A 57,671-nucleotide genomic window follows, 5' to 3' on the forward strand; every position below is an offset into this window, starting at 1 on the left:
GGATTCACCGAAATACGCATCCGTCCGGCAATACCACCTAGCGCTTAGCAAACTGCCATAGTAGCAGTTGCTCAACATCGACGTTAGACTTGCTCAGTTCGTCAAGGCAAGTCATCACATACTCGAACACATTGAGGCTGTTGGCCTTTGCCGTTTCGATAATGCTGTATTGCATTGCACTGGCCCTTGCACCGTTAGGATTGCCGGACAGCCCTCTATGTTGTAATCACAGCTCGCAAAAAAAAAACCATTGAATAAAATCAATGGTTTTTTAAATCGGTTACTTCAAAGGTATGTAGCAGAGGCTAGTTAAGAATTAGTTTAACCTCGCTACCTGATGTCGTGTTTCCGTACACCAGTACTTTTGACTCTGAGCTATTTTCGATGAGCAAGAGTTTAGGCTTATCAAGCCAATCACTTCCTAATACTTCAACCGAGTAGGTCTCGCCTAAAGCACCATCTTTAATATTCAACTCCCAAGCACCTGAAGAACGCTGACCAAGAATGGCAACTTCGGATACATTGTCGAAGTTCATATCTCCCAGGACGTGTACGCTAACATCGGTAAGATTGTTTCTCCAACCATGTGAGACTAAAGTGACGTCACGATCAGTACTATCTTTTACGATAAGTTGGAACCGGTCTGCTGATGAACGGTAGCCAAACACTGCCAACTCAGGTACTGAATCTGCATTCATGTCTGGTACTTTTATCAACTCAGCATTTTCAAGGTCATCAGGCCACCCAAAAATACCAAGGGTGCCTGCTCTATCGGTACCACTTTTCGTGAACAACTGAACTCGCCCATCTTCCTTATTCGTTCCGAACATTCCAAAGTCGGTTGATAAGTCAAAGTTTACGTCAAACAGTTCATGCCAGCTAACATTAGACCATTTATCAGGGAAGTTGTAAGACGCTAGTCGTTCAGCAGTGTCAGCGCCGTCAGCAACTTTTATTTGAATTTTATTATTTGACTTCAATATACCAAATAAACCGATTTCACTCACACCATCACTATTCATGTCAGAAAGCATGTGATAACGCGGGCTATCTAACAGATCAGGATAACTAACAGTATCAATAGTTGCACCGCTAACAGCATCCTTAATGACTAGTTGAGGTCTGTTTCCAATATAAAAATTACCTTGTAGACCGAAGTCTTTAATCCCGTCACCATTCATATCATCCAACATGATAAGTGACATGTTGCTCCAGTTCGCAGGCCAATTGTAGGCTTTTACCGTTTCACCAGACAGTGGGTCTTTTACCAGAAGCTGGGCTTTGTTTTCAATGCTTCCGTCAGACAGCTCTGTTTGAACAATACCGAAAAGGCCAACCTCTGGATAACCATTCAAGTTGATATCATCCAAAACAACAGCTTTGGGTTCGCTGTAGTCACGATTAAACTCAATGCGATGAACTAACGACATATCTTCGCTTTGGTAAACGTTAACAGCTAATTGCCCTGCATTTACTGATGAAGACACGATAGCCATTAAATCATCCTGGCCATTAGTTTTTGCAGACAGCATCATGGCATCAAGTAATACCGCTGGGTCAAACTGCAACGGATTAGCGTCGTCAACATCTGGAATGCCATCATTATCGTCATCTTCATCTATCGAATCTGCAAGACCGTCGCCATCAGTATCTAGCTCATCGAATGGACAATACAGCTCCAATGAATAGTAATCTAATTCCCAGCCAGCATCTTCTAAACAAGTAAGCTCACTATTGCCATCAAGATAGATATACATAAGGGACTCCATCCCTTCTAAAGGACTGAGATCAGAAATATTATTATTCCATAGCCCTAAACCCTCTAACTCCATACCTTCAAGGAAACTTATATCGGTAAGACCCGAATCAGAGATATATAGCCACTTTAAATTTGGCAATTGCGCTAGTACTGAGAAGTCAACGCCACTCTGACAACAAACATCAAATGTGCGTAAATTCTGTAACGCGACTATCCAATCTAAGTCATTGACTGGCGTACTACCTAAATAAAGCGTCTCTAAATTTTCAAGTACCGCAAGCTTAGACAATTCTTCACTGATTAAAGGGAAATTCTGTAAGCTAAGAGATCTCAAGTTAGGTAAGTTTAATGCGAAGTCTATACTCTCGATATTTTCGCCATCTCTTAACCACAAGCTATAGAGATTCGTTAGTGTCCCTAAAACACTTATATCGCCTTCATAATCACCAAACCTAATTGATAGGCTTCTTAAAGAATTTAAGTGAGTAAATACCGACAAGTCACCAGTATATGCAGTTAAGGAAATATTGAGGTTTTCCAGTGCTTGGAGATCTGCTAAGAAGTCAAGAGACACTAACTCTGCGTTGTTAATATAGAGAGATCTCAACCTTTTCAATGATGCTAAAGCACTGAAGTCTTCTATTTCGCTATCGTAGGACAAATTAAAATAGTCAAGATTTACAAAGCTTTCAATACCATCTAACGACGTTAAAGCAGAGTTCCAACAATTTAAACTGTCTATTTCATGAGCGTAAACAGCATCTCTGTTATTCCACTCGTCCATACTATTGATTAAACAACTTTCGAGGCCTTCATTGTTTAAATCTAGGTTGCTAAGTAAAAGAGGCTTGATATTTTCATCATATGGATCAAGGCCTTGCATAATTTCATAGACATCGCCCCAGCCATCATTGTCAGAATCTAATGACGTATCAACATCACCAACACCTTTGAACAATTGTGAATTAGTATCATCAACATCTAGGATGCCATCTGTATCTGTATCCGCAGAGAAAGGGGATGACATGTTCTGATATTCTTCAAGAAAAGTTAGGCCATCACCATCGTAATCGAAAGACGCATCGTCGTAGCCGAAGCGTTCTTCATAGAAATCAGGTATGCCGTCTTCGTCAGCGTCTGGCACGACGAATGTGCCCAAATAAATAATATCGGTGTGTGTATTTGTAGACTCCTCGCTCTCTCGATACATGTCCTCATACACAGGCAAAGGGCCATTATTTATTGTAGTAGACACATACTGAATAGGTGCTGCAATTGTGACTAAACCTTCGTTGTTAGTTACACCTGTATGTCGAGAATAAGAGTAATCGATACCTGAGGGGTAAGAATTCCCTCTTACCTCTATTTGCATACCAGGTATGGCAACGCCATCGGCTCCCACTACTCTGAATGAGCTTGAAAGCACTGGAATAACAATATCCTGCTCTGAATCACCCGATACTGTAAACAGTTCGCTTCTAGAATTAACATAGTTAGACGAGTAAGCGCTTGCAGAAGTCCAGTAGTTTTTGTAACTAACATCTATACGATATTCACTATTATCTGGAACTGAGACGCTATAATTTCCGTTGCTGTCTGACGTCGTAGAATTAACAATGTCATAGTTGATATCATAAACACTAACATTCATTGAAAGGGGTTCACCTAGAATGTTAGTGACTTTACCACTTACAACAACACCTTCACCTGGCTCAGGATCTGGCCCTTCACTGCCACTCTCAGATAAAACAATATTGAAAAGCTTATCTTTCCGTGATGATGAATATTCAAAGTAGCCGCCCATCAGACCCGAGCCAGATGGTGCGGAGACATACATTTCCTCTAGTGCAAATGGTACATATACCTCGAAAATCCCGTTTACATTAGTAGACAGGCCATCAAATTGAGCACTCACATAGCTGTCAAAACCGTTGTATTCAAACCACGAATAAGCGTTGTAAGAAATTTGTGCGCCTTCAATTCTATTGCCTTCTTCATCTACAACGCGACCTCGCTGCTTGTAAACTGGAAGCACTAGATCGTGAGAAAGGTTAACATTTTCATTTGGCTGTTCTGATAAGTCGAGCGCACCAATAGTGTTCAAACTTATATATGAGTAATCCGCATTACTCGCCATCCAGTCTCGTCTGTAATTAGAAGAACTAAAAGTATAATTCGCACTTGGAACGCGGAAAGTCGCAATATTATCCTGGTCATTGGCACAACGATAAATGCTTATTGTGTAATCATCGGTGTGTAATCTTGCACACGCCCCTAATAATGCCTCACCATCAATATCGGTAATCGCAACATCAACAATATAACCAGTATCTTCTAATTCAACCTCAAATGAGTCTAACGTCGAATCCGAAGTAGTTTCCAATGCACCTAGTGAAGTCACAAAAAAGGCATCATCAAAAGGTATTAAACTACCACTTATAGCCTGCCCTGCGGGCAAAATTGCATTGGTATCGATCGTGTCGTAAACAAATGAATAAACGTACGCACTTATAAAGTCATCATTTAAACTGTACGAGTAGCTTTGGTTTGTTCTTAAATCAGCACTAAAAGTTTGCCCGTCATAGACAGCTTTTATTTCAACTTCCTTGACCTGAAAAACAAAATCTTTTGTAGTTGGTGCTGATAAATTTAACTGCTCACCATTTGCATTCAGATTAAGATACTGGTCGAACTCACCATCACCATCAATATCTACATCGCCGTAAAAGCTATATTCGACACTGTAGCTGCCCTCTTCAATCGATGAGGAGTAGTAGCCGTCCTCGTCGGTGTAGATAGAGGTACTGCCAAATCCATCATTGCTATTAAGTCTGATTTCCGCGTTGGGATAAACTCTCCCGTTTAAATCGGTTAACTGACCAGATAGCTCATACTTAGTCACAACTGGAACATCGACTTCATTTAGCAACCATACGTTGTGTATGTTTGCTCCGTCCTGAACATCTGCAAATGATTGTGCCGAATTAAAATCGGATGAGCGAACCCTTACTCGATAGCGACCTGGGTCAATATCTTGAAGCAGGTAGTTGCCAAAGTCATCGGTGTGCGTGACAGCAACTTGCTCTCCATTTTGTAAGAATATTAATTCCGCACCTGTGTATGGATAATAATCTAAATACACTTGACCTTTGAGTTCAGCTGCCTGAACCGAAATTGGGACAACAGCTGCCAGCGACGAGAGCATAGCTGCCCTTTTAAACACTCGACTTTTCATGGTCGATTCCTTTTAAAATTCAAATTAGTGTTTGGTAGATTGGTGGGTAAGCTTTTCAATATGAGCCTTAACATTGGGAATGTTATGCTCAAGAGCTTTTTTGTAATTATTTAGCGCGATAGATTTGTTTTGAAAGTGACCGGGGCGACTATATAAGTCACCTAGCTCTTTGTAAGCCTCGTATTCACCACGCTTAACGCGGTTTTCCAACGCTTGACGTTGTAGCTGAAACGCCCTGTTTTGTTCAATTATTGCTTTTTGTTCCTTGGGTAAGGGGGAGTCTGCTAGTTTTTTCGAAAACTGCTCGTTGTCTGTTTGAGCGACGGTGGAAACACTAAAAAGCAAGCATAAAGAAAGACATGTGGTAAGAAAAACACGGCATTTTGGAGTAGATATTTTCATCTAATCGTCCCTAATCTGAAGAAATACTAACTTAAAATAGTATAATTTTCCAACTAGGGCAATATAAATTAAGTGTTATGTTTTACCTTTAAGGCATGATTAAACGTAGCGTTATAGATTTGCAGTTGACCGTAAATAATGTGGGCTTCTTTCTTTTTATTTAAGGTTGCTTTTGCACGATAATTTAATTAGTTAGCTTTCCAGCATCAAAAAAATATCTACACGGGTATACAGAAATAAAAACTATTATTCTGCATACCCGATAGGTTTTAGTAACGACTAACCTTTAAAACAGACTATCGAATGTCTTAGTCTTTGCTTAATTGGTTAAATCATAGTTAATAGGTTTTACGGTACTTACGCCATTCACCTCACCATAAACCAGCATGTTGATCACACCAGAACTACTTGTATGGTAAAACTTAGGCTTACTGTCCCATTCATTCCCCAATTCTATTTGCCCAATACTTTCGCCTGCAGAACTACGGATATTCAACTGCCATGCACCGTTAGTTTTTCTCTTACCGAAAAGTGCAATATCAGAGCTTCTTGCAGCGTCTCTATCAATATCCCCCATGTACTCGAAAGACACTTCGTCCCATTTGTCGGGCCAACCTGCAGTAGAAATAGTGTTATTTCTATCTCTACCATCTTTGACAATCATTTGATATCGTCCGGATTCTTCCCTAAAGCCCACCAGAGCGAACTCACGCTGAGAGTCATCATTTAAGTCTCGAACTCTAAAGAGCTCGAAGTTCGTTAATTCTGGCCACGAATATATGCCCAATGTACCGGTTTTATCTACTCCGCTTTTCGTGAAGAATTGAACTCGACCATCATCTAATCGCTTAGCCAAAAGCCCATAATCTAAAGTACCATCTTGGTTTATATCGCCCGCGGTTCTCCAAGAGAAATCAGAATAATTGGCTGGAAAATTATAAGCATCAACCTTTTCGCCATCTTCGCCAGAGCTAATTCTAATTTGGATTTTCCCGTTCGGTCTTTGCCCTATCATTGAAATATCTTGAATTCCATCACCATCAAAATCACTAAACCAATTGTATTCTGTTTTTGAATAGATCGAAGGATAGGAATGAAGCGCTAGTCTTTCGCCGGTGACGGCATCCTTAACAAACAGCTGAGGGCGATTACCATCTTTGAACTTACCTTGAATTGCAACGTCGATGATGCCGTCATCATTTGCATCTGTGGCCAACAAGAATTTAACGTCTGACCAATTTCCCGGCCAGTTATGAACAACGACTCTTTCCCCCGTAACAGGGTCTTTAACAAATAACTGAGCTTTTTTAAGGTTGTCATTTTCACCAACAAAATCAACGAAACCAAAAAGACCAATCTCATTAACTCCATCACCGTTGATATCATCAAGATGAACAAATTCTGCTTCTTTGTAATCTTGTTTCCAAGCTATTGTTTGTAGTATTTCATCGTCTATTCCTGAGCGTATTACTACTTCGTAACCATCTGTATACTTTGTCGCCACATACCAATCTGGAACACGGTCGTCATTAATATCGGTAAAGTATCTTATACTGACAACAGTCTGCCCACCTTTGACGGTGGCATCAAGCGGCGAGCCATCTCTGCCATCTGGCACACCATCACCATCACTATCTCTGTTAGACGGATCCGTTCCCGCATTAAACTCCTGAAGATTAGTGAGCCCATCAAAATCGCCATCCGCGCTTGCGTCAGTGGCATCTAGGTGATTCAGGCTGTAAGAGTTTTCGAACAAATCCGACATGCCGTCGTTGTCATCATCATTGTCATTACTATCATTAATGCCATCGCCGTCATTGTCACCTTGTAGTCCTGAGTTCGTATAAAACTGCTCATATTGACTCATATCGGCCAATTTAATTAGATTAACCCTCGGTTGTATAAAGTATCCATCTTCGTCTAATACACCGTCACTATCATAGTCTCGTTGCCAAAGGCTAAATTCTAGGACACGAGTAAAACCATTTTCATCAGTTGACAAGGGAACCCAAGTGCGCTCTCGATAGAAATTATCAAGTGCATCAAATGTTAAAGCTACATTTCCGTTTGGTTTAACTTCATAAGTCCACCTGTCGTCGCCCAACCTTATAATTTCATCAATGTCATCACAGGCAACACCCCGGTCGAGCGTTAAGTCTTGGTTGAAGACATATCCGAACACTGACCAGCACTCAAGAATACCATCATCATTGTAATTTGCAGGGTTTCGGCCGTTGATGTAAGCGTTTTGAAAGAAAGGGAATCTGGTTGTAAGGTGCTTCGTAAAGTTAGCAGTATTGTCTTTTTTCTCGACCAAGAAATCACTCTTTAACGATATTAATTCACCACCTTCATATGTTTCTACCAAGACCTCCCAATCTTCACCATTTTTCGAATAGGGATAATATTTATACAAAGTGTCCGCTGTAACTACAGTCACTGTGTTATTCGTATATGACACACCAAACGACACGTTAAGTACTTGAGTTGTACCGACACCATTTGAAATATCACCACTTAGGTCTGTTACAAAAGACTTTTCCTGACCACCGAACGCTGAATTTAATTCGGCATAAAGTGGTAACGCCCACTCCTTGCTAGAAAAGTTCTCGATCTGAACTAGGCTACTGGTATTAACGTTTTGAAGATTAATATCCCTTGGTTCGCTTGTACTTAAAGCTTCAGGTTTTTCTGGCCCCTGCCAGCCGCCATCAATGTTATCAATGACATCTTGAGGAATGATAAGACGCTCAAAAGACTCGATAGTAAGAGTAGAGGTTTCATTTTCACTATTGTGATTGCTAAGAATAAGTGCCTTAGTGCCGTACACTACTTCGTACTGCATAGTAGCAGGGATAATGCCAGCTATATGTGCTTTCTCTAGCTGATCAAAAACCTCATCCCCCCATTTTTGTCGGTAGTTTTCATCGAAAACGCCTATTAAAGGAAAGCCAGAAGATGCCATCTCATTAAGTGGTTTTATTAACAAATCAGCGCCAGATTCTTCAATTTCCGCAGCTCCAGGGCTTTGCAAGTTCAATCTATAGCCTTGAGATATGATAACCTCATCATCTTTTTTTGAGAGTATGTAACTAGGCGTATTTCCAAGCCCTTCAACTGCATCTGGCTTATCAATCAATACGTAGTCGTTTTGCTGTATAACGTCATTTAATGAATTCGCAAGACTGAGCCCAGGAATCAAGCCTAAAGCGACGAAAACTGCGGTATTTATTCTTTTTAATTTCATTTTAATCTCACATTTATCCACTGATTGTTACAGTGTTTACCATTATTTTTCTGATAATTTTCACACTGAATAGACACGAAAGTATGGTCGACGTCTCTATTCAAGACTTAACAATAAAAATGTTGTGCTTAACAGCTTTCTTATTATTTAGCGCTACAGATTTGTTTTAAAAGTGACCGGGACGACTAAATAAGTTACCTAGTTGTTTGAGGGTCTCGTACTCACCGTGCTTTAAAGGGTCTTTCAACGCTTTACGTTGAAGCTGAAACACACTGTTTTTTTCAATGACTACTTTTTGTTCTTTGGATAAAGGAGAGTCTGCTAGTTTTGTAGAAAACTGCTCATTCTTAGCTTGAGCGACTGTAGAAACACTAAAAAGCAAACAAAAAGAGAGACATGCGGTAAGAAAAACACGGCATTTTGAAGTGGATATTTTCATCTAATCGTCCCTAATCTGAAGAAATATTTAGCTAAAATAGTATATGTTTCCAACTAGGGCAATACGAATTAAGTTTTATGTTTTACTTTTAGGACGTAATGATAGGAAAAATATAGATATGCTATAGGACATGCGCTCGAGCCAAAAAACGAACCGAGCGCAAGTAACAGTCACTATAGGGAAGATATGAGAAGTCTTCCTTTTTTAGGATTACTTGTACTATCAAGGCTTATCAAGATAAAAATCAAACCTTCTGGCGAAGGGTTTTTCAAGTTCACTGTATGGGTCAACTCTTGAATTATTTCTATCCCAAGCCTCATATTCGTCCTTAAGCTCTGCGGCTTTATCTTCAAAAACGTTGATCAAATTGACTTTTTCTTCGGGGTCGTCCGCTAGATTAAACAAGTACTCTCTTTCGATGCCCTTTTCCTACCATACCAGTTGTATAGCCTAGTTCCTTGTAGGCAGTGGCGATTGTTTGAACTTGAAGAGGTAATGGCCCATGCTTATTTTCGTCAAAACCAAAACGTTGCTGATACACGCCTGTCAACAAGCCAGCTCGGGAGGGTGCACATTGTGGCGCAGTAACATATCCATTAGTAAAGCGAACACCATTCGCAGCTAATGTGTCAATATTGGGCGTGAGAATGTCTGTAACCTGATTTTGACTGCCTAAATCTGCATATCCATGATCGTCCGTGAAAATAACAATAACATTGGGTGGTTTGGATTTCTCGCTTTGCTCGGGTACTTCTTGAAGAGGTGCAGAATTGTTTTTATCACCGCCACACCCTAGTAATAAAAAAGATATGCTTGTTATTAATATGAAGTTTTTCACTATCGTAATCCTTTACATATATGAAGTGTTGAACTGTGGGCTTAAATAAAATTTGCCATTAGTTTCTTAGCAGCATTTAATGTTGTGTAATTTTTAGCAATATCTAACTGCTCTCTTCGCTTTTCCTCTCTACCAATCGGATTTTTCAAATAAAAATCTACTAACTCTTCTAATTCTTTGCTGTTTTGGTAACAGACACCTGCGTAATTTTCTAGTGCATCTTTATTTTTGTCACTAATAAGAAACGCACCACTATGGAGATGGTCCACATACTTATGACTAACTGCACCAATTTCATTCATCGTTTCGTGATGGTCAATTAAGCATATTTTTGCAGCTAGCGCCAGATCAGCAAACTGGTGATACTCTATAGTTTTTGCAACAACAAACTTCTTCGCAGATGGGTTTCCTGAATAACGTTCCCAACCAGGACCATAAAGATGAAAATTCAAGTTATGCTTTTCCACAATAGGTAGTATATCTTCGACTATTGGTCTGATCCTTGGTGAACCTATAAAACACAGATCACATTGAGGTAAATTGGGCTTGCCTTTCTTTTCTGATAGTGATGAATAGGGCGGTAACACTTCAAGCTTTTTCTTGGAATCTAGAAAAGGGTTTTTTTTAAACCACTGTGATGATTCTTTTCTTTTCTTGAGCAGAAAATCTTGAACAAGGTTGCTAGGCACAAAAACTTTGTTAAACCCGTTTAGGTTCTCTACTTTTTCGAAATGAGAATAAATAATGGCAATGTTATTAGCATCTGGTTCAAACTCACTAACATCCTCATAGCTTTTTCTAACAGGTGGACTTAGTAAATAGACTCGATTAACGGCATTTTTTTTGTAGACACAACCAAGCTTTTCTAACTCATGTTTTGTATTGATAAAAACCCTGTAATCGTACCACAAGACATTTTTATGGGGTGAAGCAATAGAAAACTCAAACATTAGTACTCCTTAATATTTTTTGAGTCATTGTGGGGAGTCATAATCGATAAAGTTTCTGACCAGAAAGTACTCTTCCTTTAAATAGTGCTTGAAGTCATCCTTATTAATGACACTTTTTGAAGGTATTGCATTGAGCGTTTTTGTTTTTAATTTGACTTCCATCAACTCGCTAAGCTTTTTGATATCACTATCAAACCTTTCTGTTACACCAACGAATGCAAAATCTTCAATAGGTACGTTTTTAAAATAATTTTGATAAGGTCGATTCAAATGCTTAAATTCGTTTTTCTTTAAAAAAAAGTCTAGTATTTCATCGTCAGGAGTATGAACCCTTTCCCCGAAAGATTCTTTCAGTAGCAAAAACTCCTTTTTGTGTTTCTGCACGCTAATTAAGTGCTTTAACACTGACCAAGCTCTGGCCACGGGATCTCTAATCCAAATAATGCGCTTTGCGTTCTGATAAAGCTCTGTTTGGTTTGGGTGTGGCTGAAAATGCCCATGTATCAAAGAAATTCTCTTAGGAATATCCAACCTTTGGCCATTTGAGAAATCTTTAACTAACGTTGGGTTATATAAATCATACACTTGACGCCTACCGAAGGCTTCGTCAAAAGATGCTCTGAGAGACGTACCCGCTGTTTTAGGAATATGATGAGAAAGCCATCTAACGTCCGAGGTTCCTAAAATACTATTGAAACGAGGCCTAAACTTATTGAATGTACTGATTATTTTCATAAAAATTTACGAGTTTTTAGCCTGTTGCAGTAAGCGTTTATGTAAGTCTATGATTTGGGGCGCTCTGGGGTGTATTTCTAAAGCTCGTTCAACGTAGCGGAGTGCGACATTAATGTCTATCGTGGAAAAGTAGGTTGCCATTTCTTTCAGTACTACTGGTCTTCCGATAGATGAAATGAACTTATCATCACCAAACTTTTTTACTAACTCTCTGTAGATTTCTTCATTGGTAAATTGAAGTGCTCTGACTGCTTTGGTAGCTTCTTTACTATCAATTGACGATATTGCACTTATACTCTTTTCATACCTCTGCAATATGAATTTTTTCGCTACGTTCATTTCTTTTGAAAGCGTAGTTTCATCTAAGAAGTCTATAAAACTTTGACTGTATATCTCATGAGCTTCCTTATTCAAAGAGAATGTCGTCTCCTCTCCCATACACCTGTTGTAACCTGAACGATTAGTTTTAATTTGAGACTGCTTACTAGAAGGACGCCCCCTGTTCAATAACGATACGTACTCAGTGGGTGAGCGAAACATTCTGTGAATAATCATTATCTCTCTGTCGTAAGAGAGAGAACTATTAAGTTGCTCATGTTGTCCGTCTTCTGGCTTATACACCGTTCCATCGGCTAACAGCATTTTTGCTCGCGAAATCACAGGTAGGTGCAAAAGAACTTTTTGTACTTTATCTGATACTTTGAAAACTGTTTTTACCAGCTTATGTCTTCTTCCTACTATGTCACATGACAATTGACTAAAAGGTTCTTCTCGCCCTAATTCGTTAATCCATTGAAATGAAATAGAGTCGGGATGCTTTAGCTTAGATATAACTTTATCTATGGATGTTGTGAGATCTCTGGGCATCCAGAATTCATCAATATCCAAATACATTAAGTAGTCGAAGTCTTTATTTTTTTTCTCTTTGTCTAGAGCTAATGCGTATACAATTTCTTGAATTTTCCCACTGACTTCTTCAGAACACAAATCAATCCAATCGGCAGTAAAGAAGTTAACCTGAGGATATTTATCAGAAATTTTTTTCAATATTTTTAGTGAGTTATCGCTAGTTCTATTCACATAAATATCAATAGCGTCAAACCCTAAATATAAATGATGGTGTATCCACTCTGCAAAGTAAGCACCCTCATCTTTAGCAACCGCGACAATTTTGGTTTTTATCTTACTCTTATTAATTTTGAACATATTAATCATAAAAACTTTCGTAATTGATTAGACAGGGACTCAAACATAGAGCGAGCACGTTCATCCACTAACCACTTTTGGCTGCTTATGCTGAACGAGTTAAGTAAAAGGCTCTCTTCGTAGTTCACGAGACAATGCTCGAACTTGTTAGTGAGTACATTTTCACTGCGTTGATCTATAAAATACTTGTCAGCATTCACGTGGATGACATCTTTCTCAATAATTTTCAGTAGGTCTTGAAGTAGGTTCTGATTTAATTGATCTTTGTTTTCGTTAAATGCCAACCTTACCGCAACACCAGTGACATTCGATGTAAGAGCAAAGTGACAATTCAGAGCGCGTAACAATTCTGATTCATGAAATTTCATCGATTTATTGCTTGCGTTCTTGTCTTGCAGTGGAACAGTAAGTTCAGAAGCGTTTTTAAGACCTACGAGCCCACAAAAAAGATCAAGCAAATTATCTGCTTTTGCTGCAGCATCGTAGTCGATGATAGATATATTGTTTTTACCGAAAACCCGAGCAAGCATACTAAGCTTTACATCTGGCGAAAGCATTCCACTAGTCGCTGGTCTCGCAATATGAGGGAAGTGATACTCAAAAAAGGTGTCTTGCCCACCGTGTTTTACATATTCTTGCCAAATTGAAAAAAGCTTCTTATTCGCCCTTCTCCAGGCGTAAATCACTTCTATCTCAAAATCAACTAAACGCTCTTTGAGGTATCTAAAGTCGTCCTCATTAAGCGATATAAAGTCTTCGCTTGATAAAAGAACGTTCTTACCCGTGTGCTTAAGAAAAGATACGTCATCGTCAGTAATCTCTCGCTCTTTCACCTTACTTCTGAATTCATGATGTCCAAAAATAGTAAGGAATCCTTTTGGATAAAAAAGTCCCTTCTGAAGCAATAACCCTTGGTTATCCAACATAGTTTTTTGAATTAGTGTTGTGCCCGTTTTGTGAGGCCCTACATGTAAATATAACTTCATTCTATTCACCAAAAAATGGGTAGCGGCCAAAGTGCGAGATAAGCTTTCCCCATTTTAATATGTTTTCTTCGTTGTCTAATTTATGGTCTGTGAGATTGGCAATACGCCATTTGTCTAATGGGTTGAGTATATGAACATTTTGAAGTCCAAAGTCACCGCAAATTTGAGCATCTGAGCGCACGTTGTCTCCCACGTGAATAAAGCTTTTTTCAAGCTTGTCGACTCTAGACTTGACGTATTTCCACATAGTTCCGGTGTCTTTACGTTTTTTAATGTCAGAACTGACTAATAACGTGTAAGGAACCGAAATGCCAATCTTACGTAGCATTTTTGATATTTGCTCTTTGGTATAGTAGATGTCTGTGATAAACCAAATGTCTCGCCCTTTCGCATTTAACTCATGAACGATCTTAACCATTTCGTCTTTCGGCTGTGCCATTTCCAGATCATAACAGAACTCGCGCTCGGCCCAGTTTTGAGTAATAAGCGGGTCTATTTCTTTCTCAATTGCTAAAGCGTGATACGTTTCAAATATATCAACATCGCCCTCAAAGTTTTGTTTTTTACGACAAGCTAGTTCTGCAGCATTACGATCCTCTACAAATGCTTCAGGACTTTGGAAGAAACCTTCATTGACCAAGTCCTTACCTAATTTGAACTTGGCATAGTCCGGCGCAGTGTAGTCTCGACGCAACACCGTATCAAATATATCAAACGAGACAATGTCAAAATTTTGAATGTCTCCTAGTAGAGATTCAGGCGATTTGAAATATGAGGCAGATATAGAAGACTTGTCAGTTGTAAATTTACCTTGCGGAGGATAATAAAAGAACTGTTTATATCCTTGCTTTTCGGCTAACAGACCAAGTACTCGCTCCAACGCATGTAACCAACTTCCATCGTTAGGTAATGGTTCGATTGGAAAATCTTCATAAGTAAACTTCCTATCAAGCAAAGGTTTTAACGCTTTCGGCCTAGCCCAGAACATTCCACCAACCGGGTAGTTGACGAAGTTGTCTGAAATATCTAACCCCCAATCATCCTCAAACCCTTTTGCAAATGGCTTATTGCAAGTCCAATGGTTTACCCACGCTGGCATCATCCAGAAAGATGTTGGGTAATACATCCCCAGATCATCATTACCATCAAACAAGCGAAGCACTGATTTAACAACGTGTTTATCCTTTAGAAGGAAGTTATTTAAGTAGTCAAACCATTGCGTTTGTTCTCGCCCGCTATAAAGTGACTTTTTCGAATGCAGATGACACATTAGGTCGTACTCTAGTAACTCTTTACTAAAGTTGACTAAGAATGGACCGAAGTTCCTACCTCGATTTTCACAAATCGTGGTTTTAACAGATTTCACATTATCGAGCTTACTAAATTTATTTTTAGATGCTTGCTCAATATCACTTGTTCCCGCGGTTACAAAAATATCAACATTTGTTGGAAAGTGTCGGACTGTATCGGCAAATTTATCAACAAAATCTGGATAATAAATATGTAGAACTATGGCTATTTTCTGGGACTTCCAAGTTGAAGAATCTTTCGCCAACAATTCATCTGACGGTAGCCATCGGTCGAAAACACCTGCTGATGCTCTACCCTCATATCGCCCGTGATACATATAATGAAGGAGAGGACTTATACCATTGAGATAAATATCAACATTACATCTTTGATAAAATTCCGTATCAAAGCGCGCAGATGGATTTACGTTCGACGACGTCGATTTATCTAAATAATCTGTAAATGCTGCTAACTCATGTGGAAATTGGCCATAACGTTCTTGGTACCAATTATAATCAAACAGCCCTTCGGATTTTGCTAGCTTAAATGCTTTTGCTATTTTTGGCTTTGAACTCAGTTCTAGCGATTGTTGCGCACGTCTTACTATCTTCTTTACATTACTCTTCATACTACAACCCAAAGAAACTAAGTGGATTAAGGTTCCCTTCACCTGAAATTGCATCGTCTAACACAAACAAAGGCCATGTCGCTCTTGGAAGCAAATTACGATGGGTGACATAGGTTTCAAATAGCTCTTCTATCTCTTCTACCGAGTACAGAACAGTGTGTTTAATACAGTCTTCAACGCAGGAAAGCGCACCACCTTGAACCGTAGCAAGATCAGTGAAGTTTTCCTGTGTATATGTCTGCTTGCCATAGCAAAAATGAAAACTATCGTTATTTACGTTTTGCAGAATGTCTACGAATTGGCCATTTGGGGCAGTTAAGAGCGACTCTAAAAACATTGATCGGTCAAGCATCATATAGCCGCCCCCCATTTTGACGTCAGTCTTAAATACATGATTAATAGACGCCACATTATCACCAATCTCAATTTGTCCTGACTTTGTAGTTATCATATAAATACCGGAGATATCTTTTTTCAATAACAATGTCAGCAATTTTTGTATCGTTCCCGAATACCCTACATCTAAAACAACTGGGGTTACAGTGCTATCAGTTAAACCTACGCTATTCAAATAATTCAAGTATATCTCTCTCGTAGGAGATGTGACTTTACGTATACTTTTCTGATTAGCTTTTAAAATACGACATATGTAATCGAAATCTTCAGGTAAAGAGATTGCCTTATCTAGATCTCCGCTATCCAGGAACTCTTCTACATTTTCCTGAGTGAAAGCGAATCGAGATTTAAAAAAGTCACCTAACGTACCTTTGAAGCTATGCTTGACGCTATATTTCCAAGATTCTTCAATATCACACGTAATTCTAAACAAGAATGTTCTAGAAACGTTCAAGTAACTAGAAGCTACATTTCCATTATTTACAATGTCGAATGCTTTTTCGAAAACATAGCCTTCTCGGGCCAGGTGGAAAACTTTAACGTTTGTATGAGATGCTAGTTGGCGTAACTGCCTGTTAACTTCGGTAACATATGTAGCGATTATAGGCCCTAAAAAATTGTATCCAAATTCCCTTAATGATTTATTTTTAAGCATATTTATTCTGCGTGTGTTTTTGTGGAAAAATCCAATTCTAATTAATGAACATACATGTTTCGTGGATGAAACCGAAGGCCTATTTGGCTTTGATTATGGTTCTGCTTTCTTCTGCTTCGTTCCCAACACTTTCTATACATTTGAAGCAAATCATATGCACTCCTGCTAACTAAAAAATCAAGAGCAACAAACGCTACAGACGGTTTGGGAATTTACAAAAATAAACGAACAAATGAAAGGACATACAATGAGTATGTTTTTGAACAAGAGAACTTAACCTAATTCCATCTTCGTCTACTAAAATGCGTTCATACTGAAGCATATAAACACTAATTTTCAACATCTCCAAACCGTCCATAATACACGAAAACAGTTTTGTGATATACCACAAAGTTTGCGGCACTGTTGGCTTGAATAAAACAAACAAAGGCGTTAAACACACGAATTTAACGCATAGCTTTTAATCAATAGTTTGAATAATTTTAAACTTTGTAGATTTTTATAATTACCCTAATTTTAATAGGGGGTTAGTTGGCGAGACTGCCACTCAACAAACCCAAAACCTGCTCATCAGTAGACTTAGCCTGGGCCCTTACAGAAATACTCGCTTGCTCAACTATTTGCGCCTGTGTTGATTTAGCAGTTTCTTCTGCAAAGTCAGTATCGAGGATTTGAGACCGGGCTGCCATTAGTCCTTCGTGCATACGGTCATTAATTTTAAGGGCCGACTCCATTTGATTCATTTTTGCGCCGTAAAAAGCGCGGCTCTTGCTAACATACGCTAGGGCATCATCAATTTGCTGTAACGAGACTTCTGCATTTTCAAAAGTGAGCACATCGCTTTCAACCATATTTAGGTCAGATAAACCCACTGGCGTTTTTGCAAGGTTAATGTAGTCCGTACCTTCGCTTAAAGAATTGGTGGCGGTAATGTCAACTGGGCCGGCTTCAAAGCTGTCTCCACCACTTCCGGGAGAACCCAACGTATCCCAATCTACCGTTGCATCAAAAAAGCCCTGCCCCACTACCGAAATAATGAGTGGCTCATTTGTGTTATCAATAGTTAAGGTTTCTGTGGTTACCCCCGGATGCTGGTCGCCTGAGAAGGTGAATGTTGTTCCGTTAATTGTGCCTGAGCCATTGGTTATTAACGAACTGCTGTCGTAGCTTGCCGTTGGGGTATACCCTTCTTGGGTTAAAAATAAAAGGCTTTTAATGTCGCTTCCCGAACCTACACCGTTAATAGACCATACATTGTCTGAGAGAGGCGTACCGACCAAGTGCCTACCGCTTGTGGTAAAAACTTGAAGATCGTCGTCAAGTGAAAAACTATCGATATTTATAGAGATGTTTGTAGAGCCTGCCGGAATGTAAGCAATGGAACGCAGCCCGCTATTTAGGCGCGTTGGACTGCCCTTTACAAAGGTATCGCCTATGGATGATACATTATCAGACAACAAGTCGTTATCGCCTAGCAAGGGCAAACGATTAAATGCTTCCGTGTTGTAGGCAATGCCATTGAGCGCGTTTTTCAATTGCTGGAATTCTTTATCTAGTGCTCGCCTATCAGCATCTGTGTTGATGCCGTTTTGAGACTGCATCGCTAATTGCCGCATACGCTGCAATATATCGGCAGACTCTTGCAGCCCCCCTTCTGCTATTTGCGCATAGCTAATGCCGTCATTTAAGTTACGGCGAAGTTGATTTTTGGCAATGGACTCTGACGTTAAACGGTTGGAAATTTGTAAGCCAGCACTGTCATCTGCAGCACTATTTATTCTAAGCCCTGAACTTAGCCGTTCATAAGCTGTAGACAGCGTTTTACTAAACACTGGGTTTGATGATAACGATTGCGTGAACGATGAAACGGTTAACATAAACTTCCTTGCTATGAAAAACTGAAATACATAAATTACGAAAAACTAACAGAGAGCAACGTTTTCAATGCACGGTTTGAATACTTACTTGAAGATTTTCTGTAAATAACATAGCAAGCAACAAGCCAAAGTGATGAATAGATGTTTAAAAAGTAGATTTAGTTGGGGTCAGAGTAACGACTCTGACCCCATTATTCTTTGGGCACAAAAAAAGGGGCCTGAGTTTTAACTCAGGCCCCTTTTTCTAATCGAGTATTAATTACTCTTCAGTTGCTTCTACTGCTTCTTCTTCAGCTTCTACAACTGGACGGTCAACTAGCTCAACATATGCCATTGGGGCATTGTCGCCAGCACGGAAACCGCATTTAAGAATGCGAGTGTAGCCGCCTGGACGAGCTTCGTAACGAGGACCAAGCTCGTTGAATAGTTTACCTACAACCTCTTTGTCACCAGTGCGGGCGAAAGCTAGACGGCGGTTTGCAACGCTGTCTTCTTTAGCCATAGTGATTAGAGGCTCGATTACGCGACGTAATTCTTTCGCTTTTGGTAACGTAGTTTTGATCACTTCGTGCTTGACCAAAGAACCGGCCATGTTTTTGAACATAGCTTGACGATGGCTGCTGTTGCGATTCAACTGACGACCACTCTTACGATGGCGCATAGTTTTATCCTTCTCTACAAATCAGTTTGATAAAAACCTGATTAATCTTTTTCAGCGATGCTCTCTGGCGGCCAGTTTTCTAGGCGCATACCTAGAGAAAGACCACGAGATGCTAGAACATCTTTGATTTCAGTTAGCGATTTCTTACCAAGGTTTGGCGTTTTAAGTAGCTCAACCTCAGTGCGCTGTACCAGGTCACCAATGTACTGGATAGCTTCTGCTTTCAAACAGTTTGCAGAACGTACTGTCAGCTCTAGGTCATCTACTGGACGAAGCAGAATCGGATCGAATTCTGGCTTCTCTTCTTTCGCTTCTGGCTCAGATACATCACGTAGGTCTACGAATGCATCTAGCTGTTCAGCTAGGATAGTAGCAGAACGGCGGATCGCTTCTTCAGGATCTAAAGTGCCGTTCGTCTCCATGTCGATGATTAGTTTGTCTAGGTCTGTGCGTTGTTCAACACGAGCAGACTCTACACTGTAAGCAATACGTTCAACTGGGCTGTATGAAGCGTCTACTAACAAACGACCAATTGGACGATCATCTTCTTCAGAGGAGCGACGGGTAGAAGCTGGTACATAACCACGGCCCATTTCTACTTTAATACGCATGCTGATTTCAGCTTCGCCAGTTAAAGTACAAATTACATGCTCAGGGTTTGCAATTTCTACGTCGCCATCATGCTGAATATCACCAGCAACAACAGGGCCAGCGCCAGATTTCACTAGAGTTAGGGTTGCCTCAGTTTTACCTTCAAGGCGAACCGCTAAACCTTTAAGATTTAGCAAAATCTCAATTACGTCTTCCTGAACACCTTCTTTGGTGCTGTACTCGTGAAGAACGCCGTCAATTTCTACCTCGGTAACTGCACATCCTGGCATAGATGACAGTAAAATACGACGTAGGGCGTTACCTAGAGTGTGGCCAAAGCCGCGCTCTAGTGGTTCCAAAGTTACTTTGGCACGAGTAGGAGAAACGTTTTCGATCTCAACTAATCTCGGTTTTAGGAATTCAGTCACAGAACCCACAATGCTTCCTCTTTAGTTAGCTTTACTTAGAGTAAAGTTCGACGATCAACTGTTCGTTAATTTCCGCAGACAGGTCAGTTCTTTCAGGAACGCGCTTGAAAGTGCCTTCCATTTTGCTGCTGTCTACTTCAATCCAGGTTGGCTTCTCACGTTGGTCAGCCAGTTCCAAAGCAGCTACGATACGCGCTTGCTTCTTAGCCTTTTCACGAACAGAAACCACGTCTTCGGCAGAAACGTTAAACGATGGGATGTTCACAACTTGACCATTTACCATGATCGCCTTGTGGCTAACTAGCTGACGTGCTTCAGCACGAGTGCTAGCGAAACCCATACGGTAAACTACGTTATCAAGACGCTGTTCTAAAAGCTGTAGCAAGTTTTCACCTGTGTTGCCTTTTAGACGTGCAGCTTCTTTATAGTAGTTGCGGAATTGCTTTTCCAGTACGCCGTACATACGACGAACTTTTTGTTTTTCACGCAGCTGAACACCGTAGTCAGACAGACGGCCACGACGGGCACCGTGCTGACCAGGCGCTGTATCGATTTTACATTTAGAATCGATTGCGCGAACGCCGCTTTTTAGGAACAGGTCAGTTCCTTCGCGACGGCTAAGTTTGAGTTTTGGACCCAAATATCTTGCCATGATCTTTCTCCAACTGTCCGTCGATTAAACGCGACGTTTTTTCGGTGGACGACAACCGTTGTGAGGAATAGGGGTCACATCGGTAATGTTTGTGATCTTATAACCTGTAGCGTTAAGAGCACGGATCGCAGACTCACGGCCTGGACCTGGACCTTTAACGAATACTTCAAGGTTCTTAAGACCGTATTCTTGTGCAGCAACACCTGCACGCTCAGCAGCTACCTGTGCAGCAAATGGGGTAGATTTACGTGAACCACGGAAACCTGAACCACCAGATGTCGCCCATGCTAGTGCATTGCCTGAACGGTCTGTAATAGTCACAATTGTGTTGTTGAAAGACGCATGGATATGAGCCATACCGTCTGCAACCTGACGTTTAGCGCGCTTACGCGTGCTACGAGCTGGTGCTTTAGCCATAACTTACTCCCCGTTTACTTCTTAATTGGCTTACGAGGACCTTTACGGGTACGCGCATTAGTTTTAGTGCGCTGACCACGTAGAGGCAAGCTACGACGGTGGCGAATACCACGGAAGCAACCCAGGTCCATCAAACGTTTGATGCTCATAGAGACTTCACGGCGTAGGTCACCTTCAACGGTGAATTTAGCCACTTCGTCACGAAGCTTATCAATAGTAGCTTCGTCTAGCTCTTTGATTTTTGTATCTTCTGCAACACCAGCGCCCGCACAGATGCTTTTCGCACGTGTGGGACCGATACCATAGATCGCTTGGATAGCGATTACGGCATGCTTGTGCTCAGGAATGTTAATGCCAGCGATACGGGCCATTAACAGCACTCCTCTTGTTTATTTGTCGACGACCTAAAAAGCCCGATAGGATACTTACCCGTCGACTAAATTGCAAATTAAGGTTCAAAATACTTTAAAACAAAACTAGCAGAACCAGACAAGTACTATCTAGGTTCTGCTTACTTAGCTTTGCGAATATCTTGTTCCGCTTAGATTAGCCCTGACGCTGCTTATGCTTTGGGTCAGAACTGCAAATTACACGCACAACACCGTTGCGCTTGATAACTTTACAGTTACGGCAAATCTTTTTTACTGATGCACGAACTTTCATTACATCTTTCCCCTTTCTATCAATATTAAGGGGCTAACTTATCGGCCGTAGCCTTTAAGGTTAGCTTTCTTCAGCACAGACTCATATTGACTAGACATCAAATGTGTCTGTACTTGTGCCATAAAGTCCATGATAACCACTACGATAATGAGAAGCGACGTACCACCGAAGTAGAACGGCACATTCCAAGCAATTAGCATGAATTCAGGCACTAAACAAATAAAGGTTATGTACAGTGCGCCAGCCAGTGTAAGGCGAGTCATTACCTTGTCAATGTATCGTGACGTTTGCTCACCCGGGCGGATGCCTGGGATGAACGCGCCAGATTTCTTCAAGTTATCTGCTGTATCACGCGGGTTGAATACCAACGCCGTGTAGAAGAAGCAGAAGAAGATAATCGCAGCTGCGTATAACATCACGTACAGCGGTTGACCAGGAGATAGCATAAGCGCTACATCTTGCAACCACGCTGTTGATTCATTCTGTCCGAACCATCCTGCGATGGTACCCGGGAACAAAATGATGCTAGAAGCAAAGATTGGTGGAATTACACCAGCAATGTTGACTTTTAGCGGTAAATGGGTGCTTTGCGCAGCAAAAACCTGACGGCCTTGCTGACGTTTTGCATAGTTTACCACAATTCTGCGCTGTCCGCGCTCTACAAATACAACTAGGTATGTAAGAGCAATAACAATCACGCCAATCAACAGTAGGAACAACAAGTTAATGTCGCCCTGCCTTGCTTGTTCCGCAGTCTGACCTATCGCTGTTGGCAGACCGGCAACAATACCAGCAAAAATCAATATAGAGATACCGTTACCAATACCTCGTTCGGTAATTTGCTCACCCAACCACATAAGGAACATAGTTCCTGTGACTAGGCTCACTACTGCCGTAAAGTAGAATCCGAAGCCAGGGTTTATCACCAATCCATTAATCAGGTTAGGCAAACCAGTCGAAATTCCAATTGATTGGAAGATAGCCAATACAAGCGTTAGGTAACGCGTGTACTGACTAATTTTACGACGGCCTGCTTCGCCTTCTTTTTTAAGCTCCACCATCGGTGGGTGAACCACCGAGAGCAACTGCATGATAATGGATGCAGTAATGTATGGCATAATGCCCAAAGCCAGAACGGATGCACGCTCAAGCGCACCACCAGAGAACATGTTAAACATTTCTACAATGGTGCCTTTTTGTTGCTCGAACAAGTCAGCAAGTACCGCTGGATCGATGCCAGGGATAGGAACATAAGAACCTAGTCTGAATACAACAATCGCACCAAGTACGAACAACAATCTTGCCTTAAGCTCACTCAAGCCGCTTTTAGCGCCTGAATCCAATCCTGGTTTAGCCATCTAGCTTATTCCTCTACTTTACCGCCAGCAGCTTCAATCGCTTCTTTAGCGCCTTTAGTAACCTTTAACCCGCTTACTGTAACAGCGCGTGAAACTTCACCGCTCTTAACAACTTTAACGAACTGGATTTCTTTCTTAACGATACCAGCTGCTTTTAAAGTCTCAAGAGATGCAGTATCACCATCAACCTTCGCGATTTCAGCAAGAGTTACTTGATCAGTAACAAAGCTCTTGCGTGAAGTGAAACCGAACTTAGGAAGACGACGCTGGATAGGCATCTGACCACCTTCGAATCCTGGCTTAACGCGGCCACCTGAACGGCTTTTTTGACCTTTGTGACCGTGGCCACTCGTTTTACCAAGACCTGAGCCGATACCACGACCAGAACGCTTACCAGTAGGCTTTGAACCTTCGGCTGGAGAAATTGTATTTAAACGCATGTCTTACTCCTCCACTATCTCAACCATGTAATATACACGGTTGATCATGCCACGAACGGCTGGGGTATCTTCCAGTTCACGAACATGGTTGATTTTACGAAGGCCTAAACCTTTAAGCGTAGCTTTGTGCTTTGGCAGACGGCCAATTGCACTTTTAGTTTGCTTTACTTTAATCGTTGCCATGTCTGATTACCCCAAAATTTCTTCTACAGACAATCCACGCTTCGCAGCAACTTTCGCCGGGCTGTTCATTTCTGTCAGCGCGTTGATTGTTGCACGTACAACGTTGATTGGGTTTGTAGAGCCGTAACATTTTGAAAGTACGTTTTGTACACCAGCTACTTCAAGTACTGCACGCATCGCACCACCGGCAATAATACCGGTACCTTCAGATGCTGGCTGCATGTAAACTTTAGAGCCAGAGTGACGACCTTTAATCGGGTGCTGTAACGTGTGACCGTTAAGGTCTACGTCAACCATGTTGCGACGTGCCTTTTCCATTGCTTTTTGGATTGCAGCAGGTACTTCACGTGCCTTACCGTAACCAAAACCAACGCGACCGTTACCGTCACCCACTACTGTCAATGCAGTGAAACTAAAGATACGACCACCTTTAACCACTTTAGATACGCGGTTTACGGCGATCAATTTCTCTAGAAATTCACCATTTTGAACGTCTTGTTTAGCCATTATAAACTCCTAGAACTGAAGACCAGCTTCGCGAGCTGCATCAGCTAATGCTTTAACGCGACCGTGGTATTGGAAACCACTGCGATCGAAAGCCACTGTTTTAATGCCTTTCTCAAGCGCGCGCTCTGCGATTGCTTTACCGACTACCGTCGCTGCTTCAGCGTTACCTGTAGACTTAAGATCTTTTGCGAGATCTTTCTCAACAGTTGAAGCCGCTGCCAACACTTCAGAACCGCATGGAGCGATTAGCTGAGCGTAGATGTGGCGAGGTGTACGGTTAACTACCAAGCGATGCGCGGCCAGTTCACGAATTTTTGCTCGTGCGCGAGTAGCGCGACGAATGCGAGCTGTTTTCTTATCCATCGTATCACCCACCTACTTTTTCTTAGCTTCTTTACGACGTACGTGTTCGTCAGCGTAACGTACACCTTTACCTTTGTAAGGCTCTGGTGGACGGTAACCACGAATGTTCGCCGCAACCTGACCAACCACCTGCTTATCGGCGCCTTTAACGACGATTTCAGTTTGGCTAGGAGTTTCAACCGTAATGCCTTCAGGCATTTCGTATGCTACAGGGTGAGAGAAACCTAGTGTAAGGTTTAGTTTGTTACCTTGTGCTTGTGCACGGTAACCAACACCTAACAACTGAAGTTTTTTCTCGAAACCTTGTGAAACACCTTGAACCATTGCGTTAAGGATAGAGCGCGCAGTACCAGCCTGTGCCCAACCGTCAACAAAACCTTCACGTGGAAGTGCTTTAAGTTGGTTCTCTTCCTGTGCAACTTCTACAGCGTCGTTGAAAACGCGGGTCAAAGTGCCTTTACTACCTTTAACAGTAACTTCTTGACCAGAGATAGAAACTTCTACACCTGATACAACGTCTACTGGGGCTTTTGCTATACGTGACATTTCAACTCCTCCGTTATGCTACATAACCGATGATCTCACCGCCCATGCCAGCGTTACGCGCTGCACGGTCAGTCATCACACCTTTAGAAGTCGACACGATAGCTACGCCTAAACCACCCATAACCTTTGGAAGCTCATCTTTTTTCTTATAGATGCGCAGACCAGGACGGCTTACACGTTCGATAGTGTCAATTACTTGCTTGCCTTCGAAGTACTTAAGCGTAACTTCTAAAACAGGCTTAACGTCACCAGTAGCAGCGAAGTCAGTAATATAACCTTCAGCTTTCAATACTTCACAGATTGCAACGCGAAGTTTTGAAGAAGGCATAGTTACAGAAACTTTCTGTGCCATCTGGCCGTTACGGATGCGGGTAAACATATCCGCGATAGGATCTTGCATGCTCATTATCAGCTACTCCTTACCAGCTGGCTTTCTTAAGGCCAGGGACTTCACCGCGCATCGCTGCTTCGCGAAGCTTAATACGGCTAAGACCGAATTTGCGTAGGTAACCATGTGGACGACCAGTAACACGGCAACGGTTACGTTGACGAGACTTACTAGAGTCACGTGGCAGTTGTTGTAGCTTCAGAACAGCGTCCCAACGCTCATCTTCAGAAGCGTTAACATCGCTGATAATCGCTTTAAGTGCGGCGCGCTTTTCAGCATACTTAGCTACTAGCTTAGTACGCTTAGCTTCACGTGCCTTCATTGATTCTTTTGCCATAACCCTACACCCCTACTTTTTGAATGGGAAGTTAAACGCGTCCAGCAGAGCACGTGCTTCTTCATTTGTATTCGCACTGGTAGTGATAGTGATATCCATACCGCGAACCTTATCCACTTTATCGAAATCGATTTCAGGGAAAATGATTTGCTCACGCACGCCCATGCTGTAGTTACCACGTCCGTCGAATGATTTAGGATTCAAACCACGGAAGTCGCGAACACGTGGAATAGCGATTGAAATCAAACGCTCTAGGAATTCCCACATACGCTCGCCGCGTAGGGTTACTTTACAGCCAATCGGATAACCTTCACGGATTTTAAAACCCGCTACTGATTTTCTAGCAACTGTAACAACAGGCTTCTGACCGGCGATAGCCGTCATGTCAGCTTGAGCATTCTCAAGTACCTTTTTGTCAGCAACTGCTTCACCTAAACCCATGTTTAGAGTGATTTTTTCAATCCGAGGGACTTGCATGACGCTTTTGTATCCGAACTGCTTAGCAAGTTCAGCTACTACTGTTTCTTTATAGAAATCATGCAGTTTCGCCATCGTACTCTCCAATATAATTAAACAAGTTCGCCGTTAGACTTGAAGAAACGTACTTTCTTCTCATCTTCGAAACGGAAACCAACGCGATCTGCTTTGCCCGTTGCCGGGTTAACAATCGCAACATTAGAAACGTGAATAGAAGCTTCTTTCTCAACGATGCCACCAGCTACGCCCAATTGTGGGTTTGGCTTAGTGTGCTTCTTAACGAGATTAACGCCTTCTACAATTACACGGTTATCAGCAATAAGCACTTTAAGGACTTTGCCTTGTTTGCCTTTGTCTTTACCCGCTAATACGACTACTTCATCATCACGACGAATTTTATTAGCCATTATCGTGACTCCTTATAGTACCTCTGGGGCCAATGAGATGATTTTCATGAAGTTTTCACTTCTCAACTCACGGGTAACCGGGCCAAAGATACGCGTACCAATTGGTTGCTTGTTAGCATTAAGCATAACAGCCGCGTTACCGTCAAAACGAATGGTAGAACCATCTGCACGACGAACGCCTTTTCTAGTACGCACCACCACTGCATTCAGTACGTCACCTTTTTTAACTTTACCGCGAGGAATTGCTTCCTTAACAGTAACTTTGATGATGTCACCGATACCTGCATAACGGCGATGCGAGCCACCAAGAACCTTAATACACTGAACCCTGCGAGCGCCGCTGTTGTCTGCAACGTCCAGGTTAGTTTGCATTTGGATCATGTTAGTGCTCCGCTCTTAAAATTAAGACTCTCCCGAGTCGTTAGTGCTGCTAAAAACAACTGGATGTCGTTGCTTTTATGTACATACCCCCATAAAAAGGGCGCGAAATAATAACAGAAAAGAATTTGAAGTGATAGCGGTAAATTGAATTATTTTTAAACTATGTGTGCAATAAAAAAGCCCCGACTAAAAGTCGGGGCTGATAACCACGTCATAGGTTATCAAGCAGGATCTTTTAGCGCTGAAACGTTATTTTCAAACTGCATACTCAAATGCCTAAAAACACATTCTTTTAAACGACTTACACCAACAGGTTTTGATATAAAGTCGTTCATACCAGATTTCAAGCATTTTTCTTTGTCTTTCGTTAGCGCGTTAGCGGTTAGCGCTATAATTGGAAGCGTTGAGCTTTGATGGCCTAGTTTTCTGATCTGTTTGGTCGCCTCTAAACCATCCATAATCGGCATATGACAGTCCATAAGGATAATAGCGTAAGGTGACTTTTCTGCAATTGAGCGCTTCACTTTCTCTAATGCGTCTTCTCCATTAACCGCTAAATCACTTGCCAACCCTATTTCTCTTAACTGCTCTTTAATGACGAGTTGATTAATCTCATTATCTTCAACGATAAGCGCTTTTAGCGTGCTTAACTCCTCTTTACTTGGGGTATAGCATGCATTAAGCGCAGACCTTTTCTCTGCCATTGCTCCCGCATTAGCATCGTCAAGTGTTAGCGTTGCAGTAAAGCGCGCACCTATACCTAGCTCGCTACTTACTTCAATTTTCCCGTCGTAGTGTTCTACGATTTGTTTAACTATGGATAACCCTAAACCTGTACCGCCAAAACGACGCTCCGACGAACTCTCAGCTTGCATGAAAGGCGTGAAAATTATTTTTTGCTGCTGCGCGCTAATACCGATGCCAGTATCAGTCACTATAAGCTTCACACGATATCGGCCTCGCCCATATCGCGTACATTTTGTTTCAAGCGTGACTTCGCCCTTTTTTGTAAACTTGAATGCGTTATTGAGAAGATTGATTAGAACTTGCCCCACTCTCAGCTTGTCTGCAATAAAGGTAATGCCCTTAACAGAAGCTATACTCGCGCTAAATTCCACCCCTTTTTCTTCAGCAAGCCTTAAAAACATGGGTATTTGCTCTTCGATGGTTTCGGAAAGGCTAGTTGGGGCTTCTTCGAAGGATATCTCACCAGAACCGAACTTAGAAAAGTCTAAAATCCCGTTTACAATATTGAGCAAAGCCTCTGCGCTTTGCGATGCAATGGAGGCCAACTCCATCTGTTTCGCATTAAGTGGCGTTGCTAACAATGCTTCTAACATTCCCTGAACTCCGTGAATAGGCGTTCGAATTTCATGACTCATATTGGCCAAAAAATCGCTTCGGGCTTTTAACGCACTCTCTGCCAGTTCACTTTTATGGCGGAGTACTGCTTTGTCTATTTGCATTTGCGTGATATCAACAGTAGCGCCAATCACTTTTACACAACGTCCATTCTCCATTATTGGATGGGCTCTACTTTCGAGCCATCTCGGCTCTCCAGCGTCGGTTTTCACTTCAACCTCGTAAGCAAAGTCTTCACCTGTTTTTATCATTTCCTGAAACTGATTAACGTAACTTTTTCTCTGTTCTTCGCTAACAATAAAATTGACGATTTCATCTGGCTTCAATACGCGTTCACTGTGTACATGCAGCATTCGTTTTAGTGCACCTGACCACACTATCGAGCCGCTATCTACATTCAGTTCCCAAGTCCCCACACCAGCTAAATTTGTAATTTGGTTAAGTAAAGAGTTTCGCTCTTCTAGAACAACTTTTTGCGCCTTCAAATTGTTGAGTGCTTGCTGACGCTCCAGTTCGTTACCAATCCATGAGGCTAGAAGTAGAAGGTAATCGGTTTCTAGCGCGCTAAATACCTCTTCTCTTGGAGAGAGCGAAGAAAAGTTAACCGTGCCATAAAACTCTCCAAACACATGTATAGGAGCAGCGAGATAGCTTTTAAGCGTATATTTTTCAAAACAGGGGTGGGAAGCGCCGGGTTGAATATCGATATTATGGTACGCAACCACTGAGCCAGCACTTGCCACATCGGCACAATAGGTATCAAAGAGGGAAAACTTAGCGTCTTCAGGTATGCTATCGCCCGGCGTAACCACACTTTGAACGCTGTACTGGTCGCCTCGAATATTACTCACAATCCCTGTTTCCAAGCGTAGAATCTCTGTGCCGATACGCAGCAAGTTCTCTAATTTTTCATCTAACAGCATAGCCCTGTCGTTAGATATTGTTTGTAGGTCTTGAATAATACTCATGAGGATTGTCGCCCTCCCGGACTGCAAATAAAAAAGGCCAATATTGTTAACATTGACCTTTTAAACTTATGAGATATTTCAAGAGATGAAAGTTTCACCTCTCATCAATTAGTATAATAAACCGACTAACCTATTAATAAAGCACGCTAATTTTATATCCTGTCGGCGTGTCTGCTGGCTCTACAGTAACGATGTAGTTTTCTTCTTCGATAAAACCAAATAATGCCGTTCTATCTAAAAGCACTTGTTCTTCGTTACTATCTTCGTAAACCGCAATCACCTCATAGTAATCTGAAGGCAATACTTCGCTTGTACTTTCAGCGAACTCTAGATTTTGGACATCATACTCAGCAGTATCGATGGTTTCATCGTTTCTTACTAAGTAGAAATCTACGTCATCAAAATCGCTGACTAGGTTTATAAAATTAACGGTTTTATCGTATGCCTGAGGCAAGCCACTTTCTACAAAGGTTGCTGCACCTAATTTGTTGTCGGTGTTATAGATAAGGATAGCCTTACTTTCACCTTGGTTAAGGGTAATAAGCTTATTGCTAAGTGATGTTACTGTACCTGAAGGGTCAGTAACCGTAACGCGATAGTCACCGTAGCGAATGGTACTAAACTCAGACAATTCACCCGCGGCAAGCGTGAAGCTCACGTCTTCTTCGTTAGTGTTACCACCAAATGTTACCTGTAACTCTGCATCTAGGTTAGTCGAATTATAAATACGATATTGTGAGTCGGCTTCTACGTCTGTAAGCGCGGTCACTGTCGAAGAGTTCAGCACCGTGTCGACCACAAGCCCCTCTTGAATAGCACCACTTACATCACGAAGGGTCATCAAGTACTCAGTTTCGTACACAAAATTAAGAGTTTGCGACTCAAACACAACGTAATCACTACCTGGTTGAGTAAGGTAAATAGTGTATTCTCCTTCGTCGAAGTAATCACTGTCGTCATCGGCGTCCCAGTACTCTAGCTCTGCCATGTTGCCAGTTGTTACCGTGCCGAGGAAATTAGCTGCCTCAAATGGGTCACCTGATTCACTCATATAAAAATCATACGATGAATCGTCTGCTGCCACAGAAAGCGCAAACAAACGAAAATGGTCCTCAAGTGTTTCACGCTCATACGAGTAAGTAGTAAAAGTTGGGTTGCTAAAATCACCGCTCATAACAACGATGGTTTTATAGCCATTTTTTAAATTTACTGTGATTTCGTCGATGTAAACTTCTTGGTCGTCAGAATCGGTACGAATGAACTCTAGCTCGTATTCGTCCTCATCCATAGAATACATGGACGTAGCATCACCAAATTGAGCTGAACCAAAACTGTCTCCATCCACCTCTCGCATTTCAACATTCGCGCCATTCGGTGATGCGTTATAAAACTGTATATAGGCGTAAGAGTAATCTGAGCTACTGCTGTCTGAGCCACCGCATGCGGTAAGCCCTAACAGCGCCACAAGCCCTATTGCCGCTGCACGAAACCATGTTCCACTGCGCAAAGAGTGAGAGGTCAATTGCATAAATTGGATGTCCTTTGAAGTTGTTCTTTGTTGGTTTAAGACTGCGTTAACGCAAAGAGGCACATGTAACAAGTGCTTATATTTGCACGCACAATACAGCGATATGGCTGTCTTTAAAGAGCTTGGTTCAGGGCTTTACGCTATCTTTGCAAACCTGACCTTTCTTTATGAAAATTGACGGTTTGTTGTAGTAACTTCTTTATTCAAAAAGGCAATTCGAGGTGTGTAATGGGCATAAAAAAAGCCTGCTGAACAGCAGGCTTGAATGTGTCTTTGGAAACGGGGTTATCTACTCATATGAGTAAGAGAGCGTTACGCCGCTATATGACGAATACGCGCGAATACCGATGTGCCAAGTACCTGATGCTGGCGCATCAAACGTACATACTTCGCTGTTACCATTTTGGTATGGACGGCAATCATAGCTGTTGGTTTCTGGCTGTGAGCCGAACTTCACATAAAGGTCAGCGTCGCCTGAGCCACCAGAAGTGCGAATAGTCATTTGCGATACACCTTCTGGAATAGTCCATGTGTAACGATCCCAGTTTCTACGTGTACCTGAAAGGCCTGTTAGTTGACCTGATACTGGCTCTACACCCGGCTCAGAACCACCACCGCCACCTGTGCCGCTTCCGTCACAGCCATTAGTGTTAAGATAGTTATACGCATCAGCTAACTGCATCAAACCATAACCATAGAAGTTATCGCGCCCTGCACTGCCTTTATCTTCAGCCGTTGCATTTAATGCATTACGTATCTGATTGTTAGAACATTGCGGGAAATAGCTCCACACCAATGCTGCACCACCGGCTACGTGTGGCGTAGCCATAGACGTACCGCTTAGCGCTGCGTAAGTATTCGTTGGATAAGTAGACTGCACTGCACTACCTGGTGCAGCTATTTCAACCTGATCGTTATATTGGCTGTAGCTTGCACGGTTCTCATTTGAGTCTACCGCTGCAACAGACATTACTGCATCATAAGACGCTGGGTAAGACTTTGCGCTGTTACCATCGTTACCTGCAGCTGCAACTAACAACATGCCTGCATCAGTGAAGCTCTGCATAGCGTTGCGCTCGGTAGTTGACGAACTGCCGCCACCCAAGCTCATGTTTACAACATTAGAGCCAGCATCCTGACACTGGGTGATAGCATCGATAAGGTCAGACGCGTACGTCCATTGGCCATTGTCGTTAAAGATTTTAACGATATGCATATCTACACCAGGATATACACCGACCACACCTTCATTGTTATCGTATGCGGCAATCGTTCCTGCTACGTGTGTGCCGTGACCATTGCCGTCGTTATACCAGTTACCAACAGCACTGTTATTTGCTTGTCCTGTAACACCGTCATTTGTACCAGGAAGGTCTGGGTGACCTAGGTTGTAACCCGTATCAATGATACAAACTTTGCGAGCTGTAGTATCTGACTGACCAAACTGATTCGCTTGGACCATGGTGTAGCCGTATGGCGTAGTTTGCGCCATAGGTTTACGACGAACGTCCACTTCAATACTTTCTACATTAGGGTTTTTGCGAAGCTTATTGAGTGCAGACTTGCTCATGGTAGCCGCTACCATTTTATGCTTCTTAAGCTCTTTCTTGATAGAGCCACCCGCTTTTCTTACTTCAGACTTCGCCGACGCGATATCAAAAGGTTTTTTACCCTTTGATTTAGCACTTGCGATTTGACCTTTACCTTTTAGCGCACTTACTGCCACTGTTTCAGTGGTCATTTCATCTTTGAATTTGATGATATAACGCTCTTGTTCAGTAGTAACAAGACGGTCAACAGTCAATCGCTTACCTAGTGCTTGCTTTAAGGTTTGAGGCTTTTCCTTAACTTTTACCAGACCTTCGCCTGCTGCCATTGCAGAATTACCCATTAAGCCAAGTGATACAGCTAGAGCAGCTGCTGTTAGACATGTGTGTTTCTTATTTAATTTCGAGTTCAAAATTTATTTCCTGTTTTATCTGTCTTATTAACTTCAGCACTGTTTTTGTCCGTGCTTTTGAAGCTATTTGTTATTAAATGACATACAGGTATAACCATTACCTCATACGAAAAGCTCATCCATGACAACCGACGCAACTGCGTTGCAACGACCTACCCGTTTGTCAGGTTTGTAGTTAACCGGGTAGTAAAGAGGTTAGCTACAGAGCTCATATTAGGCGGCTAATCAAGTAGTTGAGTATATTGCCTTAACCCTGGTAAGTATTTTTTATACCTTAAAAAATACTTTTAAAAACACCACACTCCATGAGAAGCGCGCCAAATGTGTTCTACGAGCGCATTCATATTAGGAATAAAATTTTATAATTAACATTTATCTTACCTTTTCAAGTGTAACAAAATGTTAAAACACTTATAAATTTACCTAAAAAAAGCGTGTGACCCTCTCGGATCACACGCTTTTTCAAAATACTAACGAATTGGCGTTGAGAAATTCTTAGCGTTAATGGCTACGTTATAGTCTGCGCTGCCTTACAATCTCGTACAAGCATACACCTGTAGCTACCGACACATTTAAGCTTGTTACGCTGCCAGCCATAGGGAGCTTCACCAACTCATCACACGTTTCTTTAGTAAGCCTACGCATGCCTTTACCTTCAGCCCCCATTACCAGCGCGGTTGGCCCTTTTAGATCTACATCGTAAAGGGTTTTGTCGGTTTCACCAGCAGTGCCTACAATCCATAGCCCTTTATCTTGAAGGTGCTTCAAGGTTCTGGCCAGGTTAGTGATTTGAATAAGTGGAACCACTTCAGCGGCGCCACAGGCCACCTTTCTTACTGTGCCATTTAAGCTTGCTGATTTATCCTTCGGTACTACTACCGCGTGCACCCCTGCTCCATCTGCAGTACGCAAGCACGCACCTAGATTATGCGGGTCGGTTACACCGTCTAGCACCAAAATTAAAGGCTGCGCTTCGCTTTCTAAAATTTTGTCTAAGTCAGCTTCATCTAGCACGCGGGCTGGTTTCGCCCTTGCTACCACGCCTTGATGTTGCTCACCGCTTACTTTGTCATCAAGTGCCTTGCGCTGACAAAACTGAACCGAAATACCGAAACGACGGGCTTGGTTAACAATGTTGTTAAGGCGCTCGTCATTGCGACCTTTTAACACTAACACTTCCATTACACGCTCGGGCTCTTTTTCAAGTACCGACTGCATGGCATGTAAACCATATAACCATTCTTGCTGCGCCATTTAACGCTTACCTCTTTTATTCAATGACAGTGTTTTGCCGCTACTACCGCCTTTTGCGCTGCCGCGACTTGACGATTTTCCACCACTACGACTAGACGAGCTTGAGCCGCCTTTGCCTTTACGCCCTTTCTTATCAGAACGCGAGTTTTTGTCAGTGCGTGGTTTGTTATCAAAGCGAGTCGGAGTTCCTGAAGCCTTCTTAGCAGTCTTCACTTTTACCTTCTTGCCCTTGGTGCCGCGCAGCATAGACTTATCGAGTAATAAATCAATCTTTCTTTCATCAAGGTTGACCGCTGCTACGGTCACTTCTACCGTATCGCCCAGTCTGAACTGGCGATGACCCGACTCGCCCACCAGCGCTTGTTTTACCTCATCATAGTGATAATAGTCATCGTCTAGTGATGTAATGTGTACCAAGCCATCGATGTGGTATTCGGTAAGGCGAACAAATAAGCCAAAGTTTGTAACCGAGCTCACCACACCTTCAAAGGTATCACCGACGTGGTCGAGCATAAACTCGCACTTAAGCCAGTCAGCCACGTCACGGGTGGCATCATCGGCGCGACGCTCTGTCATTGAACACTGTTCGCCTAACTGTTCAATTTCTTCAACAGTGTAATTTTTCGCGCCACTCACCGCTTTCTTGCCTTGCTGCTTTGCAATAATGCCTTTTAGCGCACGGTGAACAACCAAGTCTGGGTAGCGACGGATAGGTGACGTGAAGTGCGCGTAAGCTTCTAGCGCCAAACCAAAGTGACCTACGTTGTCACCGTCGTAAACCGCTTGCTTCATTGAGCGCAGCAGCATGGTTTGAATAAGCTCTTCGTCTACCCGACCGCGGGTTTTAAGTACCACATCGGTAAATGCAGCGGGCTCTGCATCTTCTACAATGGCGTGAGGGATACCAATTTCACTTAAGTAACTGGTAAATGCGGTAAGCCTGTCGGCGTCTGGTTTGTCGTGCACACGGTATAGCGCAGGCGCCTCATGCTTTTCAAGCATAAGAGCCGCACTTACGTTTGCCATGATCATGCACTCTTCAATAAGCTTGTGTGCGTCGTTACGCACCAGCGGCACAATATTTTCAATCTTGCGCTGGGCGTTGAATACAAACTTCACTTCTTGGGTTTCAAATTCAATCGCCCCACGCTTGGCACGGGCTTTTTTGAGCGCACGGTACAAGTCGTGAAGATTGCGCAAATGAGGTACATGAGGCTCGTAGCGCTGATGAAGTTCTTTGTCGCCCTGCAGAATATTCCACACTTTAGTGTAGGTTAAACGGGCGTGTGAGTTCATGACTGCTTCGTAAAACTCGAATTCTTGCAGTTTACCGTTTGCACTGATGGTCATTTCACACACCATACATAGGCGGTCGACTTCAGGGTTGAGTGAACACAAACCGTTTGACAGTACTTCCGGTAGCATAGGAATTACTTGGTCAGGGAAGTACACCGAGTTACCGCGCTGCTGCGCTTCATCGTCTAGGGCTGAGCCTGTTCTTACATAGTGACTTACATCAGCAATGGCTACCCACAGCTGCCAGCCGCCGTCGTCTAGCGGTTCGCAATATACCGCGTCATCAAAGTCGCGAGCGTCTTCACCATCAATAGTAACCAGCGGAAGTTGGCGTAAATCGATGCGACCTTCTTTGGCTTCATCGGGCACCTGATCGGTAAGCTTTTCCACTTGCTTGGTTACGCCATTTGGCCACTGGTGCGGAATATCAAACGTGCGAAGTGCCATTTCTATTTCCATACCTGGCGCCATATGTTCACCAAGTACTTCAACAATTTTGCCCACCGGACTCATTTTGCGGCGTGGGCGCTGGGTAAGCTCTACCACAACCACCTGCCCCATTCGAGCACCGTGTGTGCTCTCTGGTGGAATGACAATTTCATGCTGCAACCTGCTGTCATCTGGCACAACCATGCCAAAACCTTGTTCAACAAAGTAGCGGCCAACAATTGGCTCGCTGCGTGGCTCAATGACTTGCGTAACAAACGCTTCTTTTCTTCCACGGCGATCGGTTCCACTAATGCGTGCTTCTACCACATCGTCGTGAAGGAACAGGTTCATTTGCCCAGCACTGATAAATAAATCACCGCTTTTATCTTCAGGACGCAAAAAGCCGTAGCCGTCTCGGTGACCAATAATTCTGCCTTTAATGAGTTCATCACGGTTTTGCAATACGTACTTTTTCTGTTTGGTAAATTGCACCTGACCTTCGCGCTCCATAGCACGTAGTCGGCGCTGAATTCCAATTCGCGCTTCTTCGTCGAAGGCGTTCACCAAGTTACAGATATCAAGAAACGACAACGGCTTGTCGTGCTCTTTTAATAAACTCATTAAATATTCGCGGCTGGCTACCGGATTTTCGTACTTCTCTTTCTCGCGCTGATAATGCGGATCATCACTCATGTATTTTAAATTTACCTTTCGTATTTTGTTCAACGTGTTTTCGTTTTTTGGCTTTGTTCTTAAAAGCGCTGTAGAAAACATAAATATGATTGTTTAGACACATAAACCATTTTTGGTTCATGTGGTTATTTGCTGCACAGTATAACAGTATTTGCAGTAAAACATTGACTGTTATTGTGGATTCTCAGCCTGACATCTGTATGTCACAAACACTCAGTATAAAAATGGGTTTTCGTTTTTGTTGCATGAGCGTTCAACAAAACAATGACATCACCAGTTACCTTACAAACCTTTAAAGAGCAGGCATATGGATAGAAGATCGTTTATAAAGCTGTCGTCATTCGCAGGTGCGAGCGTGGCAGTGTCTACAGGGCTAGCAGGCTGTACCGTTAGCACGTCAGCAAACAGCCAACCGCAAACCAACGCTACCTTTACCCATGGTGTGGCTAGTGGCGACCCATTAAAAGACGCCGTTATTATTTGGACACGCGCCGTGCCGACAACAGATTCTGGCTCAGGTTTAGCAAAAGCCGATATTTTGTGGGAAATGGCAAGCGATGCTGATTTTACCAACGTGTTAAGCAGCGGTATTGTTGAAGCCAAAGCAATCCATGATTTCACCGTGAAAGTGGACGTAGCAGGTCTTAGTCCGGCTAGACGTTATTTTTACCGCTTCAAAAGCGCTAATAATACAAGCCCTGTTGGAGAAACCCGTACGCTACCTGAAGCCGATGTATCTAGTGTCACGTTCGGCATATTCTCCTGTTCTAACTACCCTGCTGGCTTTTTCACGCCGTATATGGAAGCAGCGAAAGACGACAACATCGACTATGTATTACACCTTGGTGACTACATTTATGAGTACGATGGCGAAGGTTACGCAACTGAGTACGCCAAGGAAATTGGCAGAACCTATGCGCCTGATAACGACACCGAGCTTTACACTCTCACTGACTATCGCAACCGCTATGCGCTGTATCGTACGGATGAAGGCTTGCTGTCGTTACATCAAAATAAGCCTTTTATTGTTGTGTGGGACGATCATGAAATTACTAACGACACCTATAAAGACGGTGCTGAGAATCACCAAGCGGATGAAGGCGATTTTTATGCCCGTCGTGCAGCGGCCGTACAAGCTTATTATGAGTGGCTACCCATTCGCCCACCTTTTGGCACCGAGCGCTTAGAAATTTATCGTCAGTTTACTTTTGGTAAACTTCTTGACTTATACATGCTCGACACCCGCGTTCTTGCACGCGACAAACAGCTTGAATACGCCAACTATCGCGATGCTGAAACTAAAGCGTTTGACCAAGCTGGCTTTATGAAAGATATCAGTAATCCTAGTCGTGGGCTTTTAGGTGAAACCCAACGCAACTGGCTGCATTCGTCTATGCAGCAAAGTCAGGCTAAATGGCAGGTATTAGGCCAGCAGCTATTAATAGGCCGCATGCTTTTCCCTGTATCTATTTTTAATGGCGTTGAACGCAAAGCAATACCTGCCCATGTACACAAACTTGCGAATATTAAACGCAAGCAAAAGCAAGGTGGCGCACTTAGCGAGCAAGAGCTTGCGCTTATCAATACCGTAATGCCTTACAACTTAGACGCATGGGACGGCTACCCTATTGAACGGGAACAGGTGCTGATGCAGCTTAAGTCCATCGGCAAGCCAGTTATTGCCCTTGCAGGTGATACACATAACGCTTGGCACAATAAATTAACCCTAAAAGATGGCACAGAGGTGGGAGTTGAACTGGCCACACCAGGCGTGACGTCACCCGGTATGGAACATTACCTAAGCATGGGGGATGAAAAAGCTAAAACCCTTGCAGAAGACCTACCGCTTCTTATAGAAGACTTGCAGTACTGTAATCTTCACCAGCGCGGCTTTATGACATTGACCGTTAGCGAAGACCGCGCAACAGCCACTTGGCACTATGTGGATGTAATTTTAACCAAAGCTGGAAAGGTGGTTAACACACATAGCTTTGAGATTAAGGCATAGCTTTCTAAAATTTTATAAGCGTGTATAGGCTTGAGTCTATACACGTTATTTGTACAAGAAGAAACTATAAACGCTGTTTTGCGCCTCGCACAATGAGCTTAGTGCTTTGAACAAATAGTTTGTTTTTAATCTGCGCTCGGCCATTGCTGAGCATCATGAAGAACACGTAGTATTTCGATGCAATTTGTAATGATGTTTTCTCGATATATTACGATAAACGGCAGGCCATTAATCACAAGTTCCCGCGTATTCTTCAATCGGCCATGACGGCCCGCTCTGGGATGTTCCGATAAGACTAGGTACGAACTATCAATAATGTTCATGACAACGTCAATAGCTACAGAGGGGCTATTTTCTTGAGCAATATGAGCTTCAATTTTTTCTAAATCGGTACCTGCAAGATCAGTCCATTTGAACTGCACGCTTAGCCTCCCACTTAGCTTTGACATCAGTATGGTCGAACAAGCGTCCCTCATCAGCGGACTTCACTCCTTTTTCCACCTCTCGAATAAACCATTCTTCGCGAGCAACATACTGCTTGATGGCTTCGGCCATCAGCCACGCCCTAGGTCTATCCATCGCCTTAGCCATTTCGCCTACACGTGCAAGTGTTTCGTCATCTAATCTTACTGAGGTAGCTTTCAAAGGCATTAAGATTCTCCGAGGTTCTTTGAGAATCTTTATTGTAACTGCACCAGCATTAAATGTCTTCTTTTGCTTTTCATCAACAGAGACAGGGTGCGAAACACTATAGTTAAATTGCACCAACTAAAAACAGAGTCTCTGATACTCCTACTTGTAATCCATATAATTTAAATTACGTCCTATTCCCATCAGAGTAAGGGCATATTGACGGGAATAGGTACTCTCTTATTCTGTACTTCTAGAACTCGTAATAAACACGTACTCCAGCAATGCGTGGCATGCCGCGTACGAAAGTAGGAATACCCAATCCACCGCCTGTATTACCAGCATCAATCAAGAATTCTTTATCAAACAGGTTGTTCACGTAAAACTCATAGGCAAACTTGCTGTTTTCTTGAAGCAGCTTCACCGATACATCGGTCAGTGAGTAAGTATCTTGAGAAAGACCAGGGTAATTGCTGCTTTCAAAAAACACTTCTGACTGGAAGCTGGTAAGCCAGTTAACATCAATGTCAAAACTGTCCATATTGAATACTTTGTTGATGTTTATCGCACCGCTAACCTCTGGCGCTAAGCGGAACTTATTGCCGCTGTACTGAAACTCAGATCCATCAGCAGTATTGTCTGCAAATTCAGCATCAAGGAAACCAAGGCTTGCTGTTAGCGTCAGCGTCTCGCTGTAGTTATAGGTCGCCATGCCTTCAATACCCGACATGGTCGAGTCGCCTACCGTTACAGTAATAGACTGTAAGGTTTCTGCGTCGGTAAAGCTTTGCTGATAATCGCTGTATTCGTAGGTGAAAATGGCACCTGAGAACAGGAAGTTCGCGCTTTGGTATTTAATACCTAAATCGTAACTGTCTACTATTTCAGGTTTAGTCACATTAACGCCACCCGCGTTAGCGTCCACCACCGGTGAACGTCGTCCCTTGGCGTAGTTCGCGTATAAGTTCCAGTTGTTATTTACATCGTAGCTAACGGCAAAGCGTGGCAGAGTATCGTCAAAGTCACGCTCGGCATCGAACGTAAATGCACCGTCTGCAGTGGTAAAGGTATTTCGCGTATAGCGGGTTTCATCAATGTAGCGAACGCCAGCCGTAACATTTATATCGTCGGTTACATAATACGACACTTCAGCAACATAAGATGCAATGTCTAGCTCAGCTTCAAAGGTGAACGGACCTTGTATCAAAATAGGTGGCAGCGCAGGATTTGAAATAGGTGAACCATCTTCATTGAACAGTTGCGACACCAACATGGTACGCAGTGCTTCAATGTCTTCTAACGACGCATCGGTAGCGATATTTTGGTTAAGTGGAATGTTTGAGGTGGCTTCAAGCTGTGCTCTCACTGCGTCGAAAGTGCCGCGCACAAACGGGTCTACCATCACATAATACGGTAAAATAGAATCGTCTTGAGTGATCGACGCACCAACAAATGCGGCCAGCTTATCACCAGAATCATATACCAAACGCATTGATGCGCCCTTAAGCGTGGCGTCGTTATCGAAATAAGCATCTTGAATACGAAGCGCAGAACCGTCTGCATCAAAGCCTTCGCTCACCTCTACATCTTTATAGTAGGCATCGGCGTGTAGGCTAAGCATTTGGTTGAAATCGTAGTTTACGGTTAAGTCATAGGCTTGAAGTGTACGCTCAATACCTAACTCGCTACCTAAACTAAATTCGGCATCGGTAAAAGGGCTAGTATCTCCGCCATTGGGGGCGATAGAGCCAGATTTGAAAGCAATGCCCGGCTGGTCGTTATACTCCATGGCTGCGCGCGCAATGACTTCTAGTTTTTCATAGCTTGCAAGCCATGTTGCCCTTAGCGCTTGAACCGATACCCCCTGAAGGTCTTCGCTGTTGCACGGTACTTCTTCACCCAGGTGGTTGTACATATTTGCATTGCCGTAATAGGAGTCAGCACTGCAGGCATTGTTCTCTACAATGCCATCCATTTCGCGGTAAAGCCCGGCAATACGAAAACTGTGATTATCGTTAATAGGCTGGTTATACATAAACTCAACTTCTTGGCCTTCTTCTGAGTTATAGCCAACCTGCACTTTGCCCTGTTGTTCAAAGGTAGGAAGATTAGAGTGAATGCTTACCGCGCCATTGGCTGCCGCCACACCAAATAGGGTTGGCTGTGGGCCTTTTAGAACCTCTACGCGAGCAATATCGTAAAGCGCAACACTGGCTACCGTTTTCTTACTGATATCGAAGCCATCTTGATATACCGAAATGCGAGGCGTTGCCGATACCGACGACACATCATCGGTGACACCGCGAATATTAAAAGACGGTAAGCTTACGGCCTGTTCCTGAATTTGAACGTTAGGCAAAATACGAGATAGCTCATCAAGCTCCATAATATTGGTGCGTTCTAAAAACTCACTGCCTATAACATCCATGGTAACAGGCACATCCATTACGGACTGCTCACGCATTTGGGCGGTTACCGTAATTTCTTCTATATAGTCAGTTTCGTTTGCAGTATCAGGCGCGACTTCTTGTGCAATTACTGCGCTTGATAAAGCAAGCGCAATCGTTGTAGCAAGCAAAGAGCGTGAATAAACCGGTCGTGGGTACAGAGGGCGCATCAAATCATTCCTTTCGTGTGCTTATAGGGTGTTTTATGTATTTTTATAAGCGTTTCGCCGATAGATTGACGACATTGCTTACCTTTTAGAATTATCGAAGCAAAAGAATGTAGAGCGCTTTTGAGACGGTTCGATGAAGTATCTGTGACAAATGAAAGGCAATTTTGTGACAGATAAAGGCCATTCTAAAAGTCTACGCCGCGACAAATGGCATAACAAAAAACACCCCTTTGAATCATAGAGCAAACTAAGTACACTCATTCCACGTAGGACAGAAATAACGTTTAACTAAAAAGCGAAATGGAGACTGCAATGAAGAAATTAATGATGGCTACGGCTATTGGTGCTGCGACCCTATTAAGTGCTTGTAGTGCAGAGCATGGCACTACGCAGTGTACGACTGCACCTGAAGCTGAATGGCAGAACCAAGATGCGTTTCAAGCTAAGCTATTAGCGCAAGGTTATAAAATAAACGAGTTTAAAGTAACGGGCGGCAACTGCTACGAAATCTACGGCTTCGACAAAGAAGAAAACAAAGTAGAAATTTACTTTAATCCTGTTGATGGCAGCATTGTTAAGAAAGAAATGCACTAAGTGTGTTTTAACAAACGATTCATCGTTCGTTTGCTTTAACACTTAATAAAAACGCTGCAAACCATTGCAGCGTTTTTGTTTTACCTTAAGAAAGTTATGTAATGTACAGACCTACTGATACACCTTCGGATATTTATATTTGGGATTGGATTGTGCGCGTGTGCCACTGGGGCCTTGTTGCTACCTTTGTGACCAACTATTTTATTGTAGAGCCAGGTCGCCTTTATCATGAAATAGCCGGTTATATGGCGGTAGCGCTCATATCTATAAGGATTGGCTGGGGCATTTTATCCACCAAATTCGACGGAAGTAAAAGGGTTGCTACTGAATACGCAAGCTTTTCTAAAGTATCATTGCGTCAACAAGCCTTCGCTGAACATATTCAGCACGTAAAACAAAAGAAAATTCCCACTCACCATGGCCACAACCCTTTTGGCTGGCTAATGATAATGGCCGTTATCACGTTACTGCTGGGTTTAGGTATTACCGGTTTTATGATGGAAGAAATAGATGCCATGTTTGGCAATAGTACGCTGGAATGGATACACAGCATTATGGCTGATGTTCTGTATGGTTGCGTGCTAGTGCATGTCGCTGCAGTGTTTGCTGTGCAATATATAGGAAATATTCAATTAGTTCGTCCTATGCTCACAGGCTGGCGGAAGCGCTAAGCCCCCGCAAACTAACTTAATCATTTAGGCGTTTGCTATCGATTAAGTTTCAGCAATATCTAACTATCTAAAGGCCGCTTTGCCTCCCGCACGGCTTTCGGGTGCATTAATTTTTCTAAGCGAGCCAGGTATGAAGCTATTTGCTGGTGCTGTTTTTTATCATTGGTCACAGAGTTATAAAGCCAGTGGTAGGCATCTTCATAGTCGTAAGGGCTGCCATGACCTTCTAAAAACAACTCAACCAAGCGAATTTGCGCTTTTAGGTTTTTAAGCGCGGCCGCTTCTCGCAAATACACCACTGCACGTGCTTTATCTTGCTGCACAAGCGTACCCTTTGCATAGTAACGCCCAAGCTGCTCAAGTGCTGCTGGCAAACCTTGATTTGCGGCATCTTCCATGTAGCCAATACCGCGGGCAGGTTCAGCATCTACGCACACGCCCCACGCTAGCATGTCCCCCCATAAAAACTGGTAGGCCGGCACTTTTAACACATCCGCACGGGCCTCAATGTCTTGAACAAGCTGACATCTGTCTTCTACCACTTTATCTAGGTGAGTATTAGCGTTAATCATGTCGATGAGCGCGTCTTGGCTGTAAAGCTGAACCGCGCGAAGCTCTTCAATAGTTTCGCCTTCTAAAGCGTAAGCGGAAAAGCCCATCCCAGAGGCACATAAAAATAAGGCTGTGTATAGAATACGTTTCATAGCAAAAGAGTATGTGTTGATTACCATGTCTTAGTTAAGGTATCGGCTAATTATAGATTATCTTAACCAAGACATGGTTATCTTAACACGTGGACGCTATAAGCGGAGGCTAGCGGCGAATTGTTTTTAGCTTTTACACTGTCTTTTTGCATTCACTCGATCGCCAGCCTCTTATGATCAGTGGCTACTTTTTCGGGGGCACATGGCCGATTGGATATGGCGAGCGTGATCGGCTAAGTCAATACCTAAATCTGTTAGATAACCGCCGTCAGGCTGGGTGATTAGGCCTTTCGAGTACAGTCTGGACGCTGCATTCACCATACTTTGACTCGCGTCATGATGAATTTTCAAACCTTGAAGCAGGCTGTCTGTGGGAAACTTCAATAACAAATTTAATTCGTCTAGCATGTCCTGATCGAATGAACTCATGTAACCACCTTAGGCAAAAGGTTATAAGGGATTTAGCACGCTGGCCACTGTAAAACTCCTCAGCAAAGCACTATGATAACAACCTATACTGAAGCACACACACCAAAGCACTATTAGCCCTAGATTTGTTAATATTTTTAACGCTTTCTTATATCACACCCAAATGGCACCTCTGTAAAGCGTAATTTATCTGTAAAACGTTTAATCGTGTAAACACAGCGCTTACTGATCGGACTTTGGCGCTAAATAGTATATTCTTGCCATAAATTGAGTTTGTGGATGCACCTGCACTGATGAAGTATAAAGATTTACGCGACTTTATTCGCCAGCTAGAAGCTAAAGGTGAATTGGTACGCATTACCCAGCCCATTGATACCGACCTTGAAATGACAGAAATTGCCGACAGGACGTTGCGTGCCGGCGGCCCTGCGCTGTTGTTTGAAAACCCTAAAAACCACGACATGCCCGTTTTAGCTAATTTGTTTGGTACGCCAGAGCGCGTAGCCATGGGAATGGGTCAAGAGTCTGTTGAAGCACTTCGCGAAGTAGGCAAATTACTGGCTTATTTGAAAGAGCCAGAGCCGCCTAAAGGGCTGAAAGATCTTTGGGAGAAGCTGCCAGTATTTAAGCAGGTGCTTAATATGCCTGCCAAAGTCCTTAAAAAAGCCCCTTGTCAGGAAGTGGTGCTTACCGGTGACGATGTAGACTTGTCAAAAATTCCGGTTCAGCGCTGTTGGCCGGGTGACGCTGCGCCTTTGGTAACCTGGGGGTTGAGTGTTACAAAAGGGCCGCATAAGAAGCGTCAGAACTTAGGCATTTACCGTCAGCAGGTTATCGGCAAAAACAAACTTATTATGCGCTGGTTGTCACATCGTGGTGGTGCACTAGATTTTCGTGAGTGGTGTCAAACACACCCGGGCGAACCCTATCCTGTATCAGTGGCTCTTGGCGCAGATCCCGCTACCATTTTAGGTGCAGTTACTCCTGTACCAGATACCCTTTCCGAGTATGCTTTTGCAGGCTTGCTACGTGGTGATAAAACCGAAGTAGTTAAGTCTATTAGTAACGACTTACAAGTACCTGCCAGTGCCGAAATTGTGCTTGAGGGCTATATTGCACAAGATGAAACTGCACCTGAAGGTCCATACGGCGATCACACCGGGTATTATAATGAAGTTGATGACTTCCCTGTGTTTACGGTAACGCATATTACTCATCGTAAAGATCCTATCTATCATTCAACTTATACGGGCCGTCCACCTGATGAGCCAGCTATTTTAGGTGTTGCGCTAAACGAAGTGTTTGTGCCTATTTTGCAAAAGCAGTTTCCTGAAATTGTCGACTTCTACTTACCGCCTGAAGGATGCTCTTATCGCATGGCGGTGGTGACCATGAAGAAACAATACCCTGGGCATGCGAAACGGGTGATGATGGGTGTGTGGTCGTTCTTGCGCCAGTTCATGTACACCAAATTTGTGATAGTGTGCGATGACGACGTCAACGCGCGTGACTGGAACGATGTTATTTGGGCCATCACTACCCGTATGGACCCAGCCCGCGACACGGTAATGATAGAAAATACGCCTATCGACTACTTGGATTTTGCGTCCCCCGTTTCAGGGCTAGGTTCTAAAATGGGAATGGACGCCACCAATAAAATGCCGGGTGAGACCGACCGAGAATGGGGCGTACCTATTGTGATGGACGAAGACGTTAAAAAACGCGTTGATGATATTTGGGACAGTCTTGGTATTATGTAGCGACTATTTTTAGCGCTATTAATTTGTATTAAAGCATGCGCTTTTTTAAAGCGCATGAAAAGGCGACACGCTAAGCAAGAAGGTTTAAAGAAAATACATGTCAGAAATTAAGTGTAAGGTTGCAAGCATTACGCCTTTAACCGAAGTGGTACAAAAAGTTGAATTAACGCCAGCAAGCCCTGTTGAGTTTAAAGCGGGTCAGTACGCCATGGTGGTAATGGGCGAAAAAGATATGCGTCCATTTTCTATTGCCAATGCCGCATTTGATAATAACCGCATTGAATTACACATTGGCGCAGAGCCTGGCAACAGTTACGCTGGTCAAGTGCTAGAGCGCATGCGTGCAGATGGCGAAATTACCGTAAATGTAGGTAATGGCAATGCATTTTTGCAAAGTAATGGCCTGCCTATGGTGCTTATTGCTGGTGGTACGGGTTTCTCGTATACCTACTCAATTCTGCAAGAGCATCTTAACAGCGGTGATAAAACACCACTTACCCTTTATTGGGGTGGAAAACACGCTGCTGATTTGTATTTAGCTGACAAACTAACTGAGCTCGCTGAAGCTAACGATCACTTCACTTTTGTGCCGGTTGTAGAGTTCGCATGCGACGAGTGGAAAGGCAGAACGGGCTGGGTACATCACGCAGTCATGGCAGACCACGCTGACTTTGCGAACGTTCAAGTATATGTTGCTGGCCGCTTCGAAATGGCTAAAGTCGTGCGCGACGATTTTACTCAGCGCGGCTTAAAAGTTGAAAACCTGTTCGGCGACGCGTTTGCGTTTATTTAATCGCTAGCGTAAAGCCCGTATTCTGAAAGCCGGCGAATGCCGGTTTTTTGTTTTAAGTCATTTTTCATTCCCAGCGTCTTACTCCGTTTTTCAATCGCGATGCCTTGCGATAACCAACCATTAAATACGTTTACTCCAATTGTAGCCAAGCCACGTATTGGTTATGGTTAAATGATAAACACTGGAGAGAACAATGATAAAAAACCTATCCATATTCGCGAATATAAGCGCAAAAATAAGAAAAAACAGCCTACTGGCATCTACCTTATTATTGAGTAGTACAGCTTCTTTCGCCGCTTACGCACAAAGCGAGCAGCAGCAAGCACTTTACGATATTGCTAAAAATGTCTCCGCCGAAAACATTGAAAAAGACATTACTAAGCTAGTCAATTTTGGCACTCGCCATACCCTTTCTGAAACCGAGTCTGATACCCGTGGTATAGGCGCCGCGCGTCGCTGGATTAAATCTGAATTTGATAAAATTTCAGCCGAGTGTGGTGGCTGCTTAGAAGTGTACTACCAGTCGGAAGTCATCAGCGGAGAAAAACGTATTCCCGACCCAGTAGAAGTGGTAAGTGTTATTGCTATTCAACGCGGTACCACCGATCCAGACCGTTACGTGATCATGTCTGGCGACATTGATTCACGGGTGTCTGATGTGATGGATTTCACGTCTGATTCACCAGGTGCAAACGACAACGCCTCTGGTGTTGCCGGTACCCTTGAAGCCGCGCGTGTACTATCCAAATACAAGTTTAACGGCAGTATCGTGTATGCAGCTTTATCTGGCGAAGAGCAAGGGCTTTTCGGCGGGCGCATTATGGCAAACCAAGCGAAGAAAGACGGCTGGCGCATTAAAGCGGTGCTCAATAATGACATGATAGGTAACATTGAAGGCGTTAATGGTGTGATTAACAACACCACCGCTCGCTTGTTTGCTGAAGGTACACGAGTAACCGAAACGGATAAAGAAGCGCGCATGCGACGTTTCACCGGGGGTGAAGTTGACTCACCAAGCCGTAACCTTGCCCGTTATATCGATAAAATTGCCGATCAGTATATTGAGAACTTAGACACTATGGTGATTTACCGCCTAGACCGCTTTGGCCGTGGCGGGCACCACCGCCCGTTTAACGACTTGGGCTATCCGGGTATTCGTATTATGGAAACTAATGAAAACTACACCCGCCAGCATCAAGATCTTCGCGTAGAAGACGGTATTGCCTATGGTGATACCTTAGATGGCGTCGACTTTGATTACGCTGCCAAACTTACTGGCCTTAATGCCGTTTCACTTGCTGCAATGGCGTGGGCACCGAATCCACCTGCAAATGTAGAAATTGCCGGTGCAGTTCAACCTTCAACATTTTTAAAGTGGGATGCACTAGACGCGGAAGAGAACCCGCACCTTAAAGGGTACAAAGTATACTGGCGCCATACTGATGCCCCGCAATGGGAATACAGTAAATATGTGGGTAACGTTACCGAAGCCATGCTAGAGAACGTGGTTATCGACAACTATTTCTTTGGCGTTGCCAGCGTTAACAAAGACGGTGTTGAAAGCGTTGTCGTTTACCCAGGTCCTGCGGGTAGCTTTGGAGAATAAGCGTTTAAATTGAGCGTTTATGTTGAGCGCGCTTATACGCATCCAATTACGCCCCCGATTACGCATGCAATCAAGTCAAGTTCGTGACGTTAAGCTGGTAATAAAACCGACCTATCGTCACGAATGACTTTACTCAACAAAAGCCAGCCTGGACATCAACATTACGCTCAATATATTGATGTCGCTTACATTTTGTTAATTTAAGCCAGTACGTGTTTATTGGAATTAAGCGACTAACTGCATTACAGTGTAGTAAATGTATGACGGCAGTTCGGAGTTCACCTTTGGTAAGATTCAGCGCGTTCTCGCTCTCTATTTTCACTCAACGTCTTTCTTTATTAGGCATAAGCCTAGCCCTTTGTTGTTTTAATGTTTCGCAATTACATGCCGCCCCTATCAAATTGGGTGCAGCTTCCTTCGAAACCTATATTAGCGACGATGGGGAGCCTGCTCGAGTTAACACACTGCTCGAAAAGGTTGTTCAGAAAGCGGAGCTGGATATTCAACTTCAGGTTATGCGACAAGCTTTTTTGGGCAGCTCTGTACTGACAGGTAAACTAGACGGTGAATTTGCCTACATCAACTTAGGTGAGGACACGAGCAATTATGTACTATCCGATATCTACTTCCCCATTTACCTTTACGCGGTAAGTAAAGAGGTGGACGTTGAGGCAATAAAACTATTCCCTCATTTAAAAGACAATAGGGTCGCTATTGAAAATCGCTTTGCAAATACGCCCTCATTCAGACTGCTGAAAGATATAAAGTGGTCACGCAACCCCACTACTTTTGACGCATTTCGCCAGCTTGCCGACGATAGAGCGCCTTACTTAATTACCACACAGCTGCTTGCGCGAGAGCTCAACATACTGCTGGCTAACGATAATGAAGAAACCCTGCACTTTTCAGAAAAACCTTTAGCAAAAACGGGGTTTCAAATAGCTATCAGCAAAAATGTTGCTAACGCTGAAAGAATTGTTGCGCAATTCAATCAAGCTTTGTCGACAATGCAGAATTCGGGGGAATTGAATCAGCCACTTGAGCTAGCTTGGCTCACCAAAGATGTGAATGGCGATGGCGTTGCCGACTTTATCGGGCACAGCAACATAACTACCACCTCTGACTTATTAAACACCGCTTATTCCCTTGACGGTAAACCTACATCTGAAGCCAGCGCGTTTTATATTAACGGGGATAGATATGCAACATTAGAGGAAGCGCGCGCTGCGCTTCCCTCTAAAAAAAATGCATCTCCTCGTGGGTCGCTGTTAGATAAAACCACCTACCAGCAATTGCTTCGCCGCTGGTAGATGACTTGCAGTGCGAAGGATACAAGTGAGAGCAAGCGAGTTAATGCGCCGTTTCTGGTAGGTACATTTCCAGAATTGTCAGCAATTCTTCGCCATCGACCGGTTTTGACACATAGTTATTAAAGCCTGCTTTAAGTGCTTTAACGCGATCAGAAGTATAGGCGTAAGCAGTAAGTGCTACGGCATTAAGTTTTGCAATTTCTGGGATTTCGCTTGCCCTAATTTTCACTACTAGACCTAACCCATCCATTTCCGGCATACCTATGTCCGATAGCAGTATATCGAAAGCTTCAGGCATATCGTTGATTTCCTTCCATGCCAATAAGCCGTTTTTAACCACGTTCACACGAGCGCCGTTAGATTCTAAAAACAACTTTATAAAATCGCGAGCATCTTGCTCGTCTTCTGCGACTAAAATACGTAAGCCGCTCAAGCGAAGTGATTCCGTTAAATCGCTAATCTCAGAGTTTTTGGTTTCGATAATATCGTCATGCAAACTAAGTGGTGCGATTGGCAATGACACAAAAAAAGTAGTACCTGAGTTTAACCCATCACTTTCCGCATAAATTTCGCCACCGTGCATCTCTACTAAACTTTTCACAATCGACAAGCCTAAACCTAGCCCGTGCTTATTATGCTCATTTTTGCCCTGATAAAAACGTTCGAATACGTGAGATAGCTGCTCTCGTGTCATTCCTTTACCGTTATCCTTAACGCGGAAAAGGTAGTTTGAATGTTCTCTTCGCCCTCTTACATGCACGGTTCCACCTTTAGATGTAAACTTAAGCGCATTGCTCAGAAGGTTATTAATAACCTGTTTTATACGTAAATTGTCACCCAAAATCTGGGTGTGTTCATCTTCACAATTTATCGATAGCTGAATGTTCTTGCTCGCAAACCCTGCTTCGAAAGATTTTGCTACTTCAGATATAGCCCCTGCAATATTAAGCGAATGGGTGCTGAGCTTCATCGTACCTGAAATAATACGGGATAAATCGAGAATATCGTTGATAAGTGCTGCTTGTGTTGATGCCGCGCGCTTAATCACCCCAAGGGCGTCAGTCATTCTGTCCACATTGCCGACATCCATAAGCGCTAAATCAGTCCACCCCACAATGGAGTTAAGTGGTGAACGTAGCTCGTGAGAAATGCTGGCAAGAAACTGATCTTTCGCTTTATCCAGCTCTTCTAATTTACTAATTTGCCTATCGAGCGACGCTTTTAAGCTTAGCGCGTAAGGTATGAATAGATGGTCAAACCCTTCAATGATTAGTTGGTCATCTTCGGTCCATTCTACCGATTCATCAGCGACACTTTGCAAATACATATCAAACGAATTACGAGGAGTAAGAGACTTTCCAATGTCTTTTCTGGCTGCATCGCGACCCGCCCAACGAATGGTCTTGTCTTTCTGCTCTCTGAACCAAACCGTATAGTAGCCCAGTTTTGAGGACACGCAGGAAATATACATGCCTCGAATGCCGTTTAGATCGCCGCTATCTAAAATCTCGTTTGTTAATCGGTTTATGGCAATGGACTGCTCAGAGCCATTAACGGCAAACTTCTCAAGTAATCTAGCTAAGGTTTTCTCAGTAGGGGTTTTACCAACTAGGTAGTTTCCTGTGGGGGTAACTACTGCCATACCGCACGAATCAGCAACATCCAGTAAGTCTCCTTCTTTCTGCGTGATGGCCTCAAGCGGGTTCGTGTATGAAGTAAGCTGGTGAACAATATAGTTTAGCTTGCGTTGGCGAATTTGAAATTGCTCTTTCTTTTTATGCAGTGCTTTCGTGTGAAGCTGCCAGGCATAAAGATGCCCTAACGACTCACAGACAAGACGTTTCTTCTGGTCGATATAGACAGGCTTACTATTGTGACACGCTAGCAATCCCCACAGTTTTCCCTCAAAAACAAGCGAAACTGAAAATGAAGAGCGGATCCCCATGTTTTTAAGGTAGGCAATGTGCATAGGCGAAACAGAGCGAACCATCGACATTGATAAATCCAATGGCGGACGTTCGGCCTCTTTAACCGAAGGCTTAAGGCTTATAACTTGCTCTTCTACATCGTAGACACAGCGCACCCGATTTTTCAGATACAGTTCACGGGCCTGACTAGGGATATCCGAAGCGGGAAACTTCAACCCTTTGAATGAGCGAGAATCTGCATTTGCGGCTTCACCAATCACTTCACCACAGTAGGTTTTGTCGAACTGATAAACCATGACCGAGTCGAAACCTATGTATTGCTTAAATACCTGAGCGATAGCATCAGCGACATCGCCTATGGAGTCGCGGTCATCGACATCGGGTAACAATGCGCGAATATCCACATCCATGGGTACCCACTGCTGTGCCGCTTCAAAGCTAAGCTGAGGGGTTGGCTCAAGCTCAATAACCAACAGGCCATTTGAATCGAAAGCGACGCCACTGCCTTCTTTCTCCCAATCTTTAAGGTGGAGCGCATTTTCAGCAAACTTCCATTGATAGGCGTGGCGTACATTTCCGCCTTTTACCGCATCGTGAATAGTCTGGAATGTGCGCGCTTCAGGAGAGGGAATGTCAATCAGTTCTGTTATAAGTGTTTCACCGGGAACGACGTCTACGTTGAACATGTCATTGATGTTCTCGCTCACCACCTGAATTTTTTTAGTACTTGGATTGATGGCAATGACATACCCAAAACTCTGCACGCTTTCAATCAAATGGATAGCTTCATCTTCACAGTTTTGAAGCGTTGTAGGGGTATTGTCAATTGTTTGCATTACTTTGCGCCAAATATCAAGAAAGCGAGCTTTCATCGTGTGTTCCGTAGAGTAACACACACGATAACAATTTATGGCTGAGAAAGCATGTTATATCGACGTCTAGATCATTAGCTGAGAACATTAAATTTTCAAAAATTAGTACGTGATATCACGAATAAAACTTGTGTTTCTTGATCCTACGCAATAAACTTTCAGTAATTTCTGAAACTTCTGGAATGTAAAAATGAAAATGACGCCTTTAATTACATCTGCGGTTATGCACTTTGGCGAAATGGGAAGTCGTTGGGGTTTCAACAGAACAGTCGGGCAAATTCTTGCGCTTATTGTTTTAAACGAAGAGCCCATTTCGGCGCAGGAAATTGCGGAAGCGCTCAACATATCCAGAGGCAATACCAGCATGGGTTTAAAAGAGCTTCAGTCATGGCGCTTAGTTAAACAGCATCATGTTCCTGGCGAAAGAAAAGAGTTCTTTATTCCGGCTGGCGATATTTGGACACTGGCCAACAGAGTATTTGAAGAACGAAGAAAGCGCGAGATAGACCCAACCATGAGTCTACTGCGTGATTTGTTGCTTGACGCACCTGCCAATGAAAAAGAGGCAAATGCACAACATAAACTGAACGAAATTCACGATTTACTCGAATCAATTACGGCATGGTCTGAAGAGCTTCAAAATCTTGGGCCTGAAAAGTTAAACACGTTGATGAAGTTGGGTTCTGGCGTGGGCCGTATGCTTGAGCTTAAGGACAAGCTACTTCCGGGGAAAAACAGCGTTAACTAAGGGGGCCTTCTGTGGATGCATTCTTGCTGTCTCGTTTACAATTTGCGTTAAATATTAGTTTCCATATTTTATTTCCAACCATCACCATGGCGATGGGCTGGTTTCTATTTTACTTTAAGCTGCGCTCTAATATTTCAGGTCACCCTGTGTGGATGCGTATGTACCGCTTTTGGGTGCGTGTCTTTGCCCTAAGCTTCGCCTTGGGTGTAGTAAGCGGCGTCACCATGTCATTTCAGTTTGGTACTAACTGGCCTGGATTTATGGAGAAAGTAGGTAATGTGGCGGGGCCACTACTCGGTTATGAGGTACTTACTGCCTTTTTCTTAGAAGCCACTTTTTTAGGCATTATGCTATTTGGTATACGCCGTGTTCCGAACTGGCTGCATACGGCTTCAACCCTTATTGTTGCGCTTGGCACCACCACTTCTGCGTTCTGGATATTAGCCTTAAATAGCTGGATGCAAACCCCACAGGGCTTTGAAGTGATCGACGGCGTTGTGTATGCCACAAACTGGAAAGAAATTATTTTTAACCCATCCTTCCCCTACCGTTTTGTACATATGATGTTAGCGTCTGGACTGACGGCCAGCTTCCTGATAGCTGGGCTTTCGGCCTACCGCATGCTTAAAGGCGACGACAAGCTTGCGCCTAAGCTCGCGCTTAAAACCGCCACCTATACGGCGGCAGTGTTAATCCCGCTACAAATTTTTGCGGGCGACATGCATGGTTTAAATACGCTTGAGCATCAGCCTCAGAAAGTAGCGGCGATGGAAGGACTTTGGGAGACCACTGAAGGTGCACCTTTGTTACTTTTTGCAATTCCTGACGAAGAGAGCAAAGAGAATCATTTTGAAATTCCCATTCCCTATGGTGCAAGTTTAATTCTTACTCACGAACTTAAGGGCGAGATTAAAGGGTTAAATGAGTTTGAAGGAGAGCATCCGCCCGTTGCTCCTGTTTTCTTCGGTTTTAGGGTTATGGTGGGTATGGGCATGTTGATGCTTGCTGTGTCATGGCTTGGCAGTCTTTATCTTATGAGCAACAAAGACTTCCCAATTTGGCTTAAACGCACGTTTGCAGGCATGGCGTTTAGCGGATGGATTGCAACGCTTGCCGGCTGGTACGTAACGGAAATAGGCCGTCAGCCCTATTTGGTAAGCGGTGTATTAAGAACCGCTGATGCCGTTACCCAATTGCCGCCGGCGAATATTGCTCTGTCGTTCACGCTCTATCTTGTTATCTATACGGTGCTTCTAATCGCATACATGGGAACACTTATGTTGATGTGCAGAAGAGCCGTTGAAATTGAAGAGATAACGACGGAAGAGCGCGAAGTTGCTAAGGCAAAAATGCAACCTACTGCCCCAGACCCAAGCACGGTTTAAGGAGAGCAAACATGTTTGAAAACGTATCAGCAGAGATGCTCGGAAATATTTATGTGGGTTTACTTGGCCTATCTGTATTGCTGTACGCCATTTTAGATGGCTACGACTTGGGTGTGGGTGTACTTATTCCGCCAAGAACAGAAGCGTTTCGCGATGACATGATAGCCTCCATAGGCCCTTACTGGGATGCTAATGAAACTTGGCTTGTGCTCGCCATAGGTCTACTGCTTATTGCTTTCCCTGAAGCCCATAGTGAGTTTTTACAAACCTTGTACTTACCTGCAACCTTCATGTTATTAGGGCTTATTTTGCGCGGCGTAGCGTTCGATTTTCGCGCCAAGGTTGTGCAGGTGAAAAAGCGTAAGTGGGACATGGTATTCAAATACGGCTCGCTTTTAACCACATTAGCTCAAGGGTATATGTTGGGTATATACGTGACGGGACTTCGCACAGATATTTGGGCCCAAGGCTTTGCACTTCTCGCTGCTTTTGGTGTTACAGCAGCCTATGCGTTTATTGGCTCGTGCTGGTTAATACTTAAAGGCGAAGGTGAGCTTCAACAAAAAGCGTACTACTGGGCCAGAAGAGGTTTAGGGATACTGGCGGTAGGCATTATCGCGGTAAGTATTGCGAACCTCACCTTACACGATGACGTGCGAGATTTGTGGCTATCAGCGCCTTGGGGCTATGTGCTTTTTGCTAAACCCGTAGCATGTTTTGCGCTTTTAGCATTGTGTGGGGTATTGCTTAAGAAACTGCCTGAAGCTCAAGGTAAAGGCGAATGGCTTCCGTTCTTTATTGCCCTTCTAGTATTTTTACTTTGTTTCACCGCATTTGGCATAAGCTACTATCCGTTTATCATTCCAGGGCAGATGACGGTGATGGATGCGCTTAGTGACGCAAGCTCTCTACGCTTCTTGCTTGTTGGCGTAGTTATTGTTGTACCCATTATTCTGGCTTATACCGCCATGGTTTATAAGATATTCTCCGGTAAGTCAGAGAAACTTTCTTACTACTAATACTCATTGATGGAATCGCAGCAGATCCCAATTACTTGAAACAATAGTGAACATCATTGAAAGTCAGTGGTGTTCACTTTCTATTCAGCGCTATACTGAACGCTATACATTGCGAGTTTCTTGCGGTTCCCGACGCCTTTTCTGTGCTTGGGGCATTTGCGGCGACCAGTATCCCCAATCCACGAACTCGATCTGAAAACCTGCGATCAAAATATGATCCTTTCCCTCGAACAATGTATACCAATGATTAGAGGATGTTTAGCGTTAGCTAGTCTACCCTTAAGGTGTGATCAAAATTTAAACGTTACTTACCGTTAAATATTTTGTTGACATCAAACTGTAATATTACTATATTTTATTTGGGGCAATTTTTAATAGAAGGAGCCAATACTATGGAAAATGTATTCCATTCGTTTTCACGGTTCTTCAAACGCGCGCACCCCTACACAGTCGCTCACTATATCGGCCGTAAAAATGCGCAGCGTATCTTAGGATGTAAAATCAAAAAGAAATCCAAGATATTTGCCGACCAGCACGTTGAAGAACAAAATCATTAATTTATATGGGGCCCGTCAAACCGGCCCCATTTTTTTTGGATTTTAGATGTGGTTTAACGGTACCGAGGTTGTGTACTTAATCTGCTCCATTGCAAAACTTGAAGTAACATCTGAGAACTCTATACCGTTAACCAATCGCTTATAAAAGTGATCGAAGCAATCCATATCGGTAACGAGAACTTTTAGTAAGTAATCATATTCCCCCGACATACGATAACATTCAACAACCTCATCAAATGACGCGGCGTGCTTGGCGAAACTTGCCAGCCACTTTCCATCATGTCTGCCCGCTTTTACTTGCACGAAAACGGTCATGGCCAGCCCCAGGTGTTTTGCTTGCAACAGCGCTACTCGCCTAGAGATTATGCCCTTCTCTTCTAGCTTTTGAATACGACGCCAGCAGGGCGTTACCGTAAGCCCAACTTGCTCAGCAATTTCTGCAACAGGCGTGTCAGCGTTATTCTGTAGCATGGCCAAAATGGCTTTATCTATTGTGTCTATACCGCTTGTTTTTTCACTACGCATAGTGAGATGTTGCCCTTTATTTCCATGTTCTCAGTTTTTCAGTGAATAACGTCAGGTGCTTTACTTTTATGGAGGCGATTTAAAGCCACCAAGGCTGATTAAAGTCGACATTTTCTGGTGCAATTTCATATTGAAAGGGAGGCGTAAATACATCCCAAAATGCATCCCGCAAGTCCTCGTCTATTATGCTAAGTTTACCTGCATCGCGATAGCGAGATAGCAGTGTATTGTAAGCGTCAATAGGCATTTGCGGGTTAGACTGGCGAAAGATAACACGCCCTCCAAACTCTTCATACATCGCTTTTTCTGTTTGAAACTGTATAACCTGCTTGGCCGCTATCTCTTTAATGGGTTTCGTTGCCGTTTCACTTGAAACCTGACCTTCAAACTTCTCGATAAACTTGCTTACCAGTGTTTGATTAACAATTATGCCTTTTTGTTTTGCGTAGTCCTCTAAAACAAGCTCATAAATTCTGTTTGACGCATTTACACGGACCACATAATCAAGCATACCTGCGTAATTGTCTTTCGCTTGCTGCTTCAAATTTTTGCGTTCTTCTTCACTAGGCACGACGTCTGCCAT

The 57,671-nt window shown here is 43.1% G+C and carries 54 protein-coding genes and 1 pseudogene (1 of these 55 running past the window's edge); 11 read left to right on the forward strand and 44 right to left on the reverse strand.

Annotation, left to right across the window (positions count from 1 at the left end):
- Positions 1-37: 37 nt before the first annotated feature.
- From RJ41_RS19030 to rnr, 36 genes and pseudogenes are all read right to left on the reverse strand, one after another.
- Positions 38-193, reverse strand: a pseudogene (locus RJ41_RS19030) (transposase domain-containing protein); the annotation flags it as partial.
- 112 nt (positions 194-305) lie between these two features.
- Positions 306-4,994 carry a hypothetical protein gene (locus RJ41_RS18680; protein ID WP_052235398.1) on the reverse strand — a complete coding sequence of 1,563 codons (4,689 nt, stop codon included), beginning with the start codon at positions 4,992-4,994 and terminating at the stop codon, positions 306-308.
- 24 nt (positions 4,995-5,018) lie between these two features.
- The gene (locus RJ41_RS05000) at positions 5,019-5,396 is read right to left on the reverse strand and encodes a hypothetical protein (protein WP_039217789.1); all 378 of its coding nucleotides are present in this window, start codon (positions 5,394-5,396) and stop codon (positions 5,019-5,021) included.
- A 319-nt stretch (positions 5,397-5,715) separates the two neighbouring features.
- Positions 5,716-8,643, reverse strand: a complete 2,928-nt coding sequence (locus tag RJ41_RS05005; RefSeq protein WP_039217792.1) for an FG-GAP repeat domain-containing protein — start codon at positions 8,641-8,643, stop codon at positions 5,716-5,718.
- A 166-nt stretch (positions 8,644-8,809) separates the two neighbouring features.
- Positions 8,810-9,082, reverse strand: coding sequence for a hypothetical protein (locus RJ41_RS05010; RefSeq protein ID WP_039217793.1), 273 nt, complete (start codon positions 9,080-9,082; stop codon positions 8,810-8,812).
- A gap of 222 nt (positions 9,083-9,304) precedes the next feature.
- Positions 9,305-9,487 carry a hypothetical protein gene (locus RJ41_RS05015; RefSeq protein ID WP_039217794.1) on the reverse strand — a complete coding sequence of 61 codons (183 nt, stop codon included), beginning with the start codon at positions 9,485-9,487 and terminating at the stop codon, positions 9,305-9,307.
- Positions 9,480-9,920, reverse strand: coding sequence for a sulfatase-like hydrolase/transferase (locus RJ41_RS05020; protein WP_039217796.1), 441 nt, complete (start codon positions 9,918-9,920; stop codon positions 9,480-9,482). Before RJ41_RS05020 ends, RJ41_RS05015 begins: the two co-directional genes overlap by 8 nt.
- 41 nt (positions 9,921-9,961) lie before the next feature.
- Entirely contained in the window at positions 9,962-10,870 is a 909-nt protein-coding gene (locus tag RJ41_RS05025) for a glycosyltransferase family protein (protein WP_039217797.1), read from the reverse strand.
- 24 nt (positions 10,871-10,894) lie between these two features.
- A complete protein-coding gene (locus RJ41_RS05030; RefSeq protein WP_039217800.1) occupies positions 10,895-11,605 on the reverse strand; it encodes a sulfotransferase family 2 domain-containing protein in 711 nt (236 codons plus the stop codon).
- A 6-nt stretch (positions 11,606-11,611) separates the two neighbouring features.
- Positions 11,612-12,820 (reverse strand): glycosyltransferase family 2 protein, encoded by a 1,209-nt coding sequence (locus RJ41_RS05035; protein WP_039217802.1) that lies wholly within the window; start codon positions 12,818-12,820, stop codon positions 11,612-11,614.
- The gene (locus tag RJ41_RS05040; RefSeq protein WP_039217806.1) at positions 12,817-13,797 is read right to left on the reverse strand and encodes a hypothetical protein; all 981 of its coding nucleotides are present in this window, start codon (positions 13,795-13,797) and stop codon (positions 12,817-12,819) included. Before RJ41_RS05040 ends, RJ41_RS05035 begins: the two co-directional genes overlap by 4 nt.
- A gap of 1 nt (position 13,798) precedes the next feature.
- Positions 13,799-15,715, reverse strand: a complete 1,917-nt coding sequence (locus RJ41_RS05045; RefSeq protein ID WP_039217808.1) for a rhamnan synthesis F family protein — start codon at positions 15,713-15,715, stop codon at positions 13,799-13,801.
- Between the two features lies 1 nt (position 15,716).
- Entirely contained in the window at positions 15,717-16,766 is a 1,050-nt protein-coding gene (locus RJ41_RS05050; RefSeq protein WP_039217811.1) for a hypothetical protein, read from the reverse strand.
- A gap of 527 nt (positions 16,767-17,293) precedes the next feature.
- Positions 17,294-18,643 (reverse strand): flagellin N-terminal helical domain-containing protein, encoded by a 1,350-nt coding sequence (locus RJ41_RS05055; protein ID WP_039217814.1) that lies wholly within the window; start codon positions 18,641-18,643, stop codon positions 17,294-17,296.
- A 259-nt stretch (positions 18,644-18,902) separates the two neighbouring features.
- A complete protein-coding gene (rplQ, locus tag RJ41_RS05060; protein WP_012519212.1) occupies positions 18,903-19,304 on the reverse strand; it encodes a 50S ribosomal protein L17 in 402 nt (133 codons plus the stop codon).
- A gap of 41 nt (positions 19,305-19,345) precedes the next feature.
- The gene (locus RJ41_RS05065; RefSeq protein ID WP_039217818.1) at positions 19,346-20,335 is read right to left on the reverse strand and encodes a DNA-directed RNA polymerase subunit alpha; all 990 of its coding nucleotides are present in this window, start codon (positions 20,333-20,335) and stop codon (positions 19,346-19,348) included.
- 19 nt (positions 20,336-20,354) lie between these two features.
- Entirely contained in the window at positions 20,355-20,975 is a 621-nt protein-coding gene (gene rpsD, locus RJ41_RS05070; RefSeq protein WP_012519214.1) for a 30S ribosomal protein S4, read from the reverse strand.
- Between the two features lie 24 nt (positions 20,976-20,999).
- Positions 21,000-21,392: a 30S ribosomal protein S11 gene (gene rpsK, locus RJ41_RS05075; protein ID WP_012519215.1), complete on the reverse strand. Its 393-nt coding sequence runs from the start codon at positions 21,390-21,392 to the stop codon at positions 21,000-21,002.
- Between the two features lie 14 nt (positions 21,393-21,406).
- Positions 21,407-21,763, reverse strand: coding sequence for a 30S ribosomal protein S13 (rpsM, locus tag RJ41_RS05080; protein WP_039217822.1), 357 nt, complete (start codon positions 21,761-21,763; stop codon positions 21,407-21,409).
- A gap of 175 nt (positions 21,764-21,938) precedes the next feature.
- Positions 21,939-22,055: a 50S ribosomal protein L36 gene (gene rpmJ / locus RJ41_RS05085; RefSeq protein ID WP_012519217.1), complete on the reverse strand. Its 117-nt coding sequence runs from the start codon at positions 22,053-22,055 to the stop codon at positions 21,939-21,941.
- 38 nt (positions 22,056-22,093) lie between these two features.
- Positions 22,094-23,413: a preprotein translocase subunit SecY gene (gene secY / locus RJ41_RS05090; protein ID WP_014977524.1), complete on the reverse strand. Its 1,320-nt coding sequence runs from the start codon at positions 23,411-23,413 to the stop codon at positions 22,094-22,096.
- A gap of 5 nt (positions 23,414-23,418) precedes the next feature.
- On the reverse strand, positions 23,419-23,853 hold the full coding sequence (gene rplO, locus RJ41_RS05095) for a 50S ribosomal protein L15 (protein ID WP_014950906.1): 435 nt from the start codon (positions 23,851-23,853) through the stop codon (positions 23,419-23,421).
- A 3-nt stretch (positions 23,854-23,856) separates the two neighbouring features.
- Positions 23,857-24,036: a 50S ribosomal protein L30 gene (gene rpmD / locus RJ41_RS05100; RefSeq protein ID WP_014950907.1), complete on the reverse strand. Its 180-nt coding sequence runs from the start codon at positions 24,034-24,036 to the stop codon at positions 23,857-23,859.
- Between the two features lie 6 nt (positions 24,037-24,042).
- Positions 24,043-24,543 carry a 30S ribosomal protein S5 gene (gene rpsE, locus RJ41_RS05105; RefSeq protein ID WP_012519221.1) on the reverse strand — a complete coding sequence of 167 codons (501 nt, stop codon included), beginning with the start codon at positions 24,541-24,543 and terminating at the stop codon, positions 24,043-24,045.
- A 9-nt stretch (positions 24,544-24,552) separates the two neighbouring features.
- On the reverse strand, positions 24,553-24,906 hold the full coding sequence (rplR, locus tag RJ41_RS05110; RefSeq protein WP_014950908.1) for a 50S ribosomal protein L18: 354 nt from the start codon (positions 24,904-24,906) through the stop codon (positions 24,553-24,555).
- A gap of 12 nt (positions 24,907-24,918) precedes the next feature.
- On the reverse strand, positions 24,919-25,452 hold the full coding sequence (gene rplF, locus RJ41_RS05115) for a 50S ribosomal protein L6 (RefSeq protein ID WP_039217827.1): 534 nt from the start codon (positions 25,450-25,452) through the stop codon (positions 24,919-24,921).
- Between the two features lie 13 nt (positions 25,453-25,465).
- Positions 25,466-25,858 (reverse strand): 30S ribosomal protein S8, encoded by a 393-nt coding sequence (gene rpsH / locus RJ41_RS05120; protein WP_039217831.1) that lies wholly within the window; start codon positions 25,856-25,858, stop codon positions 25,466-25,468.
- Between the two features lie 13 nt (positions 25,859-25,871).
- Positions 25,872-26,177: a 30S ribosomal protein S14 gene (rpsN, locus tag RJ41_RS05125; protein WP_014950910.1), complete on the reverse strand. Its 306-nt coding sequence runs from the start codon at positions 26,175-26,177 to the stop codon at positions 25,872-25,874.
- Positions 26,178-26,189: 12 nt separating this feature from the next.
- Complete coding sequence (gene rplE / locus RJ41_RS05130; RefSeq protein WP_014950911.1) at positions 26,190-26,729, reverse strand: 50S ribosomal protein L5; 540 nt, start codon at positions 26,727-26,729, stop codon at positions 26,190-26,192.
- A 17-nt stretch (positions 26,730-26,746) separates the two neighbouring features.
- Positions 26,747-27,061, reverse strand: a complete 315-nt coding sequence (gene rplX, locus RJ41_RS05135; RefSeq protein WP_014950912.1) for a 50S ribosomal protein L24 — start codon at positions 27,059-27,061, stop codon at positions 26,747-26,749.
- Positions 27,062-27,073: 12 nt separating this feature from the next.
- Positions 27,074-27,442: a 50S ribosomal protein L14 gene (gene rplN, locus RJ41_RS05140; protein WP_012519228.1), complete on the reverse strand. Its 369-nt coding sequence runs from the start codon at positions 27,440-27,442 to the stop codon at positions 27,074-27,076.
- 221 nt (positions 27,443-27,663) lie between these two features.
- Positions 27,664-29,772, reverse strand: a complete 2,109-nt coding sequence (locus RJ41_RS05145; protein WP_039217835.1) for a GAF domain-containing hybrid sensor histidine kinase/response regulator — start codon at positions 29,770-29,772, stop codon at positions 27,664-27,666.
- Between the two features lie 133 nt (positions 29,773-29,905).
- Positions 29,906-31,300, reverse strand: a complete 1,395-nt coding sequence (locus RJ41_RS05150) for a DUF4397 domain-containing protein (protein WP_039217838.1) — start codon at positions 31,298-31,300, stop codon at positions 29,906-29,908.
- 289 nt (positions 31,301-31,589) lie between these two features.
- Complete coding sequence (locus RJ41_RS05155; RefSeq protein WP_039217841.1) at positions 31,590-33,260, reverse strand: S8 family serine peptidase; 1,671 nt, start codon at positions 33,258-33,260, stop codon at positions 31,590-31,592.
- Between the two features lie 513 nt (positions 33,261-33,773).
- Positions 33,774-34,514 carry a 23S rRNA (guanosine(2251)-2'-O)-methyltransferase RlmB gene (gene rlmB / locus RJ41_RS05160; RefSeq protein ID WP_039217844.1) on the reverse strand — a complete coding sequence of 247 codons (741 nt, stop codon included), beginning with the start codon at positions 34,512-34,514 and terminating at the stop codon, positions 33,774-33,776.
- The gene (gene rnr, locus RJ41_RS05165; RefSeq protein ID WP_039217850.1) at positions 34,515-36,932 is read right to left on the reverse strand and encodes a ribonuclease R; all 2,418 of its coding nucleotides are present in this window, start codon (positions 36,930-36,932) and stop codon (positions 34,515-34,517) included. It lies immediately after the preceding gene.
- 307 nt (positions 36,933-37,239) lie between these two features.
- Here rnr and RJ41_RS05170 point away from each other — a divergent pair, with 307 nt between their 5' ends.
- Positions 37,240-38,940 carry an alkaline phosphatase D family protein gene (locus RJ41_RS05170; RefSeq protein ID WP_039217853.1) on the forward strand — a complete coding sequence of 567 codons (1,701 nt, stop codon included), beginning with the start codon at positions 37,240-37,242 and terminating at the stop codon, positions 38,938-38,940.
- A gap of 125 nt (positions 38,941-39,065) precedes the next feature.
- Here RJ41_RS05170 and RJ41_RS05175 read toward each other — a convergent pair whose 3' ends face one another.
- The 3 genes from RJ41_RS05175 to RJ41_RS05185 form a co-directional block, all read right to left on the reverse strand.
- A complete protein-coding gene (locus RJ41_RS05175) occupies positions 39,066-39,362 on the reverse strand; it encodes a type II toxin-antitoxin system RelE/ParE family toxin (RefSeq protein ID WP_039217856.1) in 297 nt (98 codons plus the stop codon).
- On the reverse strand, positions 39,343-39,591 hold the full coding sequence (locus RJ41_RS05180; RefSeq protein ID WP_039218043.1) for a CopG family ribbon-helix-helix protein: 249 nt from the start codon (positions 39,589-39,591) through the stop codon (positions 39,343-39,345). Before RJ41_RS05180 ends, RJ41_RS05175 begins: the two co-directional genes overlap by 20 nt.
- Before the next feature lie 232 nt (positions 39,592-39,823).
- A complete protein-coding gene (locus tag RJ41_RS05185; RefSeq protein ID WP_039217859.1) occupies positions 39,824-42,187 on the reverse strand; it encodes a TonB-dependent receptor in 2,364 nt (787 codons plus the stop codon).
- A 312-nt stretch (positions 42,188-42,499) separates the two neighbouring features.
- Between RJ41_RS05185 and RJ41_RS05190 the strand changes: the two genes are divergently transcribed.
- Both RJ41_RS05190 and RJ41_RS05195 read left to right on the forward strand, forming a co-directional pair.
- Entirely contained in the window at positions 42,500-42,781 is a 282-nt protein-coding gene (locus RJ41_RS05190) for a PepSY domain-containing protein (RefSeq protein WP_039217862.1), read from the forward strand.
- Between the two features lie 101 nt (positions 42,782-42,882).
- Positions 42,883-43,452 carry a cytochrome b/b6 domain-containing protein gene (locus RJ41_RS05195; protein WP_039217866.1) on the forward strand — a complete coding sequence of 190 codons (570 nt, stop codon included), beginning with the start codon at positions 42,883-42,885 and terminating at the stop codon, positions 43,450-43,452.
- A 59-nt stretch (positions 43,453-43,511) separates the two neighbouring features.
- Here the strand turns inward: RJ41_RS05195 and RJ41_RS05200 are convergent, their stop codons facing one another.
- Positions 43,512-44,156 carry a tetratricopeptide repeat protein gene (locus tag RJ41_RS05200; protein WP_039218048.1) on the reverse strand — a complete coding sequence of 215 codons (645 nt, stop codon included), beginning with the start codon at positions 44,154-44,156 and terminating at the stop codon, positions 43,512-43,514.
- A gap of 177 nt (positions 44,157-44,333) precedes the next feature.
- The gene (locus tag RJ41_RS05205) at positions 44,334-44,585 is read right to left on the reverse strand and encodes a TIGR02647 family protein (protein WP_014950925.1); all 252 of its coding nucleotides are present in this window, start codon (positions 44,583-44,585) and stop codon (positions 44,334-44,336) included.
- A 293-nt stretch (positions 44,586-44,878) separates the two neighbouring features.
- Here RJ41_RS05205 and ubiD point away from each other — a divergent pair, with 293 nt between their 5' ends.
- The 4 genes from ubiD (at position 44,879) to RJ41_RS05225 (ending at position 50,054) form a co-directional block, all read left to right on the forward strand.
- Positions 44,879-46,345, forward strand: coding sequence for a 4-hydroxy-3-polyprenylbenzoate decarboxylase (ubiD, locus tag RJ41_RS05210; RefSeq protein WP_014950926.1), 1,467 nt, complete (start codon positions 44,879-44,881; stop codon positions 46,343-46,345).
- A 97-nt stretch (positions 46,346-46,442) separates the two neighbouring features.
- Positions 46,443-47,138: an NAD(P)H-flavin reductase gene (gene fre, locus RJ41_RS05215; RefSeq protein ID WP_039217870.1), complete on the forward strand. Its 696-nt coding sequence runs from the start codon at positions 46,443-46,445 to the stop codon at positions 47,136-47,138.
- A gap of 193 nt (positions 47,139-47,331) precedes the next feature.
- Positions 47,332-48,744: a M28 family metallopeptidase gene (locus tag RJ41_RS05220; RefSeq protein WP_052235399.1), complete on the forward strand. Its 1,413-nt coding sequence runs from the start codon at positions 47,332-47,334 to the stop codon at positions 48,742-48,744.
- 284 nt (positions 48,745-49,028) lie between these two features.
- Positions 49,029-50,054, forward strand: a complete 1,026-nt coding sequence (locus RJ41_RS05225) for a substrate-binding periplasmic protein (protein ID WP_039218052.1) — start codon at positions 49,029-49,031, stop codon at positions 50,052-50,054.
- A 40-nt stretch (positions 50,055-50,094) separates the two neighbouring features.
- Here the strand turns inward: RJ41_RS05225 and RJ41_RS05230 are convergent, their stop codons facing one another.
- The gene (locus RJ41_RS05230; protein WP_240485733.1) at positions 50,095-52,854 is read right to left on the reverse strand and encodes an ATP-binding protein; all 2,760 of its coding nucleotides are present in this window, start codon (positions 52,852-52,854) and stop codon (positions 50,095-50,097) included.
- Between the two features lie 190 nt (positions 52,855-53,044).
- Between RJ41_RS05230 and RJ41_RS05235 the strand changes: the two genes are divergently transcribed.
- From RJ41_RS05235 to RJ41_RS19150, 4 genes are all read left to right on the forward strand, one after another.
- Positions 53,045-53,602, forward strand: coding sequence for a GbsR/MarR family transcriptional regulator (locus RJ41_RS05235; RefSeq protein WP_039217873.1), 558 nt, complete (start codon positions 53,045-53,047; stop codon positions 53,600-53,602).
- Between the two features lie 11 nt (positions 53,603-53,613).
- The gene (locus RJ41_RS05240) at positions 53,614-54,987 is read left to right on the forward strand and encodes a cytochrome ubiquinol oxidase subunit I (protein ID WP_039217876.1); all 1,374 of its coding nucleotides are present in this window, start codon (positions 53,614-53,616) and stop codon (positions 54,985-54,987) included.
- A gap of 11 nt (positions 54,988-54,998) precedes the next feature.
- A complete protein-coding gene (locus RJ41_RS05245) occupies positions 54,999-56,006 on the forward strand; it encodes a cytochrome d ubiquinol oxidase subunit II (RefSeq protein ID WP_039217879.1) in 1,008 nt (335 codons plus the stop codon).
- A gap of 392 nt (positions 56,007-56,398) precedes the next feature.
- Positions 56,399-56,563 (forward strand): hypothetical protein, encoded by a 165-nt coding sequence (locus tag RJ41_RS19150; protein WP_162889828.1) that lies wholly within the window; start codon positions 56,399-56,401, stop codon positions 56,561-56,563.
- Positions 56,564-56,605: 42 nt separating this feature from the next.
- On the opposite strand, the gene RJ41_RS05250 is transcribed toward RJ41_RS19150, so the two are convergent.
- A complete protein-coding gene (locus RJ41_RS05250; protein WP_014950937.1) occupies positions 56,606-57,088 on the reverse strand; it encodes an Lrp/AsnC family transcriptional regulator in 483 nt (160 codons plus the stop codon).
- Between the two features lie 79 nt (positions 57,089-57,167).
- Positions 57,168-57,671: the 3' portion of a hypothetical protein gene (locus RJ41_RS05255; protein ID WP_039217882.1), read on the reverse strand. The gene runs 141 nt beyond the window's last position; only the last 504 of its 645 coding nucleotides appear in the window; its start codon lies off the right edge, out of view; its stop codon occupies positions 57,168-57,170.

The organism is Alteromonas marina (genome assembly GCF_000808575.1).
GTDB classification, from domain to species: domain Bacteria; phylum Pseudomonadota; class Gammaproteobacteria; order Enterobacterales; family Alteromonadaceae; genus Alteromonas; species Alteromonas marina_A.

Bases quoted from the DNA above. Each gene is read 5' to 3' on its own strand.
- RJ41_RS18680 (WP_052235398.1), bottom strand. From the start codon at position 4,994: ATGAAAAGTCGAGTGTTTAAAAGGGCAGCTATGCTCTCGTCGCTGGCA.
- RJ41_RS05000 (WP_039217789.1), bottom strand. From the start codon at position 5,396: ATGAAAATATCTACTCCAAAATGCCGTGTTTTTCTTACCACATGTCTT.
- RJ41_RS05005 (WP_039217792.1), bottom strand. From the start codon at position 8,643: ATGAAATTAAAAAGAATAAATACCGCAGTTTTCGTCGCTTTAGGCTTG.
- RJ41_RS05010 (WP_039217793.1), bottom strand. From the start codon at position 9,082: ATGAAAATATCCACTTCAAAATGCCGTGTTTTTCTTACCGCATGTCTC.
- RJ41_RS05025 (WP_039217797.1), bottom strand. From the start codon at position 10,870: ATGTTTGAGTTTTCTATTGCTTCACCCCATAAAAATGTCTTGTGGTAC.
- RJ41_RS05030 (WP_039217800.1), bottom strand. From the start codon at position 11,605: ATGAAAATAATCAGTACATTCAATAAGTTTAGGCCTCGTTTCAATAGT.
- RJ41_RS05035 (WP_039217802.1), bottom strand. From the start codon at position 12,820: ATGATTAATATGTTCAAAATTAATAAGAGTAAGATAAAAACCAAAATT.
- RJ41_RS05040 (WP_039217806.1), bottom strand. From the start codon at position 13,797: ATGAAGTTATATTTACATGTAGGGCCTCACAAAACGGGCACAACACTA.
- RJ41_RS05045 (WP_039217808.1), bottom strand. From the start codon at position 15,715: ATGAAGAGTAATGTAAAGAAGATAGTAAGACGTGCGCAACAATCGCTA.
- RJ41_RS05050 (WP_039217811.1), bottom strand. From the start codon at position 16,766: ATGCTTAAAAATAAATCATTAAGGGAATTTGGATACAATTTTTTAGGG.
- RJ41_RS05055 (WP_039217814.1), bottom strand. From the start codon at position 18,643: ATGTTAACCGTTTCATCGTTCACGCAATCGTTATCATCAAACCCAGTG.
- rplQ (WP_012519212.1), bottom strand. From the start codon at position 19,304: ATGCGCCATCGTAAGAGTGGTCGTCAGTTGAATCGCAACAGCAGCCAT.
- rpsD (WP_012519214.1), bottom strand. From the start codon at position 20,975: ATGGCAAGATATTTGGGTCCAAAACTCAAACTTAGCCGTCGCGAAGGA.
- rpsK (WP_012519215.1), bottom strand. From the start codon at position 21,392: ATGGCTAAAGCACCAGCTCGTAGCACGCGTAAGCGCGCTAAACGTCAG.
- rpsM (WP_039217822.1), bottom strand. From the start codon at position 21,763: ATGGCCCGTATCGCTGGCATTAACATTCCTGAGCACAAGCATGCCGTA.
- rpmJ (WP_012519217.1), bottom strand. From the start codon at position 22,055: ATGAAAGTTCGTGCATCAGTAAAAAAGATTTGCCGTAACTGTAAAGTT.
- secY (WP_014977524.1), bottom strand. From the start codon at position 23,413: ATGGCTAAACCAGGATTGGATTCAGGCGCTAAAAGCGGCTTGAGTGAG.
- rplO (WP_014950906.1), bottom strand. From the start codon at position 23,853: ATGCGTTTAAATACAATTTCTCCAGCCGAAGGTTCAAAGCCTACTGGT.
- rpmD (WP_014950907.1), bottom strand. From the start codon at position 24,036: ATGGCAACGATTAAAGTAAAGCAAACTAAAAGTGCAATTGGCCGTCTG.
- rpsE (WP_012519221.1), bottom strand. From the start codon at position 24,543: ATGGCTAAACAAGACGTTCAAAATGGTGAATTTCTAGAGAAATTGATC.
- rplR (WP_014950908.1), bottom strand. From the start codon at position 24,906: ATGGATAAGAAAACAGCTCGCATTCGTCGCGCTACTCGCGCACGAGCA.
- rplF (WP_039217827.1), bottom strand. From the start codon at position 25,452: ATGTCACGTATAGCAAAAGCCCCAGTAGACGTTGTATCAGGTGTAGAA.
- rpsH (WP_039217831.1), bottom strand. From the start codon at position 25,858: ATGAGCATGCAAGATCCTATCGCGGATATGTTTACCCGCATCCGTAAC.
- rpsN (WP_014950910.1), bottom strand. From the start codon at position 26,177: ATGGCAAAAGAATCAATGAAGGCACGTGAAGCTAAGCGTACTAAGCTA.
- rplE (WP_014950911.1), bottom strand. From the start codon at position 26,729: ATGGCGAAACTGCATGATTTCTATAAAGAAACAGTAGTAGCTGAACTT.
- rplX (WP_014950912.1), bottom strand. From the start codon at position 27,061: ATGGCTAATAAAATTCGTCGTGATGATGAAGTAGTCGTATTAGCGGGT.
- rplN (WP_012519228.1), bottom strand. From the start codon at position 27,442: ATGATCCAAATGCAAACTAACCTGGACGTTGCAGACAACAGCGGCGCT.
- RJ41_RS05145 (WP_039217835.1), bottom strand. From the start codon at position 29,772: ATGAGTATTATTCAAGACCTACAAACAATATCTAACGACAGGGCTATG.
- RJ41_RS05150 (WP_039217838.1), bottom strand. From the start codon at position 31,300: ATGCAATTGACCTCTCACTCTTTGCGCAGTGGAACATGGTTTCGTGCA.
- rlmB (WP_039217844.1), bottom strand. From the start codon at position 34,514: ATGGCGCAGCAAGAATGGTTATATGGTTTACATGCCATGCAGTCGGTA.
- rnr (WP_039217850.1), bottom strand. From the start codon at position 36,932: ATGAGTGATGATCCGCATTATCAGCGCGAGAAAGAGAAGTACGAAAAT.
- RJ41_RS05170 (WP_039217853.1), top strand. From the start codon at position 37,240: ATGGATAGAAGATCGTTTATAAAGCTGTCGTCATTCGCAGGTGCGAGC.
- RJ41_RS05180 (WP_039218043.1), bottom strand. From the start codon at position 39,591: ATGCCTTTGAAAGCTACCTCAGTAAGATTAGATGACGAAACACTTGCA.
- RJ41_RS05185 (WP_039217859.1), bottom strand. From the start codon at position 42,187: ATGCGCCCTCTGTACCCACGACCGGTTTATTCACGCTCTTTGCTTGCT.
- RJ41_RS05190 (WP_039217862.1), top strand. From the start codon at position 42,500: ATGAAGAAATTAATGATGGCTACGGCTATTGGTGCTGCGACCCTATTA.
- RJ41_RS05195 (WP_039217866.1), top strand. From the start codon at position 42,883: ATGTACAGACCTACTGATACACCTTCGGATATTTATATTTGGGATTGG.
- RJ41_RS05200 (WP_039218048.1), bottom strand. From the start codon at position 44,156: ATGAAACGTATTCTATACACAGCCTTATTTTTATGTGCCTCTGGGATG.
- RJ41_RS05205 (WP_014950925.1), bottom strand. From the start codon at position 44,585: ATGAGTTCATTCGATCAGGACATGCTAGACGAATTAAATTTGTTATTG.
- ubiD (WP_014950926.1), top strand. From the start codon at position 44,879: ATGAAGTATAAAGATTTACGCGACTTTATTCGCCAGCTAGAAGCTAAA.
- fre (WP_039217870.1), top strand. From the start codon at position 46,443: ATGTCAGAAATTAAGTGTAAGGTTGCAAGCATTACGCCTTTAACCGAA.
- RJ41_RS05220 (WP_052235399.1), top strand. From the start codon at position 47,332: ATGATAAAAAACCTATCCATATTCGCGAATATAAGCGCAAAAATAAGA.
- RJ41_RS05230 (WP_240485733.1), bottom strand. From the start codon at position 52,854: ATGAAAGCTCGCTTTCTTGATATTTGGCGCAAAGTAATGCAAACAATT.
- RJ41_RS05235 (WP_039217873.1), top strand. From the start codon at position 53,045: ATGAAAATGACGCCTTTAATTACATCTGCGGTTATGCACTTTGGCGAA.
- RJ41_RS05245 (WP_039217879.1), top strand. From the start codon at position 54,999: ATGTTTGAAAACGTATCAGCAGAGATGCTCGGAAATATTTATGTGGGT.
- RJ41_RS19150 (WP_162889828.1), top strand. From the start codon at position 56,399: ATGGAAAATGTATTCCATTCGTTTTCACGGTTCTTCAAACGCGCGCAC.
- RJ41_RS05250 (WP_014950937.1), bottom strand. From the start codon at position 57,088: ATGCGTAGTGAAAAAACAAGCGGTATAGACACAATAGATAAAGCCATT.